Source organism: Collinsella sp. TF05-9AC (assembly GCF_003438495.1).
Lineage (GTDB): Bacteria > Actinomycetota > Coriobacteriia > Coriobacteriales > Coriobacteriaceae > Collinsella.
This window is the reverse complement of the sequence record NZ_QSSH01000003.1, coordinates 3993-60783: the sequence shown is the minus strand read 5'-3', so window position 1 is coordinate 60783 and position 56791 is coordinate 3993. Positions and strand designations below refer to the sequence as shown.

Sequence of the window (56791 nt, the reverse complement as noted above, 5' to 3'; positions counted from 1 at the left end):
GGCTCGGAACCTCGGTCTCGCCGACCATCATGTGGTCCAGGCCGTCCGAGACGACCTCCCATAGGTTCTTATCGGGGTCGATGCCGGAACGGTTCTGGTCGACGTAAGAAATCTTGACGGTCTCGCCCACCTCGAGCTCGCCCGAACTCAGCGGCTCCAGACCCACAATCGTCTTGAACAGCGTGGTCTTACCGACGCCGTTGGGGCCGATGACGCCCACGATGCCGTTGCGCGGCAGGGTGAACGAAAGGTCGTCGATAAGCACGCGGCCATCGAACTCTTTGTGCAGGTGATGGGCCTCGAGCACCTTGTTGCCCAGACGCGGGCCCACAGGAATGCGAATGTCAGTCCAGTCGAGCTTCTGGCTTGCGCGGGCCTCGGCCTCCATCTCCTCGTAGCGAGCCAGACGGGCCTTGTTCTTGGCCTGGCGAGCCTTGGGCGAGCTGCGTACCCACTCGAGCTCGGCCTCCATGCGCTTGGCGAGCTTGGCATCGCGGTTGCCCTGCGCCTCGATACGGGCAGCCTTGGTCTCCAGATACGTGGAGTAGTTGCCCTTGTAGGGATAGAGGTGGCCGCGGTCGACCTCGCAGATCCACTCGGCAACGTTATCCAGGAAGTAGCGATCGTGCGTGACGGCAAGCACCGCGCCCTGGTAGTTGTGCAGGAAGTGCTCGAGCCACAGGATCGACTCGGCGTCCAGGTGGTTCGTGGGCTCGTCGAGCAGCAGCAGGTCGGGAGCCTCGAGCAGCAGCTTGCACAGGGCCACGCGGCGGCGCTCGCCGCCGGAAAGCACGTTGACCGGCATGTCGGAATCGGGCAGCTGCAGGGCGTCCATGGCCTGGCCGAGCTTGGAATCGATATCCCAGCCGTCGGCGGCATCAATCTCGTCCTGGAGCTTGCCCATCTCGGCCATGAGGGCGTCCATGTCGCAATCCGGGCCGCACATCTCCTCGCCGATCTTATTGAAGCGATCGACCTTGGCGATCATATCGCCAAACGCCATGCGCACGTTCTCGATAACGGTCTTGTCGTCGTCGAGCGGCGGCTCCTGCTGCAGGATGCCTACGGTGTAGCCGGGGGTGAGCCTGGCATCGCCGTTGGAGACCTCCTCGATGCCGGCCATGATCTTGAGCAGGGTCGACTTGCCCATACCGTTGGGGCCCACGACGCCGATCTTGGCACCGGGGTAGAAGCTCAGGGTCACGTCGTCAAGGATCACCTTGTCGCCATGGGCCTTGCGAGCCTGATACATCTGGTAGATAAACTCCGCCATATGTCTGTTCTATCCTTTCTACCTGCTGTTTCCCTATTCTTGATTCGCTTTAGTGGAAACGAAATGAGAAAACCAGCTCTGAAACGTAACGAAAAAGGGGCATGGTTGCCCACACCCCCTAATACTACCTGGGAAAAGTCCCCCGGAACATACTATGAACTGCATACGCTAGTTTTCCGCAACCTTAACGAGCGGCTCGCTGCGATTTGCGCCACAACAGATACGAGTAGACGTAGACGGCTCCAACCGAACCAAACGCCAGAGCCGCAATCACCGCGGCGACGACTTCACTCGAAAGCACGCTGCCTGCCACGCCCATCACAATCAGGCCAATACCCAGCACCATAAAGCAGGCGCCGCCAAAACGCTGCGTACGGCGCCAGTTCTCGGGATCGGCAAGCGCCCAAGGTGTCTTGATACCGAGCGTATAGTTCTGCTTCACACGCGGCAAGTAGTTGCCTACGCCGATGAACAGCAAACCGACAACACCGGAAATAAGCACGTTAACCGAACCGACCGCCGGCACCACGCCCCAGACCGTAAGCTCTCCCAGCCAGCTTATGGCGCACATGAACAAGGTGAAGGCGATTACGAAGCCCTGGTAGAACTTGCCCGAGGTTCGATATGCCTCACCTTTGGGGTCGATGCGCGGCACCACGCAGAACATTGCGAGAAGCGCCAGAGGCAGCACGCCGAGCGCGGAGGCCATCCAGCTAGGACCCCAACCGTCGACGGCGCCGTTCGCGCCCCAGTGCGTGGGAATCTGCGCAGGCAAGCTCGGCATCACCATGAGGTGCGCTACGACATTGGCGACGCACAGAGCGACCAGCGCAATCCACACGCGCGACGATACCCCCGTGGGGTGAATGCCCTTGTTTTCGTTATTCATCCTTATCACCTTCCGTGTTTGTAAAGCCCATAAACCAGCCGATCAAGTCCTGCATGACGGTGGTGTTTAAGCTGTAAACGATGTTTTGGCCATGACGTTCGTCGGTCACCAACCCGGCGTTTTTGAGCGTCGCCAAGTGATGGCTCAGCGACGGCTTACTGATATCGAAATGCTCGGCAAGCTCCCCCGCCGTGCAATTGCCCTCGCGCAGCAGTTCCAAAATGCGCCGTCGCGTTGGATCGGCAAGCGCCTTAAAACCCTCTCCCGGCATAAGACCTCCTCTCATCATCTCTCATGACGCGCACACTATACTCGATATTTAGATGTTTGTCTAACTATCTAATCGCAATGCTTCAAACCACATCAAAGTAAACGCCATCGCAACCTATGGCGATTACCTATAATGACGATAGCTAAAACACGATTCGCTTCCCCATCGGAGGATGTCTATGACCGAAACCGCTGCCGCTCTCGTCGAGACACGCGACACCAAGCTCGAGATCATCATGGGCCGCGAGGCACTCGATAAGCTCGCCGATGCTACGGTGCTGATGCTCGGCTGCGGAGGTGTGGGGTCCAATTGCTGCGAGGCGCTCGCCCGCGGCGGCATTGGTCATTTCGTCATTCTGGACAAGGACATCGTCGCGCCCAGCAATATCAATCGCCAGGCTATCGCCTTTCACAGCACCATCGGCAAGCGCAAGGTCGATGTTATGGAAGCCATGATCCACGACATTAATCCCGCCGCCACCGTTATCAAACGCACCGAATACCTGCTGAGCGACAACATCGACGAGTTCTTCGCGAGCGTTTTGGAGCAGACGGACGGCAAGCTCGACTACGTCGTCGACGCCATCGACACCATCTCGGCCAAGCTCACCATTGCCAAATATGCTCAGGACCACGACATTCGTTTGGTTAGCTCCATGGGCGGGGCCAACAAGCTCCATCCCGAGTGCCTCCGCTTTGCCGACATCTTCGATACGGTACGTGACCCCATGAGCCGCATTATGCGCAAAGAATGCAAGAAGCGCGGCATCAAGAGCCTGCACGTACTGTTTAGCTGCGAGGAATCGGTTAAGACACAGCCCCGCGACCCTTCCAACATCCACGAGCGCACCGAGCTGGGAACCGCCAGCTTTATGCCGCCCATCATGGGCCAGATGATCGCCGGCGAGGTTATCCGTCAGATCAGTGGTCGCGGCACCGAGCGCGTGCGCGCCGACGGCCAACGCCTGGACTAGCGGAGCGCGCCGAGATGGAGTCCCGGTTATTTGATGCACACTGCCATCTTGATTTAATGGCTCACCCGGACGCCGTTGCCGATGAGGCAACGGCGCTGGGCTTGGGTCTATTTGATTGCGGCGTCGATCCACGCGACTTCGCTAGCGCACACGGGCGAACCCGTCGCCTTCCTACCGTCATCAAGGGCATCGGCCTCCATCCCTGGTGGCTCGCCGACGGCCGCTGCGGTCCCGCCGAAGTCAATCTGCTTTGCGAAGTTGCTGCCCAAGAGCGCTACATCGGCGAAGTCGGGCTCGACTTTTCCGCGCGCTTCGCTGGAAGTGAGCCGCTACAAATACAGGCACTTAACCGGCTCTGCGATGCACTCGTGCAGCATCCTCTTACCGGGCGCGTGATATCAATTCACGCCGTTCGTTCGGCAGGAGCCGTACTGGACGTCCTCGAATCGCATGGACTACTCATCCCAAACCCCGACTCCCCCGCTATCATCTTCCACTGGTTTAGCGGCACTTCGAACGAACTCGCCCGCGCGCGAAACGCAAACTGCTATTTTTCCGTGAACGAGCGTATGCTCGCCACCAAGCGCGGTCGCGAATATGCCCGGCAGATTCCACTCGACCGTCTACTGCTCGAGACCGATGCGCCAGCCAAACCAAACACAGAAACAAGCGCGCAGTCGCTCATCAGATCGCTCGCAAGGACCTCGATGCGCATCGCCTCACTCAAAAACTGTGACGCAAAGCGCATCGAGTCGGCAGTTTTAACAAATGCGCACTCTGTTTTTGACCTTCGCTAACCCCTGTGGGCAAAAATGCCAAGGGGCATGCAAATCGCACAACGCAGTCCCTATTTTGGAAGACAGTACAATTCGGCAGCATTACACCAATTCGTGCATGAGATCACGGTTGCGTGCATACAATTCGTCAAAGATATGACGGCGCGACGCATATAACTCGTGGGCAGTCATATCAGGCACGATTGTTTGCGCAACGCCAAGGACTTGGGCGAGCTCATCCCATGATGCATAGGCGCCACCTGCGAGAGCTGCCATGATGGCATCACCGAAGCATGCGCCCACCGTAACCTTGGCAACCGAGACCTCGCGCCCGCATACGTCGGCGATAGCCTGCATCCAAACTGGATTCTTGGTTCCGCCTCCGACAAGCATAATGCGCCCAATTGGCAGTTCATGCTCTCGCTCGATAATGTCGACATGGGATGCAACGGTATACGCGACGCCTTCCAAGGCGGCGCGAACCATATGGGCTCGTGTATGCCTTCCGGTCAGGCCAAAGAAGACGCCACGCGCCTCGGGATCGTTGAGCGGAGTGCGCTCCCCCGCAAAGTACGGCAGACACAGGAGCCCATCGGCACCCGGCGCCACACCGGCGGCATCATGCGCCATAACCGAATATGCATCGGGGCCACCGTGGCCCTCGGCCTCCACGGCGTCGCGATACAGCTCTTGGCGCAGCCACGATGTGAGCGCACCCGCAGTATTGGTCCCCGCGCAGATCCCGTAAGTTCCGGGAATGATAAACGTCCCTGGCCACAGGCGGGCATCATCGACCATATGATCAGCTAGATAGATGAAATACGCCGTACTCCCCAACTGAACCATCATATCGCCGGGACGAAATACACCCGTCAAAATGGCCTCGGCACCAGAGTCGCCCGTTCCCACTAAGACAGGTGTCCCTGCCGCGAGCCCCGTCGCCTCAGCCGCACGCTGAGTAATCACCCCGGCAATATCGGTAGCCGACATTACCTCCGCCATCTGGTCAGGCCGGCAGAAACGAGCACATTCCCGAGCATCAACCTTCCAAGTGAAGCGGTCGTATAGGGGAAGAAAATCCTCCGCCAAATAACGGTCCACCGTAAAACGCCCCGTCAACTTTGCGCACAGAAACGATGACGCCGTCAGGAACTTCGCGGCACGTTCGTGCACCTCGGGCATATTCTCCTTAAACCACAAGATCTTGGGAGCAATATCTGACGAACAGGGATCGTGCCCGAAAAGCTCGCGTGCGCGATCTGTCCCATATTCGGAAAGAAGCTCGTCAATCTGCGGTTTCGAACGTGCATCGACTCCATACAAAATCGCGGGCGCCAGCGCGTTGCACTCGGTATCGACCGGCACACAGTCGCAACCCAATGCGGAAAGGCCCACGCATCCGATCTGTGCCGCGTTAACCCCCGATCGCGCCACCAGCTCGCGCGACAAGCGGCAAAAATCGCCCCACCAAACGGCCTCGGCATCATGCTGGTACCATCCGTCACACGGGTTGTCCGTCTCATGTCCACAAGAGGCTTGGCAAACGATGTTGCATCGATCATCGATTAAAACGCCTTTAGAGGCGCTTGTCCCAATATCAATACCCAGATAGAGCGCCATAGGTGCCTACTCCCCTCGCGCCGTACGGGCGGCAGCCATAAAACGAGCTACCCGCTCAACATCAACCGGGGCATCTAGCTTTCCGTCGCGCTTTAAGCAGGTGCCGACAAACGCGCCATCGTAGTGAGCAAATACGTCAGCCACGGTATTTTCGCGACAACCGGTGCCACATACCACGGGCACTTCGCCAACACGCTCACGGACCTCATCGGCAAGCTCGCCCGAAGCGCCACGACCGGCAGCCGAACCGCCGATGACCATCGCATCCGGTAGGCAATTAAAGAGAAGCGAATCGGCAATGTCCGCAGTCGTGCGGTCGTTGAGATAAACCTCTCCCTCGCTCGTGATGAAGTGAAAAAGCTTGAGGTCGTCCAAGCGCAGCGCCGCCTTGCGACGCATGGTGTGCGCGAAATCTCGGTTAATCAGCCCGAGATCACCGGCCCAGGCACCGCAAAAAATACAGCGCGTGAACTGCGCATCGACGGCAGCGCACAGCTCGATTGTGGCATCACCATCGTAAATAGCCTCAGCTCCCCAAGGAGTCGACAGATCATGGGACAGAGCCCCGATTACATAACCCATCGATGCAAGGGTTGAGGGAGAAACGTGCTGCTCATAGGGCATCGAGAGCTCATTGGTAATCAAAATGCCATCGACACCGCCCTGCTGCAACGCCTCGAGATCGCGCTTGGCGGCTTCCACGACCTGTGACACGCTTCCGCCCGGGTAGTACAGTGGATCGCCCGGCAGAGGACGCAGGTGCAGCATTCCGATAACCGGCTTTTCGGTCTTGAACATCGAAGTTAGAAACGACATAATGTGCTCCTTCATAGGGTTATTGCAGGGACGTTACTCCCCCAGCACCTCGATGTACACTTTTCGCTTCTGCGGACCGTCAAACTCCGCAAGATAGATGTTCTGGGCACCTCCGCACACGATGTGGCCATCTTGAACGGGAAAGAAGCAGCTGTTTCCACAAATCATGCTCTTGATATGCCCACAGGAGTTGTTGCCGGTGGCTCCATAGCTCGGCAGGAAGTGTGCATGCGCATAGGGGGCATCGAGTGGGGCGATGCGATCAAGCGTCTCCATAAGATCCGTCTCCACGCAGGGCAGCCCCTCGTTTACCACGATTCCACAGGTCGTATGCGACAAAATAATCGCTGCCAAGCCATTGGTCACCGAGCTGCGTTCGATGGCAACGTGCACGTCCTCGGTAATATCGATGAACTGGTCCGGAGCAGTCGATAGATAGCTCAATATCTCGAGCGTCACCATGTTTACTCATCCCCTTCAAGAAAACGCAGGGCATTACCCCAGTAGAGCCTTTCTCGCGCATCATCGCGCATGAGCACGGTATCGAGCGCCCGCTTGAGTTTGAATGCACGGAAACGCGGCGTATTGCTGGCGAACATCACTTGATGCGATAGCGCGCGCTCATACCACAGCGGCCCCATATCGACCGTGAAAAGGCGCTGCATCATCTCCTCGGGCGAATCGATGTAAGTGATAGAGGTGTCCGTGTAGCAGTTGGGATACTTGAGCAGCATCGCCACGGTCTCGCGCACCCAGGGCCAGCCAAAGTGGGTCAAACTAAAGCGCACATTTGGATACGTTGCGATTGTGTGCTCAAATGCAAGCGGGTTACTGCGCGAGAGCTCTGCGCCCGGCTCCCAAGACATACCGGCATGGAAAACCACCGGCTTGTTATAGCGCTCGCACAGCTCGTAAAGCGGCTCGGCCACAGCATCATCGGGGGCAAAACCCTGCTTTGCCGGATGCAGGCAAAGCCCCTTTGCCCCCAACTCGGTAAAGGCGCGCTCCAATTCGTCTGCGGCACCGCTCACCTGCGGATCTACGCTCGCAAATCCCCACAGACGATCGGGGTGCGCGGCAACCAGCATGGCAATCTGGTCATTGGTGCCAAAGTGTCCTCCGCATGCCGTGGTTACATCGAGCGGCATGAGCACGCTCTTCCGCACGTCGCAGACGTCCATCTCGACTTGAAGCTCATCCCAATCCATGGGGCCCATATGCCCCATACCAAATTCTCGTGACCAAAAACCGAATCCATCAGGCTCATCACCCGGCGTACAGATCTCGCTGTAGAGCATGGGCTGAACCAACATGTCGATAACCATTTCGTACTCCTTTCCAGGCATTTGGCCCTAGTACGGCTCAAACGAACCAATCACTCGGGACGACAGTTCAGCGCCCGCCTTCATACACGCCGGAATATCAAGGCCATCGATCACGCCCTTGGTAAACCCGGCAATATACGAGTCGCCGGCACCCACGGTGTTAACGACCTTCTCCGCCGGCACGATCCCGCACTCATAGAAGCGCTCGCCGTCAAAGGCAATGCTTCCCTTCTCGCCAAGCGTGGCAACCGCAACGCGCGGCCCCAACTCCTGTACGTGACGTACCCAATCACGTAGCTCCGAAGTGTCCTCTTCAAACGACATGAACGCATAGTCTACGTAAGGAAAATGAGCCTCACATGCATATTCGGGATCCTGGCTGAACACCGAGAAGTCCATAACCACCGTCTTGCCCGCTTCATGCCATTCGGGCAGGAGGTCCAAACAATTGCCAAACAGGTCGGTATGAATGATGTCATGCTCCAGGATAAACGCCCGGTCGTCTTCATTCGGTCGATATGTCTCCATTACGCCATCGATCGCCTCGAGATGTACGCGATCGACGCCGTCTTTCAATGCCATGAGCATCACCGAGGTGTCGCCATCCTCCACCCGCAGATGTGAGATATCGAGCCCCTCGGCGGCCAGCGCCTCTCTCATCTTGTCTCCGTACTCGTCCTTGCCGACAACCGACACGGCAGATACCGAAACGCCCATTCGTGCAAGATGGATACCCCAGTCAATGCCATTGCCAGTCGGATAGAACACGCCGATGTTTTGATAGACGTCCGCGCAGCAAAATCCAGCCGCACACGCTTTAATACCCATGGTCTTCTCCAATGTACAAAAGGGGACCCACCACATGGCGAGCCCCCTTTTCGCGTTTCGCTCATTGTTTTGCATCGGCTGTCCAAAGCCTCATAGCCAGACCGCCGTACGCTTTCTTAAGCTATTCGACGATTGGTGCTCCGTGGCCCCAAGAACCTTCCATGCCGCACACGGTCGAGGCAAACCCGGCAGCAAAGTCGAGCGCGCGCTCGATGGCCTCGGCGCCATCCTCACCACGCTTGGCGGAATCGAGATAGCACATCAAAAACGAGGTGAGGAACGAGTCGCCCGCCCCCATGGTGTCCTTCATGTCCGTTACCGGTTTAGCCAGCTGGCGGTAATAACGCTCGCCGTCGTAAGCAATGCAGCCCTCGGCGCCCGCCGTAGCCGACACAAAACGCGGACCCAGGCCCTTCACCCATGCCAGACGCTCGCGAATCTCGTCCTCACTCGCGGCATCCGCCGCACTAAAGAAAGCGAAATCGACGTAGGGTGCAATCTGCTCGTAGTACTCGTCGGTGGAGTCATCCGAAAAGTCAAATGAAACCGTGACGCCCGCGGCCTTCAACTTGGGCAGTTCGCGCTCGGTAAAGCAATAGTTGCCAGAATGAACCACATCGAACTGCTTCATATACGCCAGATCAAAGCGATCGAGGACATAGCGCGCATCGCCACGGATACCGCCCTCGTTGGAGCCGAGGAAGACACGGTCACCGTCAACGACGGTCACGCGAGCCGCTCCGTTCTCGCCAATCATCTGCTCGCACTTGTCAAGCTCGATACCCTCATCCTCGAGGCTTGCAATGACATGCTCGGCAGCGGCGTCATTGCCAAAAATGCCCATGTATGCAGAGCGTGCGGCACCGCATTTCTTGGCATAAACGGCGAAGTTCACCGCATTGCCGCCAGGATACATGGTGTGGATATGCTCGTAGCGATCGACGACGTTGTCGCCAAATCCGAGCGCGTTAACGTTAAATGCCATGGTATTTACCCTTCTAGTACTCGACGACGCCCATGTAGCGACGGAAATCGGGATCATGGTCAAACACCTTGCCGCGTGCGGCACGCAGCTCGCAGTTCATGGCGTAGAACAGCACCGGGTCCAGATAGGCACGGACGCTCGCCGGCACGGCTTCCATACCGTACTCCTTGGCATCGAGCACCATCAGCGTATCGGTATGCGTCTTAAGGAACACCAGGGCGCGCTCGTCCATAGCACGGCACTCGCTGGAGCCCATCTGCAGGAAGTAAAAAACGCCATCCTGAGTAGCCTCGAAGGGGCCATGGAAGTACTCGGCAGAGTGAATGTAGCTGCAGTGCTGCCACTGCATCTCCATAAGAGAGCAGATAGCGAAACCGTAGGTCTGGCTAAAGTTGGGACCGCTGCCCAGAATATAGAAGAACTCGTGCTCCTGGCAAAGCTTGGCAAAGCGATCGCCCAGCTCGGCATTTACCTTCTCGCGTGCCGGGGGAAGAATCTTATCCATCTCGGCGATACCGGCATACATATCGGCAAGATCGGCGTAGCCCTCCTGCTGATCGAGCAGCTCTGCCGCAAGCGACAGCGAAATGCCAGCGGGGACCTCGGCCTGCGGCACGCCCTCGCCCCATGGGTAGACCCACGTGGTCCACTTGCCGGAGTCAATCTTGGATCCAGCGTTGTCGGTCTGGGCGATCACCGTAGCGCCAGCAGCAAGGGCAATCTCGCAGCCCTCGACGACCTCGGGGGTATTGCCGCTGTGGCTGCAAGCGATGACCAGGGACTTCTCGCCCAGACGACGTGGACGCATAATGTCGAATTCACGCGCGGTATAGATATACGAAGTGAAGGTGGTAGCCTCGCGCTGCAGAAGCTCATGAGCCGGGATCAAATCGATCATGGAGCCACCGCAAGCAATCCAGTAGACGCTGTCGAACTTGCCCTTCTCGGCAATTGCCTCTTTAATCAGATCGTGTGCGTTCATATCCAGTTCCTTTCTTGTTTGGCCCGCAATCAATGACGTTGGTTGCGTGGCCGATGGTTGTTTTAGTCAATCAGATATTTCTCGAATGCGGCCATGTTCTTGGCATCTGCGGCCGCCGGGTCATCGTAGTAACGACCGTCCGTGATTTCCTGGCCCAGCATGCCGTCGAAACCATGGGCGTTGAGCGTGGCGACGAAGGCGTCCATATCGTGCTTGCCATCGCCCCACACCAGATGGCCATACGGGTCACCGTCGATAAAGTGCATCTCGTGAATTGCCCCATCGCCAAAGGCGGCAAACCAGTCCTCGAGCGTCTCGCCTGCGACGCCCATCGCGGTTGTATCAACCATGGGCTGTAAGTACGGGCTCGCGACCTCGTCAATCATGCGCTTCGCATCGGAAACCGTCGTCACAAGGTTGCTCTCCTCGGGACGCAGGCTTTCCATCGTAAGCACCAGACCGTGCTCGCCGGCATACTCCGCCAGAATGGACAAGTGCTCGCGGCTGCGCTTCCAGGCTTCCTCGCGGTCCTCGTCCCAGTCGCCCCAGCCCGAGTTGATGGACATACGGTCGCACCCAAGTACCTCGGCAAGTTCAATGCCGTGTTTAAAGTACGCCAGGCTGCGCTGTTCATGCAGCGGCTTGCGTGCGCAGTACTGCCAAGGATAGACAACATTCTCGGGGCACAGAGTACGATACCTAAGCCCACGGTCTGCAGCCTTTTTCGCCAGGACCTCAGCCTCAAAGTAGCCCGTATGGTCGAGCGTCACATGCGGCTCTGCACACCACAGCTCAATGGACTCAAAGCCCAAGCGCTGCTGCACATCAAGGAAGTAATCGAGCGACCACATGATGTAGTGGATATTCATGCCCGCAATCTGCTCGCGACGCAGCGTCGGTTTGGATTCAGACATCTTATGCCTCCTTATTTCGATCGAACACGATTTGTCCGTCCGACATCGTCATATCAACCGCAAGATCGCGTGCGTCGCGATAATCGAGGTCAAACACATCCCGATCGAGCACGCAGATATCGGCAAGCTTGCCGACCTCGAGCGTACCCAGCTCGTCTTCGCGCATCAGATCGTACGCGCCCCCGGCAGTCCAAGCGCGCAAGAGCTCGACAAGCGTCAGCGTGTTGACCTCATTCACAGGCAGTCCGTCGGCGAAGAATCCGCCGCACGCGCTGTAGATTGACTCGCCCAGGCTCGGAATCAGCAGCGGCAAATCCGTTCCACAGCACACTGTGCATCCGGAATCTTCCATGCCGCGGCGATTCCAGCTGTGCAAAAGTCGCGTCTCGCCAATTTGTCGACGCATCATCGATAGGCAATCCTCGCGCCGGTCCAGCGTTAGAATCTGCGGATAGACCTCGCAAATTCCACCTAACTTGCCAAACTCGACAAGATCGGTCGGGTCAGAGTTCTCGAGATCGGTAATCGCATGGCGGCGAAGCATCCGTCCATGCTCGTCTCGAGGCAGCGAGGCATAGAGCGCCACGGTGCGACGAACGGCGCCATCGCCCTGGCAATGCAAGGAATATCGGAAGCCGTCAGCATCAATTGCACGCAGCTCGCTCTCAATCAGATCCCACTCTGGTTCCTCGACGACCGTCTTGCCGGCAGCGCCCGCATCGGCCGTGTCCTCATAGGGGTCAATCATCTCGGCAAGCCCCGCCCATACGCCGCGATCGGTCATACGGTTGAAGCCAGAAAAACGAACGAACGGTCCCCGGAAGCGCTCTCGCGCCTCGCGGGCATATGCCAGATTTGCACCGGCGCCCACCGGCTGCGACATCATAGAGACGCGAACCGTCAGCTCACCAGATTCCTCACGGCGAGCCATTTCGTCGGCAAAGCCGTAGTAGTCATCAAACGCCATTTCCTTGATGGCGGTAACGCCACGCTCGTTAAGCATGCTCATGTAGTCCGAATACCCGGCACGCACCTCGGGCAGCGCGAGGAAATCGCTCATCATGCGCCAGATCTTCTCGGCATAGCACGCCTGGGGCGTAAAGCCGTATCGCGCACTGGCGGCAGCATTGAGAACACAGGTATCCGCGCCCGGTGTAAAGCAGACGACGGGGATATCGCCAAAACACTCGTCAAACACAGCTGCTGTATTTGCGTTCTCGGCATCCGATGCCAACGTTTCGGGTAGGTTGTGGCCAAAAGCCGCCGCGCAATCCGGACGATCTTCTTTCCATGCACGCAAGAGCAACACGGCCTCTTTGGCATCAGCGATGCCGGACAGATCAGGCCCCAACGTCCGCAGCGCCCAGCCTGTATAGAAGGTATGCACATCGATCAGGCCAGGCATGACGGTGCGGTCGCCCAGGTCAACTACCTCGTCCGCCTGGGTCAAATACGAAGCTAGCTCACACTTGGTGCCAACAGCCTCAATTCGATTGCCACGGACCGCTACGAAACCTTCAAACGGCAGGTCCCCCGTACCGGTAAAGACGCTCTTAGACGTCAGGACCGTCAAACGATCAGACATCACAACCACCTACGCCGGAAGCATGCCGGAAATGGCAGTAATGACCAAGCCAAACACGACCATGAAGATGAAGAACTTCCAAATGGTCTTCCACCATTGGCCAAACGAAATCTTAGCCACGGCAAGGCCGGCGACCGTCATACCCGCCACGGGGCTGATGGTGTTGATGGTCTGGTTGGCAAACTGGAGCGCGGTGACGGCCGCCTCGGGATTGAGGCCCATGAGCTCGGTCAGGGGGCCCATAACGGGCATGGTGAGCGCTGCCAGGCCAGAACTCGAGGGAACCAGCAAAGAGAGCAGGCCAAGGACGACATACATAAACGTGGTGTAGACGGCGGCGGGTGCACCGGCGAGCGCGGTAGCGAGCGCCTGGAGGATGGTGTCGATGATCATGCCGCCCTCGGCGATGACCAGAATACCGCGAGCGATACCGATAACGACGGCAGCGTACGCAAAGTCGGCGAGACCCTTAACGAACTCCTCTGCGATCGTCTGCTGGTCAAGGCCGCCCAGGATACCGGCAAGCAAGCCCATGCCAAGGAACACGGCGGAAATCTGATTCATGTACCAGCCCTGGGTAACAAGACCCCAGACGATAATGCCCATACCGCAAGCAAAATCGATAAGCACGAGCTTCTGACGGATCGTGAACTCTTCCTCGATGGAGGCATCGGTCACGGAAAACTCAATACGCTTGAGCTTATCGTCCTCGTACACAATGGACGACTCGGGGTTTTTCTTGACGCGCATGGCGTAGCGCATGGCCCATGCGATACCGACGGCAGTGAAGATGACCCAAGAAACGGCGCGCAGCCACAGTTGCGGATTACCCTCGATGCCAATGATGCCTTGGGCGATCAAAACATTAAACGGGTCGATGGTCGAAGCACAATATCCCAGGTTAGGACCAAGGAAGCAGATGATGAATGCCGTCATCGAGTCATAACCGATACCCATCATGATGGGAATGAAGATGGCATAGAACGGCAGGGCTTCCTCAGACATACCAAACGTAGTGCCGCAAATGGACAGCAACGTCATCGTGATGGGAATGATGAGGATGTCCTTGTTCTTGAGCTTTTTAATCACACGGCTCATGCCGGCATTCAAAGCGTTGGTCTTGGTGATGATCGCGAACGATCCGCCAATCAATAAGACGAACGCAACGACGTCGGCAGCCTCTTGGATGCCCTTGGTGGGCGCTTGCAGAACCGCGAAGATATCCTGGCCCAGATTGATGGTCTCGCCGGTCTCGGAATCGGTGTAGTTCTTATCGACCTGTTCATAGGTTCCAGCAACGGCGACTTCACGCTCGCCCGCCGCCGTCGAAATCGTCTTGCGTTGATACTGACCAGAGGGAACGATCCAAGTCAGGACCGCAAAGACAACGATCAGCAAGAACATGATCGTATAGACATGCGGTAATTTGAACTTAAAACGTCTGTTTGTCTTCTTCGCCTTCGTATCTGACATAGATACCTCCAAAGAACTCGAGACTGCATCGCATCTCGCTTCAACGTTTGCACAATGCAAACGTTCTATGACGTCCCATAGATTACCAGCAGCTTTTTCCTTCATCAAGATAATTTCAAACTGATTGCCGCAACGCGGTTGAACGGTCGCGTTTGCGCCATGAACGGTATGGAAACGCCCGGTGAGATGATCCACCGGGCGTTTCCATTCGCAATGTCCTAGATGTCAAAAACGTAGCGAGACCCAACGATCCGCTGACGACCGATGATAAACGGCCGCCGCTGCTCATCGAAAAAGAAGGCTTCCATATAAAACAAGGGTTCGCCAACGGGAACTGCCAACAGTCGAGCGACCTCGGGCGACGCGCACGCGATCTCGAGCGTGCACGGGTCGGTAAACGCGGGCGTGCGGCCCGTCCGGTTGCGCACGAACTCAAAAATGGATTGGTTAGATAGAGGTGCCGTTGATAGATAGGCGTTGTCCTCGTAAACATATATGTTGTTCTCGAGCATGACAGGGACGCCATCGGCAGTGCGCACGCGCTCAACGCAAATCAAGTCAGTTCCAACGGGAACACCAAAGAACTGCGCTTCGGTGGAATCCGCCGGCAGTATCTTTCTCGAAATGACACACGCCCCCGGTTCCATTCCGTTAACGCGGCATGCGTCCGAAAAACTCTGGACGTCATCCTTCTGGCGAATCTTGCGCTTGAGCTTGGGGGCATTGACAAACGTGCCTTTCCCCTGTCGCTTCGTTAGATAGCCCTGCTGGACGAGCTCCTCAATAGCGCGTCGCACGGTAACGCGGCCAACTTTATAGCTCTCAGCCAATTCGAATTCGTTGGGTATCCGCGCGCCTGCCTTGTAGGCGCCGGAGTTGATTTCGTTTTTAATGATATCAATGACCTGTTGGTACAGCGGTATCGCTGCTTTACCGTCAGTTGGCCCTTCAGTCGGTGGCATATACCCTCTCCCAGCACAATTAATTCTAAAACAGGCTTAAGGGCATTCAACAAGTCCTTAAGCCCGCATTAGCTTAAAGTATGCTAGGTGTCGCACCAAAATGTCGGGTATTTACTCATCAGACCCGAAAAACGCGCAACTACCGCGCTCCTAAGAAAGCGTGAGCAGCTCCGGCAACTGGTCGATAATCTTGTCCGCGGCATCCTGGCTAAAGCCAAAGCGCTCCTCGCGCTTGGCAATGACTGTCAGACCGGCTCGCTTGCCGGCAGTGATGCCAGGCACCGAGTCCTCAACGCAGCAGCAGCGATTCGCGGGCAGCCCCAGCAGATCCAGCGCATGCAGGTAGATGTCGGGCTCGGGCTTGCTCTCCTTAAACTGCTCGCCGCTCACCACATACTCAAAGGCATCCGACAGCCCGCATGCGTTGAGCACTTCCTCGATGCTAACCATGGGAGACGAGCTGGCAAGCGCCACACGAACGCCACGGCGCGGCAGCTCTCGAATCGTATCCACGGCGCCTGGGTTAATCAAAGCCTGATAGTCGCGCGGACGTTTATGCGCCCACTCGTCCCAACGGGCCAACGCTTCCTCGCCAGTGAAATGCCCCTTACCGGCGCGCTCAAACCAATCGACCAGCATATGCAGGAAGAACTGATGGGAGGTACCGACCTGCCCATTCAACTCCTCTTGAGTCAGATTAAGCCCCAGCTCCTTGGCAAACGCGGCAGTCTCGCCCAAGTAGTAATACTCGGTATCGACAATGACGCCGTCCATGTCAAAGATAACGGCGTCGAACGGAAATGCGGACACGGCACCCTCCCTAACAAAAGGACGCCCGCGAGCAGGCGCCCGAATCATGCATTAATCGGCGATTCTAGCCCAGCAGCTTATCCAGCGCCACCGCAATACCATCTTCGTTGTTATTGGTGGTCACCATCTGGGCCACAGCCTTAACCTCATCGACGGCGTTTCCCATGGCAACACCGGTGCCGGCCCACTCGATCATGGACTTGTCGTTCTGGCCGTCGCCAAACGATACGACCTCGCTGGCATCGATGCCGAGCTTGGGCAGGGCACCCTCGAGCGCGCAGGCCTTGTCGATACCGGGCGCCGTGTACTCAAAGTACCAGTCGGCCGTAAACATGCCCGAAAGCGTCTGCTTAAAGGGCGCATACATCTCCTCGTAATGCGCCTGCAGGTATGCCGGGTCGCCCGCAGTGAGTAGCTTGTCCACGGGATAAGCATCAGCGACCTCATGCAGGCTCTCCACCTCGCGAATCTTAAGATCGCACGCGTCGCGCTCATACTTGACGATATTCTTCTGCGAGCCGTCAGGCAGCGTGATCATGCAACGGTACGAGTCCTCGACGTGCAAATCGCGACCGAGCGAAATCATAGGGATCACGTCAAAATTACGCAGGTGATCAATCAGGCGATGCAATTCGTCGGCAGGCATAGCCTGATCGAACAGCACCTCGTCGGTCTGAGCGTCGACCACATGCGCGCCGTTAAAGGCCACCAGCAGACCGTCATGGTTTTGAAGGTCGAGCTCCTGCGCCAAGGCGTGCAGCCCCCATGCGGGACGGCCCGAAGCCAAGATGAGCTTAATGCCCGATTCCTGCGCCGCGAGCAGCTTCTTGCGCGTACGCGAGCTAATCACTTTCTGGTCGTTGGTGAGCGTACCGTCGATATCCATCGCGATGGCTTTGATTGCCATATGTGCCTCCTTGCATCGTTTTTATCGCGCACTATCTTATCCGAGCCGGGGCACGTTCGCACAGCGCGCGTATGACGGTTGCAAAACCACCCCATTTGAAACAAAGGCAAAAAAGTACTTGCAAAGACGCGTTCCGACATATAAGTTGATAAAAGACCGCCGTTGCGGTTTTAAGTAGATCGAGCATATGAAGTTTGAGTTTTAGCGTGTAAGAGAAGGAAGATCGGCAAAGTACAACCCCAAACGCAATGACAACTTAATGAGGTAACTGCCACATGTGAGGCACCCAGGGCATTGCTGTCTCGATTTTGAGCACGATGCCTTCCGCCTTGCATGGGCCGTTCCATCCCGCCCCTGCAGCAACTGCCTCACGGGCTCATTGAAAACCGCATAGCACCCCAACGTCAGCACATCACCCACGGCAAGCACATCACTCACGACAACCAACACATCAACAAACAGCACGAACATCAACCGATTGGAGAAGCTATGACAAACCACCACGCTGAAGACAGCGATAAGAAAAGCATTCTGGATGCCCGAATTGAGCGAGCATATGCAAACGAATATGATGCCGCCTTTGCCGCCGCGACCATCAAGAACTACGCGTCGCTACCGCTCGCGACGATCTTGGCCGACCATCCTCAACTGCTGAAGCGCTGCACAAAGATCATGGGCGACCCCGACATTCGCAAGCTGACAGACCCCTATGCCCCAAAACGCGACAACGATTCGCACGTTCTTACCGTAGGCTGCCTAGCCCATATGCTTACGGCGCTCGACACGAAACTCAAGCTCGAATGGGAACCCGACGAGCGTCATGAACTCGAAAGCAAGCGGAACACCCTGCGCACCGCACTGTTCCTTCCGCTGGACGGCCTCAAGCGCTGCAACGTCGAGCTCAATACACAGGCGCTGCAAAAGCCCGGGACCACGGGGCAGAAAACCCCAAGACCCCATGCGGCCATCGTCGACCGCAACCGATATAACCGCATGACCGCGCACTTTTCCGCCGAGGGAGCAGCCATAAGGACGCTGATCGACCTGCTGTGCCTCCTGAGCATCAACGAGCTATTTGAGGGCTATCTCGCCCTTGTTCCCGCGACGGCACCCAAGTCGGTAGCAAAGATCATCGAGACCTGCAGACGCCAGTTTGAGCGCCATCGCAATGGCAGCGAGATGAACGCCAGCATCGCGCAGTACTACGCGGCTCATTACAAAAATGACGGATGTGCCCCTGTCGAGCATCAGCTGCGGCTCGCCTACACCACGCCCGCCGCAACGCTCCATCGCTTTGGAGCCTTTGGTGCTTGCGAGCCGCACGAACAGGCAGCCTGCCCCACAACCGAGCTCGATCTCAGGCTCGGACGAGCCCTGTAGCCCGCCAGCCCCCCCGCGGGCAACAATCCTATTCCACGACACAACCAACAGAAAGGAGTCCTCATGGACACCAATCATTCCCCCATCATCAGCCCCCTCACCATGCGTGAATCCGCCCGAGGTATCACGCTCACCAGCATTTACGATGAGATGCTCGCCCGTCGCGAGCTCTCCGTCATGGGAAACATCGAAACCCCGATGGCCCATGACCTATGCCAGCAGATTCGCCTGCTCGATGCCACCGACCCCAGCCGCCCCATCACCATATTTGTCGCCAGCGCCGGCGGAAGCGTGCGATCGGGTCTTGCGATCTATGACGCCATGCGCCTCGCATCGTGCCCCATCCGCACCGTCTGCCTGGAATTCGCCGCGTCCATGGGCGCCGTGATCTTTATGGGCGGCGACGATCGCCGTATGGCGCCCCATGCAGAGCTCATGATTCACGACCCGCTGATCCCCCAGGGGGCAGGCGGCTCGGCACTTGCGCTGCAGGAAACCAGCCGGCGTCTCATGCAGACCCGCAAGACCCTCACGCAAATCCTCTCGGACCGCAGCGGCCTCACGCCCAAGCGCATCCAGTCCCTCACTGCAAAAGACACCTACCTTTCGGCCGAGCGCGCCGTCGAGCTCGGCTTTGCCCACGAAATCCTCTCGACCACCAAGGAGGTCGCCCATGTCTAACCTCGCCAGCCGCCTCGCCGCATCTGAGTCCGCATCGTCCACCATCCTCGCCAAGGATCGAACGCTTTCCTGCGACACCCGCCAAACGGGACTCAACAACAACGCACTTGTGATCGGCCCCTCGGGAGCCGGCAAGACCCGAAACGTCCTCAAGCCCAACCTGCTGCAAATGAACGCAAGCTACATCGTGCTCGACACCAAAGGCACGCTCTGTCGCGAAGTGGGACCCGTGCTGGCAGCCCACGGTTACCGCGTGCAATGTCTCAACTTCGCCGACCTCAACACCGTCCCGGCCCTTGCGCCCGGCATCGAGCGCTGCGGCTACAACCCCCTGAGGCACATTCGCCGCAAGGCGGACGGCAGGCCCAACCAGCAGGACATCCTCTCGGTGGCAAAGGCCATCTGCCCCATCGAGGACAACAACCAGCCTTTTTGGGATCATGCGGCGGCAAACCTGCTGTCGTGTCTTATCGCCTACGTCACCGAACAGCTACCCGCCGACGAGCAGACGATCAGCTCGGTCATCAAGCTGATCGAGCACCTGCAGGACGGTGCCACGGGTCGATTGTTTGACGACCTGATCACGACCGACCCCCAAAGCTATGCCCTCTCGCTATGGCGGCGCTACGCCATTACGCAAAATGCCGAGCGCATGCACGCGAGCATCGTCGGCATCCTTGCCGAAAAGGTCATGTGTCTGGGATTCGACGGTGCGGCACAGCTCTATCGTGAGTGCCATCAGGTGGACTTCGCTTCCATGGGACACACCCCCTGCGCCCTGTTTGTAACCGTGAGCGATATTGACCGCAATCTCGATCCGCTGACCGGCCTCTTTATTTCGCAGGCGTTTATGGGCCTCATTCGTGAGGCCGATAGGCAGCCCGACGGCAGCCTGCCCGTGCCCGTGCGCTTTATGCTCGATGACTTCGCAAATCTGCAGATCCCCCAGATCGACAACGTGCTCTCGATTATCCGAAGCCGCAACATCTGGGCAACGCTGCTGCTGCAGTCGACCAACCAGCTCGATGCGCTCTATGGCGAGGCACGCGCACGCTCCATCATGGGCAACTGCGACACGCATCTGGTGTTGGCGTTCCAGGATCCCGAGAGTGCCCGGGTGTTTTCCGACCGCGCCGACGCGCTGCCCAGCACGCTCATGGCGACGCCGATCGATCGCTCGTGGCTCTTTGTACGCGGTCGCACTCCCGAACAGGTCGAGCGCTTTAGGCTCGAAGACCATCCGCTCTACGGGGAGCTGCCCGAGGCGCAGCGAGGCCATGCGGAGGCCGAGATCTAGGCGCAGGGTTCTCGCAGCGCGCGGCGCCCCGACGATGTTCCACAAAGGCCGTGCGCCCCGGGACCACGGCAAAGCAAAGGGGCCCGCATCCGATAGGATACGGGCCCCTGACTATAAGGCGCGATGCGTTAACAGCAGCGACTACTTGCGATGCGCGCGGTAGAACTCGATGAGCGCCTGGGTCGAAGCGTCCTGCTCGGCCTTGGCGGCGTCGTCGTGGAAAGCCGGGGTAATCTGCTTGGCAAGCTGCTTGCCCAGCTCGACGCCCCACTGGTCGTAGGAGTCGATGCCCCAGACCGTGCCCTCGACAAACGTAATGTGCTCGTACAGAGCGATGAGCTCGCCGAGCGCGAACGGGGTCAACGTGTCGCCGAAGATCGAGGTCGTCGGACGGTTGCCCTCAAAGCAGCGGGCCGGGACGATCTGCTCGGGCGTGCCCTCGGCGCGCACCTCATCGGCCGTCTTACCAAAGGCGAGTGCCTTGGTCTGGGCCAGGAAGTTGCCCAGGAACAGCTCGTGGACATCCTGGCCGCTGTCGGTTGCGGGGTTGGCAGTGTTGGCGAAAGCGATAAAGTCGGCCGGGACCACCACGGTGCCCTGGTGCAGCAGCTGGTAGAAGGCGTGCTGACCGTTGGTGCCGGGCTCGCCCCAGAAGATCTCACCGGTGTCGGAGGTCACGGCGCTGCCGTCCCAGCGGACATGCTTGCCGTTGGACTCCATGGTGAGCTGCTGCAGGTAGGCCGGGAAACGGTGCAAGTACTGGCAGTACGGAAGCACGGCATGGCTCTTGGAACCGAAGAAGTTGACGTACCAGACGTTGAGCAGGCCCATCAGCGCGACGGCATTGTTCTCGAGCGGGGTATTGCAGAAGTACTCATCGATAGCATGGAAGCCCTCGAGGAACTGCTGGAAGCGCTCGGGGCCGAGCACGACGATCAGCGACAGGCCCACGGCGGAGTCGACGGAGTAGCGGCCGCCGACCCAGTTCCAGAAGCCGAAGGCGTTGGCGGGGTCGATACCGAAGGCCTCGACCTTCTCGAGTGCGGTGGAAACGGCGACGAAGTGCTTGGCAACGGCGTCGGCGTTCTGCTCATCGGAACCGTCGATGGCGCCCTGAGCCTTGAGCTGCTCGAGCATCCAGGTCTTGACCTCGCGGGCGTTGGTGAGGGTCTCGAGCGTGGTGAAGGTCTTGGACACGATGATCACGAGCGTGGTCTCGGGATCGAGGCCCTTGAGCTTCTCTGCCTGATCGTTGGGGTCGATGTTGGAGATATAGCGGCAGTCGATACCGGCGTCAGCATAGGGGCGCAGAGCCTCGTAAGCCATGACCGGGCCCAGGTCGGAGCCGCCGATGCCGATGGACACCAGATGCTCGATCTTTTTGCCGGTAACGCCCTTCCACTCACCGGAGCGCACGCGCTCGGCGAAGGCATACATGCGGTCGAGGACCTCGTGCACGTCGGCGACGACGTCCTGCCCGTCGACGATGAGCTGGCCCTTCTCGCTTGCCGGGCGGCGCAGCGCGGTGTGCAGGACGGCGCGATCCTCGGTGGTGTTGATGTGCTCGCCGGAGAACATGGCGTCGCGGCGCTCCTCGAGCTTCACCTCGCGGGCAAGATCGCACAGCAGCTTGACGGTCTCATCGGTCACCAGGTTCTTCGACAGATCGAAGTGCAGGTCACCGGCGTCAAAGCTCAGCTTGTTCACGCGCTCGGCATCGGCGGCGAACCAGGCCTTGAGGTCGATACCTTCGGCCTCGAGCTTCTCCTGATGAGCCTCGAGCGCCTTCCAAGCGGCAGTCGACGTAGCATCGATAGGTGCGGCAACAGTTGCCATAGAGTCCTCCTCAGCATACGGGCGCACGCCTCCATGCGCCCGGACATTCAGATGCCACTATTCTAGCGCAGGTCAAGACCATAATCAGCGAGCGTTGCCAATCGGCCCCCAAACGGCAACCGACCAAAAAGGGACAGGTTTATTTTGGCAGGTCAAACGCTTTACCTACCAAAAATAACCCATCCCTTTATGCCAAATATTAGGTCGCGGCGCACACGCTGCCGAGCAGCTCGCGCAGAGGAGACCCGATACCCTCCAGCAGTTCGGGCGCGATGATGGCAAAAACGGGAACCTCGCCGGCACCCGCGACGGCAGGCACCTTGCCCTCCGAGACAATGCATCCATAAGGCACAAAGCCGTCTTCGCCGGCATCGAGCGCCGCCATGCGACGGACGAGTTCGCGTGCAAAGCCGGCAGTATCGGCATCGCCAATCGCTAAGACAAAGTCCACGCCTTCGTCGGTCGCCAGGGCCACGGCTTCGTCGATCAGCTCGTCTCCCCCGTCACCCTCAACCGAGCCGCAGCGGAAAAGCACACGCTCGAGCAGGGCTCGATCAAGCGAGCCAAGTGCCGCCGAGACAAGCTCATCGCGCGTATGCTTGTCACCGCCCAGCACGACCAGCGCCTTGGTGCCGCCATAGTGAGCAACCAATCGCCCGCACCAGCGAGCCACGTCTCCATCCGCAACAAGGCGCGTCGGCATACCAAACCCATAATTGACCATCTTTCCCACAACCCTTCCGTGCGTATAGGCGATATCAATCGTTAGGCTCATGCTACGAAGCGAGGTTTTCCGGGCTGTTTCGCACTCTTTAGAGCTGCGTTAAAACCCCGATGCAGCCGCACGACCATACCTACCAAAACAAACCAGTCCCTTTTTGGCAGGTTTTGACGATGTCCGGATGAGCGGGTATTATCGAACATGTATTCGATAAGAACATGTGTTTGATGGGAGGACGCGTGGGGCACGAGCGTCACACCTATATCTGCATCGACCTTAAGACGTTTTACGCCAGCGTCGAGTGCGTCGACCGCGGACTCGACCCACTCACCACCAACCTGGTCGTTGCCGACGAATCGCGCGGGCGCACGACCATCTGCCTCGCCATCACACAGGCCATGAAGGACCTCGGGATACACAACCGCTGCCGTCTGTTCGAGATTCCCGACGGCATCGACTACATCAAGGCCGTACCGCGCATGCAGCATTACATGGAAGTGTCGGCGCAAATCTACGGCATCTATCTGGAATACGTGAGCCCGCAAGACATTCACGTCTATTCAATCGACGAATGCTTTATCGACGTGACGCCCTATCTAGACCTCTACCACACTAATGCCAAAGGCTTTGCCTGCATGTTGCGCGATGAGGTCCTCGCGCGCACCGGTATCACGGCGACGGTCGGCATCGGCCCCAACCTATTCCAAGCCAAGGTAGCGCTCGACATTACCGCCAAGCACGTACCCAGCCGCATCGGCATACTCGACGACGAGACCTTTCGCAAGGAGATCTGGCCCCATCGTCCCATCACCGACATCTGGGGCATCGGCCCCGGCGTGGCAGCCCGCCTCGAAAAGTACGGGGTATACGATCTGATGGGCGTCGCCGCGCTCGACGAAAACCTGCTTTACGACGAGCTCGGCGTCAATGCCGAATATCTCATCGACCACGCCTTCGGGCGCGAGCCGACAACTATCGCCGATATCCAAGCCTATCGCCCGCAGGCAACCTCAACTACCACAGGACAGGTGCTATCGAAAGGCTATGCCTATGAACAGGCCTACACCGTCTTGCGCGAGATGGTCGACAACGCCGTGCTGGACTTGATCGATAAGCACGTGGTGTGCGACAGCATCTCGCTCTTTGTGGGTTATGCAAGCGAACGAGCCGACATACGCCGCCTCGACGCCAGCGGCACAGCGCAATATGTGGACGGATGCGGACACCTACGCTCAAGCACGTCGAGTATCGAACCCACCGCAACCGCCGGCCCCGGACTCGCGCCCCGTGCGCCCAAGCCCGTCCAGCGCGATGACGAACGGCGCCGCCTGGTGCGCGAGGCGCAGGCAATCGATGGCATCTTTGTGGGAGAGCATGGCGGCAAACCGCGTGGTGGCTATGCCGCGCTCTTTGCGCACTCCAACGCCTCGCGCAAGCTGCCCGAGCGCACCAATTCGTTTAAGAAGATCATGGGCTATTTCGATGAGCTCTGGGCGCAGACTGTCGATCCCAAACGACCGATCAAGCGCATCAACCTGGGATTTGGCAACCTCATGCCCGAGGAATTTGCCACTATCGACCTGTTCAGCGATGTTAAGGCCGATGAGCGCGAGCGCGACCTGGCGCGCGCCGTCCTGGCCGTGAAGGGCAAGTACGGCAAGAACGCGCTCGTCAAGGGATTGAGCTTTACCGCCGGCGCCACCGCACGCGAACGCAACGATCAGGTAGGGGGACATCGTGCCTAAGTCCCAACAACAGCCGATGCGGCCACCGACGCCTTTTGAACGTCTAGCGGACCCCGAGGGAAGACGTCAATCCGCCGACCCCAAGCTCACCGCCAACGGCTCCGTCCGCGCCGGCCGCGCCGCGCAGTTTATGCCCTTTGCCGCCCTCACGGGATACTACGAGCTCGTACGTAAGCAGGAAATCACCGTCGAACCCAAATGCGAGCTCACGGAAGAAAAAGCCCTCGAGCTTTCGAAAAAGCTCGAGGGCCTCAAACGTGGCGACTTGGTGCGCGTCACCTATTACGATACGTACGGCTATCGTAGCCGCACGGGCATTCTCGACGAAGTGTTACCCGCATTCAAGCTGCTCAAACTCAGGGATATCGCCATCAACTTCGACGATATCCAAGGCATCGAGCTGCGTGGTCGAGTCTAGCAACGAGAACGCTTGCGCAAGACGAGAGCAATGCCAAGCACTGCGGCAGCTGCAACCAGCAATCCCAAGACCAGCGTGAGGGTCGAGTCGCCAGCGTGAGGCAGCGAGCCGTCCTTCGGAGTCTTCTTAGTGGTCGTCGAAACGGTCGTCGCGGTGCTGCTCGACTGGTCGTTGCCGCCCGTCTGGCTGCCACCAGGCTGATTGCCGCCACCCGGCTGCGAAGGATCGGTGGGTTCCGCCGGATCCGGAGTACCGGGATCAATCGGATTCTCCGAATTCTCCTTGCGCTGGATCCAGACCTGGCAACCATAGAACGGGTTGGCGGTACCAAGGCACAGACCCTGGTTGGTCACCGCAAAGGTGCGCAGACCATGGTTATACGGATCGTTAAAGCCATTAGTCGTCAGCGTCGTAAAGCTCACGCCGTCCTCGGTCACATACATATCAAAGCCGCGCTCGGCATCGCGCAGGTAACACATGCACGTAAGGACACTCTGCAGCTTCTTGAGGTTCTCCTCGCTCAGCAGCTTATCGAGCGCATCCTGAATATCGCTCGGCAGCTCGGTGCCATAGGCATCCTCGTACTGCTGCCTAAGGCTCTCATAGCTATCGAGCATGTCCTGATACTGGTCGGCAAAGGACTTGAAGTACGCGATCTCGCCATCGATCTTCTGGACATAAGCGGCATCGTCCTCAAAGTCCTGGGACATCGTCGCGGCCTGATCGCAAAGACCGCCCGCGGCATCCCCCAGCGCATCGCTCAGATCGCCAAAGCCCTTAGCAACCTCGGTCTTCTCGTCATCGACATCGACGGCCTCGTTTGAATCATCGACCTCGGCAGCTTCGTTCGAATCATCGACCTCGACGGCCTCGTTTGAATCATCGTCCGCAAGCGTGTTCACGGGAACGATGGGGTCGTCAGGCGATTTCTTGTCGAGCAGGTGATCGAGCAGGTCCCTAAGGCGCTGAACCTGAGAGTCCCACTCCTCGGGCGTCATATCGATAATGTCGCCATTGGAGAACTGGCCGATCGGCTCAAGCAGGCTCGCGGTATCAAAGGTACCGATATACAGCTTGCCGTCGAACTTCTGCATGCGCCAAATGTACTGGTTCTCGTTTCGGCCAAAGCCCGAAGTCAGGCCGGAAATACCGCCCTCGGGGAACATGTCGGTGCGATCGCCAACGACGAGCTCCATGTTCTCGTCCTTGTCCATGCGATAGATGTTAACCGACTGCTCAAGATTGGCATTCACAAACGAGCAGTCAACGCCACCCATGCTGCTCTTGCCGCCCTCTTCGGTGTTGGATTTGTTGAACAGGATGCGCTCGAGGGCAATCTCCTCGTCGTTGTATTCACCGATATAGAGGTAGTCGTTGTAGACGATGAGATTGGCAGCGCCAGAACGGGTACGGGCAGGATCGATGCCAAAGCAGTACTTTGCACCGTCCGTCTTCTGATCGCCGACAATGGGAGTCCACGAATAGCTGCCGTCGGCATTCTTGTCGCCACGGACCATGGCAAACGACTGCATGGAATTATCATCGGGAGCGTTCTCGGGCGTACCGGTGCAGATGGTCGCATAGAGATGGCCATTGTACGAGACCATATCCCAAATGGCGCCGCCGTAGATGCTGTCCTTATAGCGAATCGCCGGATAGCCAAACAGCGTCTCCGAGTTGGCAATCTCGGTGAAGCTGTCCTGGCCCTTCGAGGGGTCAGACGACGTCAGGATTGTCGACACAAAATTACCGTTCGCGTCTTTACCCACATTACTGATGACGAGCTGGCCATCATGGACGCACATGCCGCGGATACCGGTAGAAATGCCCTGCTTGTAGGCAGCACCGTAATCCTGCATACTCGAAAGGCCCTGATAGACAACTTTGTACTCATCCGTCTTAGGATCGATCTCGTATACAGCAGGCAGGCCGCCTTTGCCGCCATTGGTCCTGACGCTGCCGCAGAAATAGAGCTTACCCTTATAGCTCACGGCATTGCGGAACAAAGGAGCGACGCCGTTGAGCGATTCAGAGAGCAGCAGCTTGGTCTCACCGGTCTTGGTATTGATCTTGACCAAGATGCCGCCGCTGTCCTTGTCGGCCGTGCCGTCCTCCTTCTGCTGTCCATAGAAGAAGGTGCCGTTAAACATGGCCTCCAGCGTCAGGCGCATGGTCTCGGCATCAAAGGAATCGCCCAGCGTGCCGTTCATGAGCGTCAGCGTGTTGCCCATCGCCGCATAGCAGGTGCCCACATAAAGCCAGTCACCATAGCTCGCAGCCGCCCAAGTGTAGCTCTGGCCGCGATCGCCTTCGTTGTTGGCCGTATTACCATCGGCGCCCGGAACGGCAACGGCACCGCCGCCCTGGTAGTCGACGATGCCATCCGGCTGCGACGTTCCTACCGTAGGATGCGAGAGCTTTTCAAAGGAATACCCATTTCCCGCATTGTAGGTAACGGCACCCGAAGCGTCTTCGGCATGCGCCGGCAGCGGCGATACCAAGATAGCGGCAAGCGCTGCCACCAAGCCAAGTGCTCCCACTCGTCTCATAAGGCTATAACCTCCCCTGTCCTAAAGCCCAGCTTTAGCATTCTTCATTTCTGTCCACGGTTAATTGCAATCTGAGCACAGCAATAATCAGCGTATAAATATACACCTGTAATTTTTTGGACGGGTTAATAGATGCTCAATTGGTAACGAATTCCGCGCGAACCGTCACCAAACTCCACTTTTGCCGCATCTAAAGGTTATTTTTTGCACAAATTTTTGGATGCCGATAGTCACAATGAGCAGGCGGCCGGTATCCGCCGGAGAGGGCAACGCCTACATCTTCATAACGTAATAGCCCGCGCCCCTCACCGCCGTCTCGATTGTGTCGCGATCAACCGGGCGCTTCGAGCGTACGCGTGCCGTGTGGTCCGCATACGTCACCGTAGCCCACACGCCATCAAGCGCATTGAGGGCATTCGTCACATTCCGAGCGCATCCGTCGCAGCTCATGCCGCCGATAAGCAGCTCCTCACGATAGGGGTAGTGGGACTCGTCGGTGTCTGCCACCACAACCTTCTTGGCTTTCTTGCCGCTCGCGCCATCACTGCAACAGCTCTTTCCATGCGTCGACGCCGCAATGCGACGCAGCCCAAAAAACATGCCGACGGCAATGACGGCCAGCACGATGAGATTCGCAGGGTTGAGCAAGTCACTCATGCGTTCCCCTTTCAAGTAGCCCTATCTAGATACCCCCATGGGGTGTTCCCATCTTAACCCAAAATCATGTCCGTTCGGTCAATTAGTTTCCCTCTTCAAACTTTTTAGTTGACCAAGGCTTACTTTCGTGTATAAGTTTTCCTAGGCTAACAGTTTAGATCCGTAAGGAGCGTCGTGACTCGAACCATAGACATCCCAACGTTTCAGGCGGCAGTCGTGCGCAACTGCTCCCCCACGCTCGCGGGCATCAAACCGGCATCGCTCTTTACCTACCCAGGAGTCTATGTCGATCAAGACGGCTCAAGCGTAACTGCGGCGATCGAGGATCGCCGAGCACGCCTGCTCAACGTTATCGCCCGGTGCAACCGCGAGCTTAATCCGTTCGGCATCCATCTGAGCGTTTTGGTCTGGCGCCCCTGCGGGGCGCTCGTATACGCATATCGGCCCAATAGCCTCGCCACTTACCTTGCTGACCCGCGCGCCAAAACGGCACTCGCCAAGGAGGGCTACGACACCGGCAACCTCTCGGCATGTCTTGTGCACCTGGCATCGCGCATCACGCTCGCAAGCAATAACGCCGCGGAATGCGCATGCGGCCAAACCCGATGCGCATTGGACCATCAAGCACACTGCGACAACGGCTGCACCTGCGAGTTTCCACACGAAATTGGCTACTTCCTGGGGTACCCCTACGACGACGTATACGAGTTCATCGCCCAGCGTGGCGAGAACTACAAGATCTTTGGAGCCTGGAAGGTCTATAATGTCGAGCAGGCGCTTGCGACGTTTGATGCGTACCGTGCCTGCACCCAACACCTCACCTTTATCTATCAGCAGGGCTGCAGCTTGGCGCAACTTGCCCAGGCGACCCGATAGAACGTACAAACCGCGGCCGCACGCCGCACAACCGAAAGGACTCAACATGAGCAAGATCGCCGTCGTCTATTGGAGCGGCACGGGCAACACCGAGGCCATGGCAAACCTCGTTGCCGAGGGCACCACGTCCGCGGGCGCCGAGGCCGAAGTCATCCCCTGCGCCGACTTCTCTGCCGACAGGGCCGCCGACTATGATGCCTTCGCCTTCGGTTGCCCCGCCATGGGCTCCGAGGAGCTTGAATACGATGAGTTCCAACCGATGTGGGACGAAGTCAAGGAAACCCTCGGCGACAAGAAGGTCGTCCTCTTTGGCTCTTATTCGTGGGCCGAGGGCGAGTGGATGGACAACTGGAAGGCCGATGCCGACGAGGCAGGTGTCAACGTCGTCGATTCCGTCATTTGCTACGACGCCCCCGACGATGAGGGCGAGGCGGCCTGCCGCGCCCTTGGAGCCGAGCTCGTCTAGCGGCAATGAGCTCCGCCCGTAACGCGCTCTGCACCAAAACACATTCGCGTCCCAACAAAAACGGGAGCCGGATCACATCCGGCTCCCGTTTTCTGCTATGTCAGTCATATAAAGCGGCTACGAGATATTGCCCAAAAACGCCTTGGTACGTTCGCTCTTAGGATGGTCGAAGACCTCGCTCGGCGTGCCATCCTCCACGATAACGCCGCCGTCCATAAAGACGACGCGGTCGGCGACGTCGCGGGCAAAGCCCATCTCGTGCGTCACCACGATCATGGTCATACCGTCATGCGCAAGATCGCGCATGACGCCCAATACATCGCGGACAAGCTCAGGATCGAGCGCCGACGTGGCCTCGTCAAAGAGCATCACGTGCGGATTCATCGACAGGGCGCGGGCGATGGCCACGCGCTGCTGCTGACCGCCCGAAAGCTGACTCGGCATAAAATCGATGCGCTCGGCCAGGCCGACCTTGGTCAGCTCCTCGATGGCAATCTTCTCGGCCTCTTCCTTGCTGCGCTTGAGCACCTTTTGCTGCGCAAGCATGACGTTCTTTTTGACCGACAGGTGCGGGAACAAGTTGAACTGCTGAAACACCATGCCCAAGTGCGTACGCACCTTATTGAGGTCAACGCCCTTGGCGCACACATCAACGCCCTCGACGACAATCGAACCACTCGTGGGCTCCTCGAGACGGTTAATGCAGCGAAGCATCGTCGACTTGCCCGAACCCGAAGGGCCCAGGACTACGACGACCTCGCCCTTGTGCACATCAAGGTCGATGTCGCGCAGGACCACGTTATCGCCAAAGGCCTTCTGGAGATTCTTGATGCTGACGACGACCTCGTTCGAGTTATTGGTTTCGCTCATAATAGAACCTCCTTACAGACCAGCGATATGGTCGGCGGGCGTCGCGACAACCTGTCCGGCGCTCTTGGTGGGACGCTTCTTTTTGGTTTCGGCCGTACCCAGCAGCCTCGCCTCAAGACCGCTCACCAAGCGCGCAAGCGGCAGGGTAATGACCAGATAGAACAGGGCGGCAACCACATACGGCGTAATGGAGCCCGTTGTTGCCACGATGGTGCGGGCGTTCATGACGATCTCGACCACGCCCACGGCGGCAAGCAGCGACGTATCCTTGTAAAGCAGGATAAACTCGCTGGTCAGCGTAGGCAGGACATTGCGGAACGTCGGCGGAATCATAACGTAGAGCAGCGTCTGGAAGGCATTCATGCCCAGCGAGCGAGCAGCCTCGTTTTGACCCTTGGGGATCGACTGAATACCGGCACGGAAGATCTCGCACAGGTACGCAGACGAGTTCATGGCCATGACGATAACGCCCAAGACGTAGTCGTCAACCTTGACACCGGCAAGCGGCAGGCCAAAGAACGCAATGTAGATCTGCAGGAACGCCGGCGTGCCGCGGATGATATTCACATAGATGCCGGCAAGACAACGAAGGATGCGCGACTTGGAAATGCGCATGAGCGACAGCGCAAAGCCAAAGGGAATGGCCAACGGAAATGCCACGAGCACGATCGAGAGCGACATAAGGAAGCCCTTAAAGACGATCGGCAGGCTCTGGACCAAAATGACCGGGTTCAGGAACAGGCGAAGGAACATGTTGGAATTCCATGCCTCGACCCACGGCTGTTCCTTAAGGTCGGCCAGGAAGTTATCGAATGCCGTCACGCCCTTAATCTCGACGGAAGGAATCTTGGAAATCTTCTTGGTCGAACCGTCGGCAAGCGTATAGGTGCCGCTAAAGGCCTCATCGCCGCCCTCGACGGGAAACGTCACGCCGTAAACCTCGACACGGAAAAAGCCGCCGGCAGGCGCCGTCTCGCCAAAGTCAATCTTGAGCGTCTGGCCGTCAGCCTTGCACGTGGGCTTCATGGGCGTACGATCCATGAGGTCCTCGCCCGAGAGCATCGTCAATCGCGTGTCATCGATACCAAACGTCGTGCCGTCGACAAACGTCAGCGAAAGACCGCTCAGCTCCTCATCGGCATCGGCTTGGACCTCCCAGGTAATGCGCGTCTCGGTACCGCCGACCACAGCGCTGCCCGAACCGGTGTTGGGTCGGGCGGTAATCTTTGCGGTCTCAAGCGCCTGGGCGGTCGTGGGCGCATATGCCCCCGCGCAAACCAGCGCGAGCGCCACGGCCATGACGCAGACTAGCTTTTGGAGCAAGGCGGGCAGTGGAAAATGCTGCTCCGCGGCCCCTTTGTTCAGTCGAGACAAGGTGGCTCCTATCGTAGAAGTTGCCGGCAAAACGAGACGGAAATGCTCTCCGTCAAGAGAAGCGCAAAGGCCCTCTCCGCCAAAACGGAAAGGGCCCGCGCGCAATCAAGTAGTTATTTTACTTGATGTTGTACTTAGCCATGAGGGCGTCAACGGTACCGTCGTCGGTCAGGTCCTTGATGGCCTGGTTGATGTCGTCCTTGAGCTTGGTGTTGCCCTGGTTGATGGCGATGGCGTACTCCTCGCCGGTGCTGATCTGCTTAATGGTCTGACAGGTGTTGAACTGCTCGGCGGTCAGCTGGCTAGCAACGGAGCGGTTGGTGACTACGGCGTCGCCCTTATCGGACTGCAGGGCGCTGAAGCACTCGGTGGCGTCCTTGTAGGGGACAATCTTGGCCTTGGGGAAGTTCTCCTGGGCAAAGGACTCGGCGGTCGAGCCAGACTGGACGATGATGGTAGCGTCAGCGTTATTGAGCTTCTCGCTGTAGTTATCGGCCGTGATGTCGGTGTTATCGACCTTGGTCACGATAGCCTGATCGTCCATGTAGTAGGAATCGGAGAAAGTGACTTCCTTCTCACGCTCGGGCGTGTCGGTGATAGCCGCGATGGAGACGTCATACTTGGCGCCCGAAGCGACGCCCGGAACCAGCGTGTCAAAGTCGTTATTGACGTACTCGACATCCAGGCCCAGCTTGTCGCCGATGGCCTTGATGAGCTCAAGGTCAAAGCCCTGATAATCGCCGTTGTCATCCTTGTACTCAAACGGAGCGTACTCGGCAGAGGTGCCGACGGTCAGCGTACCGTCCTTGACGAGCGCGTACTCCTTGGAGCCGTCGACCTTCTCGACCTTAGCGTCGTCAGAGCTGCTAGAACCGGCATCAGAGCCAGAGGTGGCGTTGGACGAGCCGCAGCCCGTCAGAGCGAGGGCGAGCGCCATAGCACCCGTGGCGGCAAATGCGCCAAGCTTCTTCAGCTTCATAATCAGTCTCCTTCCAATGACCCCATGTGATTCAGAGGTCTGCAAAAACTGAGGGTTATTATGCACCCGCTTGGAAGAATCTGCAATTAGAAAACTGATTGAAACAAACCCATAACGTGAATGGAGCACTCCACTTTATGGCAGCCATTACTGCTGCAAGGACCTTAACAGTTTGATTTCAGCCGCATAACCTGCAAGTTCGTTCGGTGTCTCCAAAATGAATGGCAAGGCGCGCAAGCGGCCATTCGATACAATATTCTGCATAACCTGCATACCGCCGCCAAACTCTTCACTACCCAGGTAGCCCTTGCCGATGCACTCGTGGCGATCCTTATGGGCGCCGCAGGGGTTCTTGGAGTCATTGATATGCACGGCGCGCAGGCGCTCGATACCCACCACACGATCGAACTCGTCGAGCACACCGTCAAGATCGTGGACGATGTCATAGCCGGCATCATTCACATGGCAGGTGTCCAGGCAAACGCCCAACTTGGCCGACAGCTCGGGGCGTTTGTCGGCAACGCCCTCGATGATGAGCGCCAGCTCCTCGAAGCTGCGGCCCACCTCGGTGCCCTTGCCGGCCATAGTCTCGAGCAGCACCGTCGTCTGCTGACCCTCAAACATCACCTGACACAGGGTGTCGACGATCATCTGAATGCCGGCGTCGGAGCCCTGCCCCACATGCGCACCGGGATGGAAGTTGTAGTAGTTGCCGGGCAGCGCTTCCATGCGACGCAGGTCCTCTGCCATGGCCTCCAGGGCAAACTCGCGCGCCCGCTCTTTGGCCGAGCAGGGGTTATAGGTATACGGGGCATGAGCCACGAGCGGGCCAAAGTCGTTTTGCTCCATAAGCTCGCGCAGGGCCGCCACGTCATCCATGTCAAGGTCTTTCGCCTTGCCGCCGCGCGGGTTGCGCGTAAAGAATGCAAAGGTATTGGCGCCAATGGACAGCGCCGTCTCCCCCATTGCCCGATAGCCCTTCGTCGTCGAAAGATGACACCCGATCGTCAGCATCTCCAGCTCCCCCTCATCAGTTGCGGTGAAATAGTTCCTGTCGATGCCCTATTCTGCCGCAAACAGGAACTATTCCACCACAAGTTATAAAAGGGGCATCAGAGATGCGGGCCACCAAGCACTACGGCTACGGGCGCGGGCGTCATGATCCCTCACGCGTCAGCGCCAGGTCCTAGAGGGCTAGACGGATTGCATCGATGATGCGCGCACAGCGCTGTGTGGCGGCTAGGGGCATGACGGGACTCTTGAGTTTCCCCGCCCGGATGAGCTGGGTCGCATGCCGGATTTCGCCGTAGAAATCATCGACCTCAAACGGGGCATTTATTTCGAGCATTCGTCCGTCGGAGTACTTCACATGGGCGAGCTCGGGGCGATGGAGGCGCTCGATTTCCAACGAACCCCGCTCGCAGGCAATCGTTAAGCGGCTTTCATATGCTGCTTTGCCGTCGCACACCATATGAATGGGTATGCCGCCGACACTCATATGGATCTCATCGGCCCAATCCACGCGGCCGCCCGATACGTCACGCCAGCGAACTTCACGAGACGAAACATCGCACGCGCCCGTAAGCAGATCCTCAAACCACCCGACTGCATAGCAGCCAATGTCATATAGACAGCCGCCCTGCAACGGATCAAGCAGATAGCCCGAAGGAGACTCGCCGTAATCGAGCTTTTGCACGCTTTCAATCGAGACAATACGGCCAAGCTCACCCGACGCAAGCAAGTCCTTCACGCGAGTGCGCATCGGGCAAAACCGATTCTTCATCGCCTCCATAAACGGCACGCCGTACTCACGGGAAACGGAGGCGATCGCATGGGCCTCTTCTTCATTCAAAACGGCCGGCTTTTCGCACAGTACGGCCTTTCCCGCGCGCAGTGCCCGACAGGCCCAATGCGCATGCATGCCATGTGGAAGAGCCAAGTAGATTGCGTCGACATCGGGGTCGGCAATCAGCGCATCATAAGCCGCATCGCCGCTATCGTCAGCCGTGGCATAGCCGTGCGCGGCATCAATCGAAAACGCCCTGCAAAACTCCTCAACATGCGAAGGAGTGCGACCGGCGGCAGCCACAAGCCGTGCCCCGTCCACCTCCTTGAGCGACGATGCGAATCGATGCGAAATGTGTCCAGCGCCCAAAACGCCCCAGCGAACATCACGCAAACCATCACATGAATCCCGATAGCCCACGACAGCCCCCTTCAGTTGCGGTGGAATAGTTCCTGCTTGGCCCCTATTCTGCCGCAAACAGGAACTATTCCACCGCAAGTTATAAAAGGGGCATCAGGAGCGCGTTTTGCAAAAGGCTTTAAGCGCGGCCGTTACGGGACCAGGCTGGAAACGTCGGCGCACATCGTCGAGACGCTCGGGAATATCAATGTGCTGCGGGCAGTGACGTGCGCATTTGCCGCACTTGACGCAATTGCTCACCAGCTTGGGCTCGTTCGTCCGCACCGCGCTCGCCGTAAAGTATTGAGACAGCCCCGTAAACCAACTATGCGCGTAGCTCGCGTTGTAGGCGCCAAAGCAACCGGGAATATTGATGCCCTTGGGGCACGGCATGCAGTAGCCGCACCCCGTACAGGGCACGCGATTCGATTTCTCAAACTCTCCCAGCACACGTGCGATGGTATCGAGCTGCTCTGTCGTCATCGAATCCGGCAGTGCGCGATCCGCCAATGCCGCGTTCTCGTCCACCTGCGCGGTATCGGTCATGCCCGAAAGCAGCATCGTGACTTGAGGATGGTTCCACACCCACGAAAGGCCCCAAGCAGCCGGCGTCTTCAGGTACGGATCGCGTACGTCATCGAGCACGGCGCGGGCCCGCGGAGGCAGCTTGCCCGCCAGGCGTCCACCCAAAAGCGGTTCCATCACAAACACCGCGAGCCCGCGCTCCGCAGCCGCCATGAGCCCCGCCGTTCCCGCTTGGTAGCGCTCTCCGGCATAGTTGTACTGGATCTGGCAAAAATCCCAGTCATACGCGTCAAGCATCATGAGGAAATCCGCCGCACCGCCGTGGTACGAAAAACCTATCTGGCGAATACGCCCCGCAGCCTTTTGGTGCGCAATCCAGTCCTCGATACCCAAAGCTGCCACGCGCTCCCACTGCGCGGGCGAGGTGATGTTGTGCATGAGGTAGTAGTCGATATGGTCAGTCCGCAAACGGCGCAGCTGCTCGTCAAAAAAGCGGTCGAAATCCTCCGCACATTTGCACGAAGCGTGCGGCAACTTGGTCGCAAGCAAAATCTGGTCGCGCAGCCCCAGGCGCTCAAGCGAAGCTCCCACACAAGCTTCGTTACCGGGGTAGAGATAGGCCGTGTCCAGATAGGTTATTCCTTGCTCCACCGCACGGGAAATGATGGCATCGGCCGTCTTCGCATCGGGGTGTCCCGGCGCACCGGGAAACCTCATGCAGCCCAGTCCCAGCACCGAGATACGGTTGCCGCTTTTGGGGTCAACACGATATTGCACTGCCCCTCCTCTCCCCTCGAAGCTCTAATGAGGCGAAACACAACGGCCACGCCATCAAAACACATTGGAATCGCAATCGAGAACGTATCGTAACGTAGCAGCAATCGAGCCATCACGACACCGCTTTAACATCAGCAAAAAGCCCGATGAAAGGAGGCGAACGGACCACGCGTGAGGACGCCTATCCCTACCCCGGCGAACAATACATCCTCTCGGTCGACCGTTACCAGATCGAGGTCATGGACCATCTGGACGAGCTTCCCGCCACAGGCGCCGTCATCTTCTGCACCTTCCCCAAGGTGCGCGATGGCGTCGGATACCCCGCGCGCGTTTTTGCGATCTGTCCCGCGGCATAAGCGCACAGTGCAATAGTTTCTTTTTCATAACAGCAGCCCCACGCGCTTACCAAACGCCCCGGCGACATACAATCCATCAGGCGCCCCTTACGCGGGCGCCTTTTATATGAGGAGATGATTCGCATGCAGATCAACAAGGTCGCCTTTATCGGCAAGGGCGGCGTCGGCCTGCTCTACGGCAGCATGATCGCCAGGGTGCTCGGCAACGACGCCGTCGAATACGTCATGGATGATGCTCGTTTCGAGCGTCACGCGAACGACGCACTCACCGTCAACGGCGAACCCTGCGATCTCACGTCCGTCCGCGCCAGCGAGGCAACGCCCGCCGATCTGGTCATTCTCACGGTCAAGACGACTGGACTCAACCAAGCACTCAAGACTATGGAGCGCGTCGTGGGACCCAACACGCTCATCGCCTCGCTGTGTAACGGCATTACAAGCGAACAAAAGATTGCCGAGCGCTTTGGCTGGGAGCATACCGTTCTTGGTATTTGCCAGGGCATGGACGCCGTGTTCCTCAACGGAGAGCTCACCTTTACCAATGCGGGCGAAATCCGCTTTGGCGCGGCGGCCGGCACCGAGCTCGCAACCGTCACCGCCATCGACGAGCTCTACACGCGCTGCGGCATCGCCCATACCGTCGAGAGCGACATTGCGCACCGCATGTGGGCCAAACTCATGCTCAACGACGGCATCAACCAGACCTGTATGGCCTACGGCGGGACCTACGGAAGCGCCACGGAGCCGGGCTCCGAGCAGCGTCGCTGCTTTGTTTCCGCCATGCGCGAAACGCTTGCGGTCGCCAACGCCGAGGGCGTTGAGCTGACCGAGGCAGACCTGACGCAGATGGTGCACCTCATCGAGGGAATCGACCCCGCCGGCATGCCCTCGATGGCGCAGGACCGCATAGCGCAACGAAAAACCGAAGTCGAAGAGTTCGCGGGCACCATTTGCCGTCTGGCGGCCAAGCACGATATCCAGGCACCGCAAAACGAGTGGCTCTATCGGCGCATCCGCGATATCGAGGCAAGCTGGTAGCGCCCGGCTCACCACGTCAACAGACTCAACAGCAAAGCCGCCGCAAGGGAACCTTTCCCCTGCGGCGGCTTTCATCTTCGTCTATGACCGGCGGCAACCTCACAACAGTTAGCGTTGCGACTCAGGCACCTCGTCCTCGCCATCGCGGCAAAGAACTACACCCGCACTTCCCAGCAGCGCAGCCGCGATCAACGCACCGACCACGATAGAGGCAGCCCCACAAGACCCCTGCATACCCGCGACGAGCGCGGCCGTAGGACCAAGGCAACCAAGCGTCAATGCAACGGCGGCAACGGCGATATCTCGAGCGTTCACAAGACCACTTCCTCCACGAGAAAGACTTTGTTTCTCGTGACTTAGTGTGCCCCGCGCCCATATGCGCGGCGTACTGCCACGGTAAGCGCTCTGTTAACTCAAGCACGCACAAAAAACGGGCGCCCTTACGTTGCCCTAAAGCTCGGTAAAGACGCCCGTCCGCCAAATATCCGTGATGCAGAAAAATTACCAGCCAGTGTAGTAATCGGTGGTTCCGGCAGCGCAGCCGGAGTCATAGACCTTGCACTCGCCCTTGGACCCGGTAAACGTGGAGCCCTGGGCCTTATCGCCCGCGGCAACGACGTAGTAGCCATCGGAATCGCGCCAAAAGCCCTCGGCGTCCTGCGTCCATTCGCCCGTGCGGTGGTGATACAACACGTTGCTGCTGTAATAAGTCTCGCGGCGGCCGTTATAGTTATTGACGCCGCTCGAGCGCGTCAGGCCCGAGCCGTTCGCGTAATACGCAGCAGACGCGTAAGACGAGCCGGAGCCGGCGTTGTAATACGAAGCCTGAACGGCCTCAGCGGCCTCGGCTTCGGCTGCGGCAGCCTCGAGCGCCTCGCGCTTGGCATCCTCTAGCGTAGAGCGAAGCTCGTCGAGCTCGGTCGACTTGGCGTCGACCTCCCCCATCGTCAACAGGCTACTCGCGCCGTCGATGCAGCCCTGCAACACAGCGCGCTCGTCATCGGTAGCATAGTCGCCATACATATTCATAATGATCTGAGCGCGCATCTCCAGGGAATCGCGCTTCGCCCCCATCGAGGCGTTCCACTCCTGCATAGAGCCATAACCGTCACCGCGGTAGTCGACGGGCTGCACCAGCGTCGCCTCGGACGGCGTAGATCCGACCGTATCGGATAGTGTTGCCGCGTGGGCATCAGTTGCGCCGACGCCCGCCAAAAGTGCCACGGTCAGAGCGGCGGAAAGGGCGGCGGCTTTCGGTTTTCGTGAATCGATCCTCATGTAGCTGGAAACCTCCGTAGTGTGTTTTTGCTGCGTTTGGGCTGCGTGTGATTCGATCGCGCTGCATAGTACCCCGAGCAAATCGCGACCTGCGGTTTTACTCAAAAGGCGCACGTCAATTGCGTAAAACTCACATCCTCTCAACAGGAGTTTTCCACAACTCGAATGCATAAAGCGTGTCAAAAACCCTGTTTTTGCGCCCTCTCTATGCAAAAAAGGCGCCTGTGCAACTATTGTTCGCACAGGCGCCTTGAGCAGGCATTTTATGCAGTTATACCTATCGAGTCGCAAGGGGTCCTTGCACAAGTCGCCTTACTCGTCCAGCGCGGCGAAAGCCTGCTTCAGATCCCAAATGATATCCTCGGCGTTCTCGGTACCGATGGAAAGACGGATCGTGGAGAGCGTGATGTTCTGCTCGGCGAGCTCCTCGGCAGAGAGCTGGGAGTGTGTGGTGGTAGCCGGGTGCACGACGAGCGACTTGACGTCGGCCACGTTGGCGAGCAGCGAGAACACCTGCAGATGATCGATGAACTTCCAAGCTGCCTCCTGGCCACCCTTAATCTCAAAGGTAAAGATCGAGGCACCGCCGTTGGAGAAGTACTTCTGATAGAGCTCGTGATCGGGGTGCTCAGGCAGGCTCGGGTGATTCACCTTGGCAACATGGCTGTCACCAGCCAGGAACTCAACGACCTTCTTGGTGTTCTCGACATGACGGTCAACGCGCAGCGACAGAGTCTCGGTGCCCTGGAGCAGGACCCAGGCGTTGAACGGGCTGATGCAGGCGCCCTCGTCACGCAGCAGGATGGCGCGGACATAGGTTGCGAAGGCGGCGGGACCGGCAGCCTCGGCAAACGAGACGCCATGGTAGGAGGGGTTGGGCTCGGCGATCTGCGCATACTTGCCGCTCGCCTTCCAATCGAAGTTACCGCCGTCGACGATCACACCGCCCAGCGAGGTGCCGTGGCCGCCGATGAACTTGGTTGCGGAGTGGACGACGATGTTGGCACCATGCTCCAGCGGACGGAACAGATACGGGGTGCCGAAGGTGTTGTCGACGACAACCGGTAAACCGTGCTTCTTGGCGATCTCGGAGATGGCGTCGATGTTGGGGATGTCGGAGTTGGGGTTGCCGAGCGTCTCGAGGTAGATGACCGTGGTGTTGTCCCTGATGGCGCCCTCGACCTCGTCCAGGTTGTGGGCATCGACGAAGGTGGTCTCGACGCCAAACTGGGAGAGCGTATGCTCCAGCAGGTTGTAGGAGCCACCGTAGATGGTCTTCTGAGCCACCACATGGTCGCCGGCCTGAGCGAGCGCCTGCAGGGTATAGGTGATGGCGGCGGCACCAGAGGCGACGGCAAGACCTGCCACGCCACCCTCAAGCGCGGCGATGCGGTCCTCGAAGACGCCCTGGGTGGAGTTGGTCAGACGGCCGTAGATGTTACCGGCGTCGGCAAGACCAAAGCGGTCGGCGGCGTGCTGGGAGTTGCGGAACACATAGCTCGTGGTCTGGTAGATAGGCACAGCACGGGAGTCGGATGCAGGATCGGCGCTCTCCTGGCCAACGTGCAGCTGCAGGGTATCGAAACCAAAGGTGTGCTCGGGGTTGTTGATAAACTGGCTCATGATGATCTCCTTGATCGAACAAAAGTAATAAGAGTAAGAGAAATAAGTCGCTGTCTCCTGATCACGCCAACGGGCGCAAACAGGAGCCCGGCATTCGTCTTGGCAAGCAGTTCATATGCGGGCCTCCTTTCGCATCCCGGTTCCGTGGTCGACTTAATTACCTACCTCCTTTGTGTGTTTTGAATAGTACGGGCATTGCTTCGCTCGGTCAATCACTTAAAAGCGCTAACCTGTTATCGGTTTTATAGATAGCTATCGAAAGGACGGGCGCCGATGACCCTCCAGCAGCTTCGCTTTTTGATCGCCGTGGCAGAGTCCGGCTCAATCAACGCCGCAGCTCAGCGCCTCTATACCGTTCAGTCCAACATCTCAAACGCCGTCAAAAGCCTGGAACAGGAACTTCATATCGAAATCTTTACGCGCTCTAGCCGCGGTGTTGCACTCACCAACGACGGCACCGAGCTTTTGGGTTATGCACGCCAGGTCGTAGAGCAGGCCGATATGCTCGAGGCGCGCTACGAGGACGGCGGCACCCCGCAAGCCCGCCTTGCCATCTCGGCCCAACACTACGCCTTTTCGGTCGAGGCCTTTGTCAACGTGGTCGAGCGCTGCCGCGACAGCAAGTTCGAGTTCATCATGCGCGAGACCACCACAGCGCAGATCATCGACGACGTGCGCGCGTTTCGCAGCGACATCGGCATCCTCTATCTGGACGACTTTAATACCCGTGTCTTGCAGAAGGCCTTTACCGATGCCCGAGCGAGCTTTCATCCCCTCTTTGATGCGAAAGTCCACGTGTTCGTTAGCGAGCGTCACCCGCTCGCACGCCGCCCTCAGCTGTCCCTTGCCGACCTCGCGCCCTATACGCGCTACTGCTTTGAGCAGGGAACCTCAAACTCCTTCTATTACGCCGAGGAACCTTTTAGCTATATCCCTTGCGACCGCAATATACGAATCTCGGACCGCGGAACACTTACCAACTTACTTATCACGTCGAACGGTTACACCCTGTCGACCGGTGTCCTCTCCAATGAAATGCAATGGGGTATGGCATCGATCCCGTTAGCAGACGCCCCAACGATGCACGTAGGCTATATCATGCACGACGAGCGCAAGCCCTCTCCCCTCTTGCAGCAATACCTCGACGAACTCAACCACATCATCCATGCCAACTAACTGTCGGAAGACGGGGTAGAAATCGTAGATTGCAAGTCCCCGGCGAACATGGCGCTACAATGGTCACTCACATGAAACGCTCTCAACGAAAGGAAGCCCGTGAAGGTCATCATCTATACCGACGGCTCGGCCCGATCAAATCCGGGACGCGGCGGCTACGGCGCCGTGCTCAAATACACCAACCCCGCCGGCAAGACCTTCACCTCCGAACTTTCGCGCGGCTACGCCAAGACCACCAACAACCGCATGGAGCTCATGGCGGTCATCGTGGCGCTCGAGGCGCTCAACCGCCCCTGCGACGTCGAGGTCCATTCCGATTCGCAGTACGTCGTCAACGCCTTCAACAAGCACTGGATCGACGGCTGGAAAAAGCGCGGATGGAAAACCGCCAACAAGCAGCCCGTCAAGAACCGCGACCTATGGGAGCGCCTGCTTGCCGCAAAGAGTAAGCATAAGGTGGAGTTCATTTGGGTTAAGGGGCATGCCGGCCACGAGCTCAATGAGCGCTGCGACGAGCTCGCCACCACGGCGGCCGACGGAGCCAATCTCGATATCGACACCGGCTTTAACGAGAGCGACCTGTAACGGCGTTTTCGCACGCTATTTCCTGCCCCTTCGCGCTACACTCATCCTGTAAACCGAACGGCACGAGGGGGATACATGCTGCGTATAGCGACCATCGGCACATCCATGATTACCGACGACTTTATCCAGGTCGTCAACGCCAACGACCAAGCTGCGTTTGTGGGCACGCTCTCGCGCGATGCAGATCGCGGCGCCGCCTTTACTGCCGAGCACGGTGGCGAACGCAACTTCACCGCACTCGACGAGCTCGCTTCCGCCAACGACGTCGACGCCGTCTACATCGGCAGCCCCAATGCACTCCATCACGAACAGGCGCTCGCCTGCATCGCCGGCGGTAAGCACGTTATCGTCGAAAAGCCCTTCTGCGCCACCGAGGCGCAAGCGCTTGAGGTCTTCCGCGCTGCCGAGGCAGCAGGTGTCGTGGCCCTCGAGGCCATGCGTCCCCTCCACGATCCCGCCTTCCACGCCATCGAGGACGCCTTGGGTGAAATCGCCCCCATCCGCCGCGCCTCATTGCGCTTTGGCAAGTATTCCTCGCGCTACAACGAGATTCTCGCGGGACGCGCCACCAATATCTTCGACTGCAATATGGCATCGGGTTCCCTCATGGATATTGGCGTCTACACCGTCGAGCCCATGGTCGAGATTTTCGGCATGCCCTCCGGTCTTACGAGCATGACTACCCTGCTCGATCCCACCACGCGACAGCTCACGCACGGCCCCATCGACGGCTGCGGTTCCATCCTCGCCAGCTATGGCGGAGGTCGCATCTCCGTCGAGCTCGCGCACTCCAAAATTACGAATGACCTGCTGCCCTCGCAGATCGAAGGCGAGCGTGGCACTATCCAGATCGACCATCTGTCCACGCCCCGCAACGTCCGCATCGACTATCGCGGCGATGTCGTACGCGGCTCAGCGACCGAGGCACCGCGCGAACAGGGCGAGAACGGCCGCGTGCTCGACCTGCCCAAATCGAGCAACACTATGGAATACGAACTCACAGACTTTATCACCGCCATCGATGGCATCGATAACGTTAAGGAAGAGATTTGGGAGACCCCGGCGGGACGCCACGAGCTTGGCCACTACCGCGATGTCACGCTCGTCTCGCTGCGCATCATGGATGCCGTGCGCCAGCAGGCGGGTATCGCCTTCCCCGCTGACTCTAACAAGCAGGCATAGCGATGGGTTTTTTCGACAAGCTTTTCTCGGGCGTCACCGGCGGCAGCCGCGAACCCCAAAAGCCCTCTGGCGTCGAGCTTGAGCTGCGCCGTAGGCTCACCGTGCTCGCAAGCGACGAGGCCACTCAAGACGCCCCGCAGCGCTATTTCCTGCGGTGGGAGGGGCAGGTCCAGGGCGTCGGTTTCCGCTTCACCAACACCAACCTCGCACAGGCGCGCTCCCTCACCGGCTGGGTGCGTAACATGGAAGACGGCTCAGTCGAGATGGAAATACAGGGCGCGCCGGCAAACATCCTATCTCATCTCGAGACGCTTCATGCCTCCTACGAGCGCATGGGAACGCGTTTTCGCCTCGTAGACGCCCAGGCCCGAGCCCCACTTGCCAATGAAGACGGTTTCAGTCCTCATTATTAGTATTGTGTGCTAAATACGGTATCATTTACCTACGACCGTTGATAGAAAAGAGGCGAGGCGCATGGCGGTGCAAAGAAGGAATACCAAGCAGCGAAAGCTGGTTCTTGACGCCGTGCGCCAAAGCTATAACCATCCCACCGCCGACGAAATCTACAACGTCGTGCGCGCGCAGGATGACAAAATCAGCCGCGGTACGGTCTACCGCAATCTCAATCTCTTGGCCGACGCCGGCGAGATCCTCTCCATCAAGACACCGGGCGGCAGTCGCTTCGATCGCACCATCGAGCCGCACGCGCATATCATCTGCACCTCGTGCAGCCGCGTCATCGACGTACCGCTCCCCTTCGATGCCCAGCTCGACGCCAAAGCGTCCGAGCAAATCGGCTGGCACGTCACGTCGCACTACACCATCTTCGAGGGTCTCTGCCCCGACTGCCGATAGATGTTTGGGACATGCCTTAAAATCCACCTTTCCGCACTCTGCAGCAAAAAGTAGATTTCTAGACATGTCCCAAATGTCTACTCAGCAAGTAGACGACGCAGCTCTTCTTCGACCGTGCGCACGTAGCGGACGCGGTCGTTGATGCCACGCATAGAGGGATTGCAGCTCTCCATCAGATAGGGATGGCCCACGACGTTAAGCATGTCGCGATCGTTCTCATTGTCGCCAAACGCCATCATCTCATCGGGCGAAATCCCCAGGGCACGACCGTAATCGGCAAGCGCGGAGCCCTTGCCCGAACCGAAACCGATAAAGTCCGTCCATTCGGTTCCCGACGTCATCACGTCGACACGGTCGCTAAAAAGGCGCTCGAAATACTCCAGGGCCGCCGGCTGATCCACCTCGGGCGTCTGGAAGGCAATCTTAATGACGTCCTCGTCGATGTCCTCGGGACGGTCGACCACCGCCACATCGCAGTGGACCTCATAGCGCAAATGGTCGACGAACGCATCGTTGCCGCTCATGGTGTAGAGGTGCCCCTCACACGAAAGGGTCACGTCGGCATGGGGATACGCAACCACGGCATTCGCGATATCCATAGCAAGGCTGCGCTCCATGGAACGCTTGACAACGGCACGTCCCTCGCTCATCACCAGGGCTCCGTTTTCGCATACATATGCGAGCTCATCGGCCACCGGGGCAAACAGGTGGCGCAAGCTCGCATATTGACGGCCGCTCGCCGGCATAAACACGATACCGCGACGATGCAGCTCATCGATAAGCTCAAAGGCCTCGGAACGCGGCTCGCGCTCCCCCGGATGCAGCAAAGTGCCGTCCAAATCGCATGCAATCAGCTTGATTCCCTCAAGACCCATATGCTTTCCCCCAAAGCACCTCATCAACAGCAAGACGGACTTTGATTGGTCGCCCCTCAAAGCCCGTCTTGCGCATACGTGCGCTTAGCCGCGCGTCTTTTTTACGATGGTAAAGTCGGGAGCCATGCTCACGACGACCTCCGCCGCACTCGACGCAAAGCGTCGGCTGGCATCGAGCTCGCGCGTGACCACCGAGAGCCGAACACCCTCGACACCCCGGAGCATGCGGCCCAAAACAGGCTGCACCGGCGTATACATGCGCACGGTATGCTCGTCCGAGTCGCCCCGGAAGAGCGGCGCATGCATGTTGCCGATCTCCCAGCACGCATGCGCGAGTGCAATCGGATCCATGCGGTCGACTTCGACCAAATAAACCTCGGCGCTGCGCAGGCGCACAATAACCGCCACAGGCACCACGCCCGAACGGTCAATGGCGAGCACGTCGCCATCGGCAAGACGACCGCCGTCGGCAGTATCCAGCCGAACATCGATCGTGCGCCCCAGCTCCGTCACGCCAACAAACGCGCATACATCAGCCTGGTCCCAATCGAGCAGTAGCTCGTCAACTTCAAAGACACCGCCCAGCTCCCGGCGAAGCAGGAGTTCATAGGACGGGTCGTTGAGATTTCCCAAGCATGTCGTCGAAACCAAGCGTTCAGGCATACTCTAACCCTCGACCTCGACGAGCTCGATATCAAAGTTGAGGTCCTTGCCGGCAAGCTCGTGGTTGGCATCGAGCGTCACGGCCTCGGGCGTCACGTCGATGACCACGGCGGGGACGGGCATGCCGCTGGGCGTGGACAGGAAGAGCTTCATGCCCTTCTCGATCTGCTCGATGTTGGGAACCTGCTCGGCCGGGAAGGTAATAACCATCTCGGGATTGTGCTCGCCGTAGGCATCGGCAGCAGGAATGTGCACGGTCTTCTTCTCGCCCACCTGCATGTCGACAACAGCGGCGTCGAAGCCCTTGATCATCTGGCCGGCGCCGCAGGTGAACTCCAGCGGCTCGCCGCGATCGTAGGAGCTATCGAACTGCGTGCCGTCGTCGAGCGTGCCGCGATAATGAGTCTTGACCTTCTTGCCCTGGTTGGACATGGTAACCTCCGTGATAAGGGCGGCGCACAACGCGGGCCGCCGTGAACATATGGCGCTAACTATACCCTAGTCATACAATTCAAAGACAGTTTGCAAAGAAACGCTGCAACCGGAGGATCCATGGCATATCCCGTATTTGACTTACACTGCGACACCGCCGACCGCATCGGCTGGGCCACGCTCGATCTCGACCTGCGCTTTACCGCCGGCACCGACGGTTATTTCCCCGGCGACGAAACGCATCCGCAAGATTTCGACCTCATCGAGGGCAACGCCTGCGCCATCTCGCTCGCAAAGATCGGCAACACGCCGTGGGCACAGTGCTTCGCCACGTTTGTCCCCGACGAGATTCCCACCGCCCACGCCGCGCGCTTCCAGGCGCAAATCATGGCGCATATGAGCGGCCAGGCAATGCTCAACCACGACCGCATGGTCAACGTACGCAGCGCCGCAGACATTCGCCCTGCGCTCAAAGACGGCAAGGTCGCTTGCATCCACACCATCGAAAACGCCACGTTCTTTGCCGAGGACCCCGCGCTGATCGAGGTGCTCAAGAGCCTGGGCGTGCTTATGTCGTCACTCAGCTGGAACGCGCAGGGACCGCTCGCGAGCGGCCACGACACCCACGCCGGCCTCACCGCCGCCGGTATCGAGGCGCTTACGCAGATGGAGCACGCCGGCATGGTGCTCGACGTTTCCCACCTCAACGATGAGTGCTTTGACGAGGTTGTCGCCCACGCCACGCGCCCCTTCGTTGCCAGCCACTCCAACTCCCGCGCGGTTTGCGGCGTCAAGCGCAACCTCACCGACGACCAGTTCCGCACCATTCGCGACATGGGCGGTATCGTCGGCCTCAACTACTGCAGCGAGTTCCTTTCCAACGACGCAACCGACAAGACCGCCGCAGACGTCACCTTCGACCAGCTGGCGGCACATATCGAGCACTGGCTCGACCTGGGCGGCGAGGACGTCATCGCGCTCGGCGGCGACTGGGACGGCGCCACGGTGCCTGCTTTCCTCTCCGATGCCAGCAAGATGCCCGAGTTCCAGAACATGCTCTCCAAGCACTTTGGCAAGACCGTGATGCAAAAGCTCTGCAGCGACAACGCGCTTGCCTTCTTTGAGCGTTATTAATTTCACATCCCTTGAGCGGGCCGGCATGCCGAACGGTCGACATGCCGGCCCGTCCCCAATCTGAAGGACCGCTTTTGACGCAGCAATTTACGTTTTTCCTACCCCGACCGGATGGCACGTCCTTGCCCGTCGTCGTTACCAAAAAGCGCGTCAAGAACTTCAACCTACGCGTCACATCGAGCGGTGAGGTCCACGCCAGCGCACCGATCGGCGCCAGCCGTGAGCGTATCGAAGCGTTTGTGAAGCGCAACAGCGCCTGGATTATCAGCCGACTTGCCCAGCGCGAGCAACGTCAGGCGACGGCGAGAGAGCCGCTCAGCCCCTCGTCCATCATTGCGCTTTGGGGCAAACCCATCACGGTACAAGATGCGCTCGATCACAACTTTACATCACCCGCACCGCGGCCCAAGCAGGCCACCTTCGCAAGTTTTATGGGTACCGACGAATCGGACGAAGGCCCACAGGCCAAGCGGCGCGCAATCCTCGACGGCCTAACGTCCGACGAGCTCCAGACACGCATCGACCAACTCTATGCATCCGAGGTCACCGCAGCGCTACGCGATATGGTGCGCGCATACGAAATCGCAATGGGCGTCACCGTTTCCCGCGTCTCCGTGCGCAGTATGAAAACACGTTGGGGATCATGCACGCCCAAGACCGGAGCTATTCGCATCGCACGCGAACTTGCCGCTTATCCCATCGAGTGTCTCGACATGGTTGTCGCCCACGAGCTCGTCCACTTGCTCGAACCAAGCCACAATCAGCGGTTTCACGCCCTGCTCGACACGTACTGCCCCAACAATAGAGCTCTGTCGCAGCGGCTCAAGCAGCCACCCATAGAGACGTATTAGAGCCGGTTAGCGCACGCGCTCGATCTCGACACCGCAACTTGCCAGGGGCAGGCCAACAGGTGCCCACGGCTTATCGAGCTTTATACGCACACCAAGCAGCGAGGGATAGCGGCGCAGCAGCATCTGGGCCGTCCCCTCGGCTGCCGCCTCGATGAGTTTAAACGTATGCTCGCGCAGATAGCCATCGACATCGTGGCACACCGAGCCGTAGTCAATCGAGGCGTCCAGGTTATCGTGCTCCCCCGCTGCACGCAGGTCGGCATAGAGCACCAAGGACACGATGAACTTCTGGCCCAGCGCGTTCTCTTCGGGATACACGCCGTGGTTGGCAAAGACCTCGAGACCGTCGATAGTAATGCGATCGGCATGGCGCAGATCGTCATAGCTCACGTGGGGCACCGCCGTTGCGGTGGATATTTTGCCCCTTTCACGGCGGGCGAGCTCGGCACCTTCAGTCTTGGTTGCATTCTCGGGCAGTTTTTTGTTACTCATCGCGATCGTCTCCTTCGTTTAGAACCCCGACCGCGCAAACTAACTACACGCGAATCGACAGGTTCTTTTTATCGTCGCTCCAGTTGCAAGCATTGCGCGCGGGGCATGCAAAGCAGGCGCGCGACGCTTTGTCGGCTGCGTAGAGCAGACGCTCAAGCGGTTGGCTGTTCACGCGCAGCTTTCGATGGCCCAGAATGGCCGTCTTAATGGCTGCGGCATCGGCCGGCTCAAACGCCACGTCATCGGGCATGCCGGCGAGTATTGCATCAGCGACGCGCTCGCTTGCAACATCATGGGATATACCCGATTCATACTGTTCATCTTTGCCGATATCGTGAAGAAGTGCCGTGGCGTAGATGACCTCGCGGTCAAACTCGAGCTGTTCCTCGAGATTCTTGATCCACATAATACGGGCGACATCCAGCAGGTGGTCAATACCGTGGCGGCAGAAGATGCGCCCCGATTCCAACTGTGCAATGTTGCCCAGGTGCCGCCGGAACAGACCGTTGGCACAGATGTAATCAATGCGAGGCATGACACCAAAAGGCGCCAGACCCGAAGCCATAAAACCGCGACGCGGCGTTCCCTCGTCAGTATTCGATGTAAAGTCGTTGACGACTCTCATAGTTAGCGTCCCAGCATCCTAAAGAAACGCTCTTCGAGCGCGGGGTCGGTCTCAAAGACGCCGCGGCGAGCGAGCGTCACGGTCTTGGTGCCGGGCTTTTGCACGCCGCGCATGGTCATACACATATGCTCAGCTTCCATGAGCACAATCGCTCCCTGGGGAGCGAGATACTCCATGAGGGCATCGGCAACCTGCGCACACAGCTGCTCCTGCAGCTGCAGACGGCGGGCATAAACCTCAACCGTGCGAGCAAGCTTAGAGAGCCCTGCGACACGGCCGTTGGGGATATAGCCAATGGTAGCCTTGCCGTAAAACGGCAGCAGATGATGTTCGCACAGCGAGTAGAACGTGATGTCGCGCTCGATAACCAAATCGTTCGAAGCGACGGCAAAGGTTTTGGACAGGTGCTCCTCGGCACTCTGGTCCATACCGCCGGCGAATTCACCATACATACGGGCAACGCGCGCCGGGGTCTCCAGCAGGCCCTCACGAGTTGGGTTCTCGCCTATGCCCTCAAGCAACAGCTTAATGGCGGCCTCGACTTTTTCCTGATCGACCATCTGGGCCTCACTTTTCCGATTTCACGTTCGCGCTATGGTACCACGCCCTCCGGCATCGACCACAAGCTACATAGTATGGGTCGAATAGACCGGATCATCACGCCAAAGTTCAACCGCATCACAAAGCGCAACGCCCTCGCGCTCGGCACGGGCACGCGTAGCGTTCATATCGATCACGCGCTGATTGCTCGAGCCTCTGAAGCGCAACGAGATATCGTACAAATCCTGAACGAACGGACCGTCCACCAACATATCGAGGCAGGTAAGGATGCGGTCCGTCACCTCGGTATGATGACGACCGCCCGGCATAAGCTCCTCGAGCACATCGCCGGTAAAGCACCAAATAGTCTTTCCCGACCCCGATGGATAGGCCGCACGCACGCGTTCGATAAAGTCGACAAGCCCCGCTTGATTCTCAGGTTCCATAGGCTCGCCGCCCAAAATCGTCAGACCATCGATAAAGGGATGATCGAGACTCTCGATAATCTTGTCCTCGACGGCACGATCGAACGGCTCACCCGCGGCAAAGTCCCACGCGACGGAGTTGAAGCAATTCTTGCACCCACGACGGCACCCGCTCACAAACAGAGAAGTACGAACACCTTCCCCATCAGCAATGTCGAAATACTTAATGTTCGCGTAGTTCATAGGTAACTCTCCCGGGAGGCCGGGACATATCATCCCGTCCTCAAACATTCTCGGCCTGCGGCCTGCGAAACTGCGGGCGGGACGATATGCCCCGGCCTCATGCAAAGGGTAACTCAATGAACGAAGCGAACATCGAGCATAGGGTTCGAGGTCCAATAAATACTTTGTTGCAGCTCAACCGACTCCGCAAGCAAACCGTTGTTGCAAGTCAACTCATTTCCGCTAAGAACTTCGAGGGGTGAGCAGGCCGCATGCTGCATCTCAGCTACATTAACTTGGCTGCCCCGTAGCGAGGCCCCGGACCTTTGCTCGATATGAGTTCCGCACGAACAGGAGGCGCCAGTGGCGCCTCCGTCGTGAGCCAGGACTGTCCGAAATAGCGAGTAAAGGTCCGGGGCCTCGCTACGGGGCAGCCTGGGATGGTTATTAGAGATGCAGCACGCGGTCGCGGATCTCCTCGGTTCGACCCTGGTTCCAGAACTGGGTACCGATGTAGCCGCACGTACGACGAGCGACGTTCATCTTCTCCTGGTCGCGGTTGCCGCAATTGGGGCACTCCCACACCAGCTTGCCATCGTCCTCGACAATCTTGATCTCGCCATCGTAGCCGCACACCTGGCAGTAGTCGCTCTTGGTGTTGAGCTCGGCGTACATGATGTTGTCGTAGATGTACTGCATCACGCGAATGACAGCCTTGAGGTTGTCCTGCATGTTGGGAACCTCAACGTAGGAAATGGCCCCGCCCGGCGAAAGCTGCTGGAACATGCCCTCAAACTTGAGCTTGTCGAAGGCATCAATCTCCTCGGACACGTGGACGTGGTAGCTGTTGGTAATGTAGCCCTTGTCCGTCACGCCCGGAATAATGCCAAAACGACGCTGCAGGCACTTGGCGAACTTGTAGGTCGTCGACTCCAACGGCGTGCCGTACAGCGAGAAATCGATATCGCTCGCGGCTTTCCACTCCGCACACTTGTCGTTCATGCGCTGCATGACCGCCATGGCAAAGGGCGTGCCCTCCTTCTCGGTGTGGCTGTGGCCCGTCATGTACTTGACGCACTCATACAGACCGGCATACCCCAGGCTGATGGTGGAATAGCCGCCCACGAGCAGTTTGTCGATCGTCTCGCCCTTCTTAAGGCGCGCCAGGGCGCCGTACTGCCAAAGAATCGGCGCGGCATCCGAAAGCGTGCCCATCAGACGCTCATGACGGCACAGCAGGGCACGATGGCACAGTTCAAGGCGCTCATCGAAGATCTTCCAGAACTTGTCCATATCCTGGTGCGAGCTCAGCGCGACATCAGGCAGGTTAATGGTCACAACGCCCTGGTTAAAGCGACCATAGTACTTAGGCTTGCTCGGGTCATAGTTCAGCGCGTTGGCGACGTTGTTAAAGCCGTTGCCCGAACGGTCGGGCGTCAGGAAACTGCGGCAACCCATACAGGTGTAGCAATCGCCGTTGCCGGCGGTCTCGCCCTTAGACAGCTTGAGCTCGCGCATCTTCTTCTCAGAGATGTAGTCGGGCACCATGCGCTTGGCGGTGCACTTGGCAGCGAGCTTGGTCAGATAGAAGTACGGCGAATCCTCGCGGATGTTATCGTCCTCGAGCACGTAGATGAGCTTGGGGAACGCCGGGGTGATCCACACGCCGGCTTCGTTCTTAACGCCCTCATAGCGCTGACGAAGCGTCTCCTCCACAATCATGGCAAGGTCGTGCTTCTCCTGAGGCGTACGGGCCTCGTTAAGATACATAAAGACCGTCACGAACGGCGCCTGGCCGTTCGTGGTCATAAGCGTCACGACCTGATACTGGATCGTCTGGACGCCGCGACGAATCTCATCGCGCAGGCGATCCTCCACGACCTCGCGGACCTTTTCGGGAGATGCGGAAACGCCGAGCTCCTCAAGCTCGCGAGCAACCTCGCCGCGAATCTTTTGACGGCTCACCTCGACGAACGGGGCGAGATGAGTCAGCGAAATCGACTGGCCGCCGTACTGGGAGGAAGCAACCTGGGCGATGATCTGCGTCGCGATGTTGCAGGCCGTCGAGAAGCTATGCGGCTTCTCAATCAGCGTACCCGAGATAACAGTACCGTTCTGGAGCATATCCTCCAGGTTCACCAGGTCGCAGTTATGCATGTGCTGGGCAAAGTAGTCCGAATCGTGGAAGTGAATCAGGCCCTCGTTGTGAGCATCCACGATCTCCTGGGGCAGCAGTACGCGCTGCGTCAGGTCCTTGGAAATCTCGCCGGCCATGTAGTCGCGCTGAACGGAGTTGACGGTCGGGTTCTTGTTAGAGTTCTCCTGCTTGACCTCTTCGTTGTTGCATTCGATCAGCGACAGGATCTTGTCGTCGGTCGTGTTCTTTTGGCGCTTTAGGCTCTGAACATAGCGATAGATGATGTAGTGGCGAGCGACCTCGTAGCAGTCGAGACGCATAATCTCGTCCTCGACCAAATCCTGGATCTCCTCGACCGATACGGTGTGACCGGCCTTCTCACATGCCTCGGCGACGTTTTGTGCCGCATAGATCACCTGGCGGTCGGTAAGGCGAGAGCCTTCCTCGACCTCCAAGTTTGCGGCGCGGATCGCATTGACGATCTTATCGATGTCAAAGGTAACCTCGGTGCCGCTGCGCTTGATGATCTTCATCCTCTTGCCTCTTTCGCATCGTAGCCTCATTGCGCTTCAGAGCCAAACGATGCCCGGCAGGGCTTACCCTGTCTTGCGGCGCCGTCGCGCAATCTGTGTTTTCGATAACCATAGGCCCTCATGCGGACAATCCTCGCAGCCAATCAAGGGGCTCAAAGATCCATCCAAATGGGGCGAATAAGGTCCTCGTTCTCTGTCCGCCATCTATCATACGACAAAGAGGCATCTATATCCTGTATTCTTTTTTTAGGTCAAACACAATATATAGTGTTTCAGCAGGTCAAAGCAATTAGTCATTTTGCAGACGCATTAATTATGAGGGGTTCTTGGCAAGTCGGTAAAACGTTATCAACACGACTACCTGCATGGCAGTTATAAAACCCCCTCAACCGAGCCACCGCCAAATAGGACCAAAACCAAGCCGCTCACGCCAAAAGAATCCAAAAGATTATGCTTGACCAACATGTTGCGGTCACGATCGGCCAGGACGTATGCAATCTGCCGGCAGCCCTACGGGATGCGAAAACCATTGCGTACAGACCTTGGATCAATATTTGGTGGCTTATTTGGCGGCGTGCTTGGTGGCAAAAAAACAGCCCAGAGGACATAGCCTCTGGGCTGTGAACATTTGGTGGGCGTTAGAAGATTTGAACTTCTGACCTCTTCCGTGTCAGGGAAGCGCTCTCCCCCTGAGCTAAACGCCCAAATGGAGCGGACAACGGGGCTCGAACCCGCGACCCCAACCTTGGCAAGGTTGTGCTCTACCAACTGAGCCATGTCCGCTTACGAGGATTAATCTTACGTGATACCCGCATCCTATGCAAGAACTTTTTTTAAAAAGTTTTGCGACGCCCTCACGAACCTCGCGAAGACATCAGCCACCACGGAAAGCGCAGGCAACCGCAAACTCGCCGCAAGAGGCCTCTACATCTCACCGAGCATGATCCAGGCAGAGCTGTCCTGCGCGAGCCTGCCGTCTGCAAGTGGTGATGAAGTGAGCAGGATCCTGCCCGCCGGCAGCTCCACGGGTGCTGTACCGAAGTTCGTCACACACGCCCAGCCGTTGTCGCGGCGATAGGCGATGACGCCGCCCTCAGCGCCCTCGGCACCATCTGTAAGGCCAGTGCGCCCGTCAAGATCGAGCCACGCAAGATCGTTGGCGCACCCGCGCAGCTTGCGCCGCAGCCGGAGGGCGTCACGATAGAGCGCAAGCATCGATGTCGGGTCCGCTTCTTCCCTATCGGCAGCGTAATCGGAAAACCATGCAGGTTGCGGCAGATGGGGCGCCGCATCGGCGTCCGCCGGCGAAAACCCAAACGATCCGCCCTGCGCGGGATCGTCCGCTGCCACCCACGGCAGGGGCACACGGCAGCCGTCGCGCCCCTTCTCGCGCTTCGGTCCGTGCGTATTGGTCGCAGCAGGATCTTCGAGTGCAGCCCACGGGATGTCAGCCACCTCAAAAAGGCCGAGCTCCTCACCCTGATACACGTATGCCGAGCCCGGAAGCGCCAGCTCAAGCAAAAGGGCCGCCCGCGCGCGGCGCTCACCGAGTTCACGGTCCTCGTCATAAGACGACCCGTCGCGTAAGAGCCAGTCGAGCGCAATCTGGTGGTAGCGCGTCGCCTTGATTTGCGGCAGCGCATAGCGCGTCGCCACGCGCGGCACGTCGTGGTTGGAGAGTACCCAGGTCGAGGCGGAATCGGATTCGATGGCCGCCTTCAAACCCTCCTCGATTGCAGTGTGCATGTCATCATAGGTCCAAGTGGCCTTGGCGAACTCAAAGTTGAATGTCTGGCCAAGCTCGCTGGGGCGGGCGTAGAGATACTGGCGCTCGGGCAGCACCCACGCCTCGGCAACGGCGCTGCGCGGCGGATTATAGCGGTCGAACACGCGGCGCCACTCGCGATAGATCTCGTGGACCTCGTTACGGTCCCACAGCGGATGGGTGCCGTCGTCAACCATGTCATCGCCCTCGGCGAGATGCCACCGGTCGAGGTCATCGCGGTCGAGATCCTTGGCAAGACCGTGCGCCACATCAATGCGAAAGCCATCGACGCCTCGATCGCTCCAAAACGTCAGGACGTCGCAAAAGAACGCGTGAACCTCGGGGCACGACCAGTCAAAGTCCGGCTGCTCGGGCGTAAACATGTGCAGATACCACTGACCGTCCGCGACACGCGTCCAGGCGGGGCCGCCAAAGTTGGCATTCCAATTGGTGGGAGGCGACTCGCCGTGCTCGCCGCGACCATCGCGGAAGATATAACGAGCGCGCTCGGGCGATCCGGGGCCAGCGGCAAGAGCGGCTTTGAACCACGGGTGCTGGTTGGATGAATGGTTGGGCACGATGTCGACGATGACCTTGATGCCACACGCGTGAGCCGCAGCGATCATGTCATCGAAGTCGTCAAGCGAGCCGAGACGTGGATCGACATCGCAGTAGTCCGCCACATCATAGCCACCATCGACAAGAGGCGATGGGTAAAACGGGCTCAGCCAGATGGCCTCGATACCCAGCCGCTCAAGATAGTCCATCTGCTGGGTAATGCCCGCGATATCGCCCAGACCCGAACCAGTCGAATCCTTAAACGAGCGCGGGTAGATCTGATAGATCGCGGCATCGGACATCCATGAGCGAGAAGAGGACTTTTCTGTAGCCATGGGGTGCGCCTCCCTTGCAACGAGGTTTTGCGAGATGTCCACGATGATACGCTCAAAGCTAACATTCGCGGCAAACAACGCCACAGCCACGCCCCAAAACGCTCGCTCCCTTTCGGGTTCGGGCCCATGCGATGGGTACAAAAAAGCCCAGTTACCGTAGTAGCCGGGCTATTGCGTTTGGAGCGGACAACGGGGCGTCCGCGTATCCGCTTCGCGGATCCGCACCGGCTTCGGCCGCCTGCCGGCGACCTCGCCAGCTCGCTACAAACGCTCCGCGTTTGCTTAACGCTCGCTCCCTCTCGGGTTCGAGCCTCTGCGATGGGTACGAAAAAGCCCGGCTACCGTAGTAGTCGGGCTGTTGCGCTTGGAGCGGACAACGGGGCTCG

General features: G+C 58.6%; 56 protein-coding genes and 2 tRNA genes (1 of these 58 running past the window's edge). 18 read left to right on the top strand and 40 right to left on the bottom strand.

The window, feature by feature from the left end:
- The 3 genes from ettA to DXC52_RS01695 all read right to left on the bottom strand — a co-directional run.
- Nucleotides 1-1273: the 5' portion of an energy-dependent translational throttle protein EttA gene (gene ettA / locus DXC52_RS01705; protein WP_117745884.1), read on the bottom strand. The gene continues 407 nt to the left of window position 1, outside the view; 1273 of the gene's 1680 nt are visible here — the first part of the coding sequence; the start codon lies at nt 1271-1273; its stop codon lies beyond the left edge, outside the window.
- 184 nt (nt 1274-1457) lie between these two features.
- Nucleotides 1458-2162: an SdpI family protein gene (locus DXC52_RS01700; RefSeq protein WP_117745883.1), complete on the bottom strand. Its 705-nt coding sequence runs from the start codon at nt 2160-2162 to the stop codon at nt 1458-1460.
- Nucleotides 2155-2433 carry an autorepressor SdpR family transcription factor gene (locus tag DXC52_RS01695; RefSeq protein WP_022094448.1) on the bottom strand — a complete coding sequence of 93 codons (279 nt, stop codon included), beginning with the start codon at nt 2431-2433 and terminating at the stop codon, nt 2155-2157. Before DXC52_RS01695 ends, DXC52_RS01700 begins: the two co-directional genes overlap by 8 nt.
- Before the next feature lie 178 nt (nt 2434-2611).
- Between DXC52_RS01695 and DXC52_RS01690 the strand changes: the two genes are divergently transcribed.
- Both DXC52_RS01690 and DXC52_RS01685 read left to right on the top strand, forming a co-directional pair.
- Nucleotides 2612-3406: a ThiF family adenylyltransferase gene (locus tag DXC52_RS01690; protein ID WP_117745882.1), complete on the top strand. Its 795-nt coding sequence runs from the start codon at nt 2612-2614 to the stop codon at nt 3404-3406.
- A 14-nt stretch (nt 3407-3420) separates the two neighbouring features.
- Nucleotides 3421-4203 carry a TatD family hydrolase gene (locus tag DXC52_RS01685; RefSeq protein ID WP_117745881.1) on the top strand — a complete coding sequence of 261 codons (783 nt, stop codon included), beginning with the start codon at nt 3421-3423 and terminating at the stop codon, nt 4201-4203.
- Between the two features lie 81 nt (nt 4204-4284).
- Here the strand turns inward: DXC52_RS01685 and DXC52_RS01680 are convergent, their stop codons facing one another.
- The 13 genes from DXC52_RS01680 to DXC52_RS01620 all read right to left on the bottom strand — a co-directional run bounded on the left by DXC52_RS01680 (nt 4285) and on the right by DXC52_RS01620 (nt 17389).
- A complete protein-coding gene (locus DXC52_RS01680) occupies nt 4285-5802 on the bottom strand; it encodes an FGGY-family carbohydrate kinase (protein ID WP_117745880.1) in 1518 nt (505 codons plus the stop codon).
- 6 nt (nt 5803-5808) lie between these two features.
- Nucleotides 5809-6618 (bottom strand): BtpA/SgcQ family protein, encoded by an 810-nt coding sequence (locus tag DXC52_RS01675; RefSeq protein WP_233504726.1) that lies wholly within the window; start codon nt 6616-6618, stop codon nt 5809-5811.
- Nucleotides 6619-6651: 33 nt separating this feature from the next.
- Nucleotides 6652-7080: a secondary thiamine-phosphate synthase enzyme YjbQ gene (locus DXC52_RS01670; RefSeq protein WP_117745878.1), complete on the bottom strand. Its 429-nt coding sequence runs from the start codon at nt 7078-7080 to the stop codon at nt 6652-6654.
- 2 nt (nt 7081-7082) lie between these two features.
- On the bottom strand, nt 7083-7943 hold the full coding sequence (locus tag DXC52_RS01665; RefSeq protein ID WP_233504724.1) for an amidohydrolase family protein: 861 nt from the start codon (nt 7941-7943) through the stop codon (nt 7083-7085).
- Between the two features lie 27 nt (nt 7944-7970).
- Entirely contained in the window at nt 7971-8771 is an 801-nt protein-coding gene (gene frlD / locus DXC52_RS01660; RefSeq protein ID WP_117745923.1) for a fructoselysine 6-kinase, read from the bottom strand.
- Between the two features lie 121 nt (nt 8772-8892).
- Nucleotides 8893-9756: a PfkB family carbohydrate kinase gene (locus tag DXC52_RS01655; protein WP_006234359.1), complete on the bottom strand. Its 864-nt coding sequence runs from the start codon at nt 9754-9756 to the stop codon at nt 8893-8895.
- Between the two features lie 13 nt (nt 9757-9769).
- Complete coding sequence (locus DXC52_RS01650) at nt 9770-10738, bottom strand: SIS domain-containing protein (RefSeq protein ID WP_117745876.1); 969 nt, start codon at nt 10736-10738, stop codon at nt 9770-9772.
- Between the two features lie 62 nt (nt 10739-10800).
- Nucleotides 10801-11652 (bottom strand): sugar phosphate isomerase/epimerase, encoded by an 852-nt coding sequence (locus tag DXC52_RS01645; protein WP_117745875.1) that lies wholly within the window; start codon nt 11650-11652, stop codon nt 10801-10803.
- Between the two features lies 1 nt (nt 11653).
- On the bottom strand, nt 11654-13237 hold the full coding sequence (locus tag DXC52_RS01640) for an amidohydrolase (RefSeq protein WP_117745874.1): 1584 nt from the start codon (nt 13235-13237) through the stop codon (nt 11654-11656).
- A 9-nt stretch (nt 13238-13246) separates the two neighbouring features.
- Nucleotides 13247-14710 carry a YfcC family protein gene (locus DXC52_RS01635; RefSeq protein ID WP_117745873.1) on the bottom strand — a complete coding sequence of 488 codons (1464 nt, stop codon included), beginning with the start codon at nt 14708-14710 and terminating at the stop codon, nt 13247-13249.
- Nucleotides 14711-14928: 218 nt separating this feature from the next.
- Entirely contained in the window at nt 14929-15672 is a 744-nt protein-coding gene (locus tag DXC52_RS01630) for a GntR family transcriptional regulator (protein ID WP_117629749.1), read from the bottom strand.
- Nucleotides 15673-15822: 150 nt separating this feature from the next.
- Nucleotides 15823-16482 carry an HAD family phosphatase gene (locus DXC52_RS01625; RefSeq protein WP_308196326.1) on the bottom strand — a complete coding sequence of 220 codons (660 nt, stop codon included), beginning with the start codon at nt 16480-16482 and terminating at the stop codon, nt 15823-15825.
- A 64-nt stretch (nt 16483-16546) separates the two neighbouring features.
- Entirely contained in the window at nt 16547-17389 is an 843-nt protein-coding gene (locus tag DXC52_RS01620) for a Cof-type HAD-IIB family hydrolase (RefSeq protein WP_117745871.1), read from the bottom strand.
- 489 nt (nt 17390-17878) lie between these two features.
- Between DXC52_RS01620 and DXC52_RS01615 the strand changes: the two genes are divergently transcribed.
- From DXC52_RS01615 to DXC52_RS01605, 3 genes are all read left to right on the top strand, one after another.
- Entirely contained in the window at nt 17879-18769 is an 891-nt protein-coding gene (locus DXC52_RS01615) for a hypothetical protein (RefSeq protein WP_117745870.1), read from the top strand.
- A gap of 63 nt (nt 18770-18832) precedes the next feature.
- Nucleotides 18833-19450: an ATP-dependent Clp protease proteolytic subunit gene (locus DXC52_RS01610; protein WP_022094432.1), complete on the top strand. Its 618-nt coding sequence runs from the start codon at nt 18833-18835 to the stop codon at nt 19448-19450.
- Nucleotides 19443-20747 carry a VirD4-like conjugal transfer protein, CD1115 family gene (locus DXC52_RS01605; RefSeq protein WP_117745869.1) on the top strand — a complete coding sequence of 435 codons (1305 nt, stop codon included), beginning with the start codon at nt 19443-19445 and terminating at the stop codon, nt 20745-20747. The genes DXC52_RS01610 and DXC52_RS01605 overlap by 8 nt, the downstream gene beginning before the upstream one ends.
- A 141-nt stretch (nt 20748-20888) precedes the next feature.
- On the opposite strand, the gene pgi is transcribed toward DXC52_RS01605, so the two are convergent.
- Both pgi and DXC52_RS01595 read right to left on the bottom strand, forming a co-directional pair.
- A complete protein-coding gene (pgi, locus tag DXC52_RS01600; RefSeq protein WP_117745868.1) occupies nt 20889-22583 on the bottom strand; it encodes a glucose-6-phosphate isomerase in 1695 nt (564 codons plus the stop codon).
- 199 nt (nt 22584-22782) lie between these two features.
- Nucleotides 22783-23307, bottom strand: coding sequence for an iron-containing alcohol dehydrogenase (locus tag DXC52_RS01595; protein ID WP_199409410.1), 525 nt, complete (start codon nt 23305-23307; stop codon nt 22783-22785).
- A 215-nt stretch (nt 23308-23522) separates the two neighbouring features.
- Here DXC52_RS01595 and DXC52_RS01590 point away from each other — a divergent pair, with 215 nt between their 5' ends.
- Both DXC52_RS01590 and DXC52_RS01585 read left to right on the top strand, forming a co-directional pair.
- The gene (locus DXC52_RS01590) at nt 23523-25049 is read left to right on the top strand and encodes a DNA repair protein (RefSeq protein WP_370446107.1); all 1527 of its coding nucleotides are present in this window, start codon (nt 23523-23525) and stop codon (nt 25047-25049) included.
- A complete protein-coding gene (locus DXC52_RS01585) occupies nt 25042-25467 on the top strand; it encodes a hypothetical protein (RefSeq protein ID WP_233504723.1) in 426 nt (141 codons plus the stop codon). Before DXC52_RS01590 ends, DXC52_RS01585 begins: the two co-directional genes overlap by 8 nt.
- Here the strand turns inward: DXC52_RS01585 and DXC52_RS01580 are convergent.
- Together DXC52_RS01580 and DXC52_RS01575 are read right to left on the bottom strand one after the other, a co-directional pair.
- Nucleotides 25464-28016: a hypothetical protein gene (locus DXC52_RS01580; RefSeq protein WP_147330587.1), complete on the bottom strand. Its 2553-nt coding sequence runs from the start codon at nt 28014-28016 to the stop codon at nt 25464-25466. The two genes, DXC52_RS01585 and DXC52_RS01580, sit on opposite strands and share 4 nt — an antisense overlap.
- Before the next feature lie 273 nt (nt 28017-28289).
- Entirely contained in the window at nt 28290-28673 is a 384-nt protein-coding gene (locus tag DXC52_RS01575; protein ID WP_117745863.1) for a heavy-metal-associated domain-containing protein, read from the bottom strand.
- A gap of 174 nt (nt 28674-28847) precedes the next feature.
- Between DXC52_RS01575 and DXC52_RS01570 the strand changes: the two genes are divergently transcribed.
- Nucleotides 28848-29549, top strand: a complete 702-nt coding sequence (locus tag DXC52_RS01570; RefSeq protein WP_117745862.1) for a DUF3793 family protein — start codon at nt 28848-28850, stop codon at nt 29547-29549.
- Between the two features lie 46 nt (nt 29550-29595).
- Nucleotides 29596-30015: a flavodoxin gene (locus DXC52_RS01565; RefSeq protein ID WP_117745861.1), complete on the top strand. Its 420-nt coding sequence runs from the start codon at nt 29596-29598 to the stop codon at nt 30013-30015.
- Nucleotides 30016-30132: 117 nt separating this feature from the next.
- On the opposite strand, the gene DXC52_RS01560 is transcribed toward DXC52_RS01565, so the two are convergent.
- The 6 genes from DXC52_RS01560 to DXC52_RS01535 form a co-directional block, all read right to left on the bottom strand.
- On the bottom strand, nt 30133-30885 hold the full coding sequence (locus DXC52_RS01560) for an amino acid ABC transporter ATP-binding protein (RefSeq protein ID WP_117745860.1): 753 nt from the start codon (nt 30883-30885) through the stop codon (nt 30133-30135).
- Between the two features lie 12 nt (nt 30886-30897).
- Nucleotides 30898-32259 (bottom strand): ABC transporter permease subunit, encoded by a 1362-nt coding sequence (locus DXC52_RS01555; RefSeq protein WP_233504721.1) that lies wholly within the window; start codon nt 32257-32259, stop codon nt 30898-30900.
- A gap of 118 nt (nt 32260-32377) precedes the next feature.
- Nucleotides 32378-33238 (bottom strand): ABC transporter substrate-binding protein, encoded by an 861-nt coding sequence (locus DXC52_RS01550; protein ID WP_035138867.1) that lies wholly within the window; start codon nt 33236-33238, stop codon nt 32378-32380.
- 147 nt (nt 33239-33385) lie between these two features.
- A complete protein-coding gene (locus DXC52_RS01545) occupies nt 33386-34252 on the bottom strand; it encodes a deoxyribonuclease IV (protein WP_117745859.1) in 867 nt (288 codons plus the stop codon).
- 172 nt (nt 34253-34424) lie between these two features.
- Nucleotides 34425-35444: a Gfo/Idh/MocA family protein gene (locus DXC52_RS01540; protein ID WP_233504715.1), complete on the bottom strand. Its 1020-nt coding sequence runs from the start codon at nt 35442-35444 to the stop codon at nt 34425-34427.
- Nucleotides 35445-35537: 93 nt separating this feature from the next.
- Nucleotides 35538-36725: an aldo/keto reductase gene (locus DXC52_RS01535; RefSeq protein ID WP_117745857.1), complete on the bottom strand. Its 1188-nt coding sequence runs from the start codon at nt 36723-36725 to the stop codon at nt 35538-35540.
- Nucleotides 36726-36871: 146 nt separating this feature from the next.
- Here DXC52_RS01535 and DXC52_RS01530 point away from each other — a divergent pair, with 146 nt between their 5' ends.
- Both DXC52_RS01530 and DXC52_RS01525 read left to right on the top strand, forming a co-directional pair.
- Entirely contained in the window at nt 36872-37081 is a 210-nt protein-coding gene (locus DXC52_RS01530) for a hypothetical protein (protein ID WP_117745856.1), read from the top strand.
- Between the two features lie 123 nt (nt 37082-37204).
- Nucleotides 37205-38119 carry a ketopantoate reductase family protein gene (locus DXC52_RS01525; protein ID WP_233504713.1) on the top strand — a complete coding sequence of 305 codons (915 nt, stop codon included), beginning with the start codon at nt 37205-37207 and terminating at the stop codon, nt 38117-38119.
- Nucleotides 38120-38227: 108 nt separating this feature from the next.
- Here the strand turns inward: DXC52_RS01525 and DXC52_RS01520 are convergent, their stop codons facing one another.
- The 3 genes from DXC52_RS01520 to DXC52_RS01510 all read right to left on the bottom strand — a co-directional run bounded on the left by DXC52_RS01520 (nt 38228) and on the right by DXC52_RS01510 (nt 41020).
- Complete coding sequence (locus DXC52_RS01520) at nt 38228-38434, bottom strand: hypothetical protein (RefSeq protein WP_117745854.1); 207 nt, start codon at nt 38432-38434, stop codon at nt 38228-38230.
- A 186-nt stretch (nt 38435-38620) separates the two neighbouring features.
- On the bottom strand, nt 38621-39397 hold the full coding sequence (locus tag DXC52_RS01515; RefSeq protein ID WP_117745853.1) for a hypothetical protein: 777 nt from the start codon (nt 39395-39397) through the stop codon (nt 38621-38623).
- A 312-nt stretch (nt 39398-39709) separates the two neighbouring features.
- A complete protein-coding gene (locus DXC52_RS01510) occupies nt 39710-41020 on the bottom strand; it encodes an O-acetylhomoserine aminocarboxypropyltransferase/cysteine synthase family protein (RefSeq protein ID WP_117745852.1) in 1311 nt (436 codons plus the stop codon).
- Nucleotides 41021-41293: 273 nt separating this feature from the next.
- Here DXC52_RS01510 and DXC52_RS01505 point away from each other — a divergent pair, with 273 nt between their 5' ends.
- The 5 genes from DXC52_RS01505 to DXC52_RS01485 all read left to right on the top strand — a co-directional run bounded on the left by DXC52_RS01505 (nt 41294) and on the right by DXC52_RS01485 (nt 44818).
- Nucleotides 41294-42196, top strand: coding sequence for a LysR family transcriptional regulator (locus DXC52_RS01505; protein WP_117745851.1), 903 nt, complete (start codon nt 41294-41296; stop codon nt 42194-42196).
- Nucleotides 42197-42295: 99 nt separating this feature from the next.
- Nucleotides 42296-42781 carry a ribonuclease HI gene (gene rnhA, locus DXC52_RS01500; protein ID WP_117745850.1) on the top strand — a complete coding sequence of 162 codons (486 nt, stop codon included), beginning with the start codon at nt 42296-42298 and terminating at the stop codon, nt 42779-42781.
- A gap of 75 nt (nt 42782-42856) precedes the next feature.
- Entirely contained in the window at nt 42857-43963 is a 1107-nt protein-coding gene (locus DXC52_RS01495) for a Gfo/Idh/MocA family protein (protein ID WP_117745849.1), read from the top strand.
- Between the two features lie 2 nt (nt 43964-43965).
- A complete protein-coding gene (locus DXC52_RS01490) occupies nt 43966-44376 on the top strand; it encodes an acylphosphatase (RefSeq protein ID WP_117745848.1) in 411 nt (136 codons plus the stop codon).
- 61 nt (nt 44377-44437) lie between these two features.
- Nucleotides 44438-44818: a Fur family transcriptional regulator gene (locus tag DXC52_RS01485; protein ID WP_099431458.1), complete on the top strand. Its 381-nt coding sequence runs from the start codon at nt 44438-44440 to the stop codon at nt 44816-44818.
- Between the two features lie 77 nt (nt 44819-44895).
- Here DXC52_RS01485 and DXC52_RS01480 read toward each other — a convergent pair whose 3' ends face one another.
- The 3 genes from DXC52_RS01480 to DXC52_RS01470 all read right to left on the bottom strand — a co-directional run bounded on the left by DXC52_RS01480 (nt 44896) and on the right by DXC52_RS01470 (nt 46788).
- Nucleotides 44896-45693, bottom strand: a complete 798-nt coding sequence (locus DXC52_RS01480) for an HAD-IIB family hydrolase (RefSeq protein WP_158554572.1) — start codon at nt 45691-45693, stop codon at nt 44896-44898.
- An 84-nt stretch (nt 45694-45777) separates the two neighbouring features.
- Nucleotides 45778-46356, bottom strand: a complete 579-nt coding sequence (locus tag DXC52_RS01475; protein ID WP_117745846.1) for an urease accessory protein UreE — start codon at nt 46354-46356, stop codon at nt 45778-45780.
- A 3-nt stretch (nt 46357-46359) separates the two neighbouring features.
- Nucleotides 46360-46788: a peptidylprolyl isomerase gene (locus tag DXC52_RS01470; RefSeq protein WP_055286916.1), complete on the bottom strand. Its 429-nt coding sequence runs from the start codon at nt 46786-46788 to the stop codon at nt 46360-46362.
- 120 nt (nt 46789-46908) lie between these two features.
- Between DXC52_RS01470 and DXC52_RS01465 the strand changes: the two genes are divergently transcribed.
- Both DXC52_RS01465 and DXC52_RS01460 read left to right on the top strand, forming a co-directional pair.
- On the top strand, nt 46909-47922 hold the full coding sequence (locus DXC52_RS01465; RefSeq protein ID WP_117640822.1) for a dipeptidase: 1014 nt from the start codon (nt 46909-46911) through the stop codon (nt 47920-47922).
- 122 nt (nt 47923-48044) lie between these two features.
- Nucleotides 48045-48773, top strand: coding sequence for a M48 family metallopeptidase (locus DXC52_RS01460; protein ID WP_158554571.1), 729 nt, complete (start codon nt 48045-48047; stop codon nt 48771-48773).
- A gap of 6 nt (nt 48774-48779) precedes the next feature.
- Here the strand turns inward: DXC52_RS01460 and folB are convergent, their stop codons facing one another.
- The 8 genes from folB to DXC52_RS01420 form a co-directional block, all read right to left on the bottom strand.
- The gene (gene folB / locus DXC52_RS01455) at nt 48780-49265 is read right to left on the bottom strand and encodes a dihydroneopterin aldolase (RefSeq protein WP_117745844.1); all 486 of its coding nucleotides are present in this window, start codon (nt 49263-49265) and stop codon (nt 48780-48782) included.
- 43 nt (nt 49266-49308) lie between these two features.
- Nucleotides 49309-49890, bottom strand: coding sequence for an HD domain-containing protein (locus DXC52_RS01450; protein ID WP_199409409.1), 582 nt, complete (start codon nt 49888-49890; stop codon nt 49309-49311).
- Between the two features lie 2 nt (nt 49891-49892).
- Nucleotides 49893-50450, bottom strand: coding sequence for a GTP cyclohydrolase I FolE (gene folE, locus DXC52_RS01445; protein WP_117745843.1), 558 nt, complete (start codon nt 50448-50450; stop codon nt 49893-49895).
- Nucleotides 50451-50516: 66 nt separating this feature from the next.
- Entirely contained in the window at nt 50517-51098 is a 582-nt protein-coding gene (gene nrdG, locus DXC52_RS01440; protein ID WP_117745842.1) for an anaerobic ribonucleoside-triphosphate reductase activating protein, read from the bottom strand.
- Between the two features lie 426 nt (nt 51099-51524).
- Nucleotides 51525-53747 carry an anaerobic ribonucleoside-triphosphate reductase gene (gene nrdD, locus DXC52_RS01435; RefSeq protein WP_117745841.1) on the bottom strand — a complete coding sequence of 741 codons (2223 nt, stop codon included), beginning with the start codon at nt 53745-53747 and terminating at the stop codon, nt 51525-51527.
- Between the two features lie 629 nt (nt 53748-54376).
- Nucleotides 54377-54451 (bottom strand) — tRNA-Val (locus DXC52_RS01430).
- Nucleotides 54452-54454: 3 nt separating this feature from the next.
- A tRNA-Gly gene (locus DXC52_RS01425) sits at nt 54455-54530 on the bottom strand.
- A gap of 141 nt (nt 54531-54671) precedes the next feature.
- Nucleotides 54672-56405 (bottom strand): glycoside hydrolase family 13 protein, encoded by a 1734-nt coding sequence (locus DXC52_RS01420; RefSeq protein WP_233504711.1) that lies wholly within the window; start codon nt 56403-56405, stop codon nt 54672-54674.
- Between the last annotated feature and the right edge of the window lie 386 nt (nt 56406-56791).

Excerpts from the sequence above, each read along its gene's own strand:
- folE (WP_117745843.1), bottom strand. The coding sequence starts at position 50,450 with ATGGTCGATCAGGAAAAAGTCGAGGCCGCCATTAAGCTGTTGCTTGAG.
- DXC52_RS01605 (WP_117745869.1), top strand. The coding sequence starts at position 19,443 with ATGTCTAACCTCGCCAGCCGCCTCGCCGCATCTGAGTCCGCATCGTCC.
- DXC52_RS01420 (WP_233504711.1), bottom strand. The coding sequence starts at position 56,405 with ATGGCTACAGAAAAGTCCTCTTCTCGCTCATGGATGTCCGATGCCGCG.
- DXC52_RS01675 (WP_233504726.1), bottom strand. The coding sequence starts at position 6,618 with ATGTCGTTTCTAACTTCGATGTTCAAGACCGAAAAGCCGGTTATCGGA.
- nrdD (WP_117745841.1), bottom strand. The coding sequence starts at position 53,747 with ATGAAGATCATCAAGCGCAGCGGCACCGAGGTTACCTTTGACATCGAT.
- DXC52_RS01615 (WP_117745870.1), top strand. The coding sequence starts at position 17,879 with ATGACAAACCACCACGCTGAAGACAGCGATAAGAAAAGCATTCTGGAT.
- DXC52_RS01495 (WP_117745849.1), top strand. The coding sequence starts at position 42,857 with ATGCTGCGTATAGCGACCATCGGCACATCCATGATTACCGACGACTTT.
- DXC52_RS01685 (WP_117745881.1), top strand. The coding sequence starts at position 3,421 with ATGGAGTCCCGGTTATTTGATGCACACTGCCATCTTGATTTAATGGCT.
- DXC52_RS01670 (WP_117745878.1), bottom strand. The coding sequence starts at position 7,080 with ATGGTGACGCTCGAGATATTGAGCTATCTATCGACTGCTCCGGACCAG.
- DXC52_RS01525 (WP_233504713.1), top strand. The coding sequence starts at position 37,205 with ATGCAGATCAACAAGGTCGCCTTTATCGGCAAGGGCGGCGTCGGCCTG.
- DXC52_RS01610 (WP_022094432.1), top strand. The coding sequence starts at position 18,833 with ATGGACACCAATCATTCCCCCATCATCAGCCCCCTCACCATGCGTGAA.
- DXC52_RS01575 (WP_117745863.1), bottom strand. The coding sequence starts at position 28,673 with ATGAGTGACTTGCTCAACCCTGCGAATCTCATCGTGCTGGCCGTCATT.
- DXC52_RS01700 (WP_117745883.1), bottom strand. The coding sequence starts at position 2,162 with ATGAATAACGAAAACAAGGGCATTCACCCCACGGGGGTATCGTCGCGC.
- DXC52_RS01635 (WP_117745873.1), bottom strand. The coding sequence starts at position 14,710 with ATGTCAGATACGAAGGCGAAGAAGACAAACAGACGTTTTAAGTTCAAA.
- DXC52_RS01655 (WP_006234359.1), bottom strand. The coding sequence starts at position 9,756 with ATGGCATTTAACGTTAACGCGCTCGGATTTGGCGACAACGTCGTCGAT.
- DXC52_RS01550 (WP_035138867.1), bottom strand. The coding sequence starts at position 33,238 with ATGAAGCTGAAGAAGCTTGGCGCATTTGCCGCCACGGGTGCTATGGCG.
- DXC52_RS01475 (WP_117745846.1), bottom strand. The coding sequence starts at position 46,356 with ATGCCTGAACGCTTGGTTTCGACGACATGCTTGGGAAATCTCAACGAC.
- DXC52_RS01620 (WP_117745871.1), bottom strand. The coding sequence starts at position 17,389 with ATGGCAATCAAAGCCATCGCGATGGATATCGACGGTACGCTCACCAAC.
- DXC52_RS01490 (WP_117745848.1), top strand. The coding sequence starts at position 43,966 with ATGGGTTTTTTCGACAAGCTTTTCTCGGGCGTCACCGGCGGCAGCCGC.
- DXC52_RS01590 (WP_370446107.1), top strand. The coding sequence starts at position 23,523 with ATGTGTTTGATGGGAGGACGCGTGGGGCACGAGCGTCACACCTATATC.
- DXC52_RS01485 (WP_099431458.1), top strand. The coding sequence starts at position 44,438 with ATGGCGGTGCAAAGAAGGAATACCAAGCAGCGAAAGCTGGTTCTTGAC.
- DXC52_RS01595 (WP_199409410.1), bottom strand. The coding sequence starts at position 23,307 with ATGGTCAATTATGGGTTTGGTATGCCGACGCGCCTTGTTGCGGATGGA.
- DXC52_RS01565 (WP_117745861.1), top strand. The coding sequence starts at position 29,596 with ATGAGCAAGATCGCCGTCGTCTATTGGAGCGGCACGGGCAACACCGAG.
- DXC52_RS01640 (WP_117745874.1), bottom strand. The coding sequence starts at position 13,237 with ATGTCTGATCGTTTGACGGTCCTGACGTCTAAGAGCGTCTTTACCGGT.
- pgi (WP_117745868.1), bottom strand. The coding sequence starts at position 22,583 with ATGGCAACTGTTGCCGCACCTATCGATGCTACGTCGACTGCCGCTTGG.
- DXC52_RS01505 (WP_117745851.1), top strand. The coding sequence starts at position 41,294 with ATGACCCTCCAGCAGCTTCGCTTTTTGATCGCCGTGGCAGAGTCCGGC.
- DXC52_RS01450 (WP_199409409.1), bottom strand. The coding sequence starts at position 49,890 with ATGAGAGTCGTCAACGACTTTACATCGAATACTGACGAGGGAACGCCG.
- DXC52_RS01515 (WP_117745853.1), bottom strand. The coding sequence starts at position 39,397 with ATGAGGATCGATTCACGAAAACCGAAAGCCGCCGCCCTTTCCGCCGCT.
- DXC52_RS01695 (WP_022094448.1), bottom strand. The coding sequence starts at position 2,433 with ATGCCGGGAGAGGGTTTTAAGGCGCTTGCCGATCCAACGCGACGGCGC.
- DXC52_RS01480 (WP_158554572.1), bottom strand. The coding sequence starts at position 45,693 with ATGGGTCTTGAGGGAATCAAGCTGATTGCATGCGATTTGGACGGCACT.
- frlD (WP_117745923.1), bottom strand. The coding sequence starts at position 8,771 with ATGGGTATTAAAGCGTGTGCGGCTGGATTTTGCTGCGCGGACGTCTAT.
- nrdG (WP_117745842.1), bottom strand. The coding sequence starts at position 51,098 with ATGAACTACGCGAACATTAAGTATTTCGACATTGCTGATGGGGAAGGT.
- DXC52_RS01470 (WP_055286916.1), bottom strand. The coding sequence starts at position 46,788 with ATGTCCAACCAGGGCAAGAAGGTCAAGACTCATTATCGCGGCACGCTC.
- DXC52_RS01465 (WP_117640822.1), top strand. The coding sequence starts at position 46,909 with ATGGCATATCCCGTATTTGACTTACACTGCGACACCGCCGACCGCATC.
- DXC52_RS01665 (WP_233504724.1), bottom strand. The coding sequence starts at position 7,943 with ATGGTTATCGACATGTTGGTTCAGCCCATGCTCTACAGCGAGATCTGT.
- DXC52_RS01545 (WP_117745859.1), bottom strand. The coding sequence starts at position 34,252 with ATGCTGACGATCGGGTGTCATCTTTCGACGACGAAGGGCTATCGGGCA.
- DXC52_RS01580 (WP_147330587.1), bottom strand. The coding sequence starts at position 28,016 with ATGAGACGAGTGGGAGCACTTGGCTTGGTGGCAGCGCTTGCCGCTATC.
- DXC52_RS01680 (WP_117745880.1), bottom strand. The coding sequence starts at position 5,802 with ATGGCGCTCTATCTGGGTATTGATATTGGGACAAGCGCCTCTAAAGGC.
- DXC52_RS01650 (WP_117745876.1), bottom strand. The coding sequence starts at position 10,738 with ATGAACGCACACGATCTGATTAAAGAGGCAATTGCCGAGAAGGGCAAG.
- DXC52_RS01510 (WP_117745852.1), bottom strand. The coding sequence starts at position 41,020 with ATGAGCCAGTTTATCAACAACCCCGAGCACACCTTTGGTTTCGATACC.
- folB (WP_117745844.1), bottom strand. The coding sequence starts at position 49,265 with ATGAGTAACAAAAAACTGCCCGAGAATGCAACCAAGACTGAAGGTGCC.
- DXC52_RS01690 (WP_117745882.1), top strand. The coding sequence starts at position 2,612 with ATGACCGAAACCGCTGCCGCTCTCGTCGAGACACGCGACACCAAGCTC.
- DXC52_RS01630 (WP_117629749.1), bottom strand. The coding sequence starts at position 15,672 with ATGCCACCGACTGAAGGGCCAACTGACGGTAAAGCAGCGATACCGCTG.
- DXC52_RS01645 (WP_117745875.1), bottom strand. The coding sequence starts at position 11,652 with ATGTCTGAATCCAAACCGACGCTGCGTCGCGAGCAGATTGCGGGCATG.
- DXC52_RS01530 (WP_117745856.1), top strand. The coding sequence starts at position 36,872 with ATGAAAGGAGGCGAACGGACCACGCGTGAGGACGCCTATCCCTACCCC.
- DXC52_RS01560 (WP_117745860.1), bottom strand. The coding sequence starts at position 30,885 with ATGAGCGAAACCAATAACTCGAACGAGGTCGTCGTCAGCATCAAGAAT.